Genomic DNA, 57671 nt, shown 5'->3' on the forward strand with positions numbered 1-57671 from the left:
TCGGAGAAGTTAGCACCACGTCGCCGGTGCGTGCGGGAAGCGGACCACCTGACCGCCGGCGTAAGCTACCCGTTCCTCCAGGGCGGTCAGTAACGCGTCCTGCCCGTGGATTCGGTTTTCGACTGAGTCTTCGGGTACTGCGACCGAAAGGTCGCTGACAGCAGCAGAGATCACCGCATCCGAGCCGGAGGGCCCCACCCACAACTCTTGACTATTGCTCCTTGCCTGGGGCCCGCACGTATCACCAACAATCTGCCGTACCCCCTCGCAGGGCTGCAGAACGCATCGCAAAACTCAAGACGTTTGAGCAGTTCGTGCCGTTTGGCTCCGGTAGTCCAGATCCCCGTGCGCTCAACAGTGAGCCACAGTGAGGGAGCTCCTGTGGCTCACCGCCCTCTCACGAGCCTCTCACGGACTGGGTGTCATGAGGTGGTATCTTGCGACATAGGGGTCAGACATGATGGGCCCTGACCTGCACGATTCGGACTGGTAAACATCATTCAGACGCTCGTTCGACCGCTGGGGGTCAAGGGGTCGCAGGTTCAAATCCTGTCGTCCCGACAGTGATGTCGGAGCCCCGCTGACTGGACGGAGGTCCAGGCCGGCGGGGCTTTTGCCGTTTCCGAAGGGGAGTCAGCGCACGAGCCGCAGGTGGCGGCCGGGGGACTCCGGCGGGACCACTTCGGGAGCAGGGGCCTCGCGGGGCCCGCTCAGGTGCGCGCTCAGCGCCTTGCCGGCCAGCTCGATCGAGTGCTGATCTGGGTGTGATGGTGGAGTCGGGTATTGGAACTCCCGGAATGACTCAGCGAGCGTCTTCATGGGCAGCAAGCTGTTCGGAGGTCCCAACGAATGCTGGGCCGGTGCCTGATGGAAGTGCCTGCCGGAGGGGCCGAGCTGTTCGGAGGCGGGGTCGCCGGGGAGGGCGATCGACGCGGTGTGTTTCGGGAGGGTCGGGTGCGGCGGGGGTGGGGGAGTCAGCGGCAGAGGGCTGCGTCCAGGGTGTCGGCCATGTGTTGTGCGCCGACTGCGTCGGGGATGGTGGTGACCGTGATGGCGGCGGCGCGGCCGTCGTCGGTGACGCCGTTGCGGGAGCGGTAGCCGGGGGAGGTTCCGCCGTGGCCCCAGGAGAGGCCGCCGCAGGAGAGCGGCCTGCTCTGCAGGCCCAGCCCGTAGCGGACTCCCGGGCCCAGGAGTTCGGCGGGGACGGTGGTGCGCATCTCGGCGAGCTGTGCCGCGGGCAGGAGTCGGCCGTCGAGGAGTGCGGCGAAGAACGAGAGGAGATCGGTGTTGGTGGAGACGATCGCCCCCGTCGCCCAGGCCATCGAGGAGTCCATCCCGGTGTAGTCGATCGGCGGCGCGTCCGGCGAGCTGCGGTAGTAGCCCTGGGGGTGGGCCTCGTGGATGCCGGTGTCCCCGGGGACGGGGAAGTAGGTGTGGCGCAGGCCGACGCGGTCGATGACGCGCTTGGTGATCTCCTCGCCGACCGGCCGTCCGGTGACCTTCTGGATGAGGAGCCCGGCGACGATGTAGTTGGTGTTGCTGTACTCCCAGCCGGTACCCGCGGGGAACCTGGCCTTCTGGGCGAGGGCGCCGTCGAGGAGGTCGCGGGGCTCGAAGTAGCGGTACTGGATCGCGGTGAAGTCCGAGAGCGCGGGGGCGTCCATGTATTCGGGCAGGCCGCTGGTGTGCTGGAGCAGTTGACGGATCGTGATGGTGCGTCCGTCGATGCCGTCGCCGCGGAGCAGGCCGGGGAGGTAGGTGTCGACGGGCGCGTCGAGGGCCAGCTTTCCTTCGGCGACGAGCTGGAGGACGACGACGGCGGTGAAGGTCTTGGTGTTGCTGCCGGCGCGTATCTGCCCGTCCATGGGGACCTTGGCCCCGGTGGTGAGGTCGCCGACGCCGGCGGTGTAGGTGCGGGTGCGGCCGTCGCGGCCCTTGACGGAGGCCAGTGCGGCGGGCATGCCGTCGTCCTTCACCAGGGCGTTCAGGCCCGACTGGACGGTGTCCGGCCTACCGCCCGCGAACGCCGCGGTCGGTGCCAGAGCCCCGGCTGCCATGACCCCGGCGGCCACGGCGGTCACGACCGCCACCGCCCGGTGTCGGCTGCCCCGGCGGGAGAGCGGGAAGCGGCTGTGCGGTGCGTGCTCGTACACGAAAGGACCCCTCCGATGAATGGCGCCGGTGATTCCCGGCCTTGATCAAGAGGACCATTCGGGGGAGGGGGAGTTCGTCCGCACCCGGGACGAAACGTGCCCGGGAGCAGACTCCGGGGGGCGCACCCGGCCAGGACCGTGCTCCTGGCCGTTCGGCGCCGATCGGCACCGAACGGCACGGGCCGTTGGTGCGTGGCACGGCTGGGGCCGGCCCCGGTGCGGGGCCCTGGCGAGCCGGGGGTGTCGCGGCGGCGCTCACGGCAGCGACCGAGGCACCGGCCCCGTGACCCCGCGACCGGGTGCACGGGGCCGGCGCCCGCCGCCGCCCACGGCCCGGGTGGGTCAGGGGCAGAGGGCTCGGACGGCCTTGGCGATGCGGGCGATGCCCTCGGTGAGGGTGTCCTGGGCGGGGCTGAGGCTGACGCGGAAGCAGCGGGTGCGGTGCGGGTCGGCGGGGCCGTCGGGGAAGAAGTGGCGGCCGGGGACGATGAAGACCTTGTCCTGCTTGAGGCGTTCGTAGAGGGCCATGTCGTCGAAGCGGTCGTCGTCGATCCAGAACCAGCAGAACATCCCGCCGTCGCCGGCGTGCAGGCGCCAGGGCACGGACTCCGGCATGACCTCCTCGAAGAGCTTCTCGGCCAGGCGGCGGCGCTCCTGGTAGAAGGGCGAGACGGTGTGGGAGATCAGGCGGTCCAGGCGGCCCGAGGCCAGCGCGCGGGCCACCACCGACTGCTGCAACTGGGGGGCGTGCAGGGCCGAGTTGGCCAGGAAGGAGACCATCGGGGTGATCCAGCGCTCGGCGCCGATGGCGAAGGCGATGCGCTCGCCGGGCAGGCCCGCCTTGGAGAGGGTGAAGCAGTTGATCACGTGGTCGTCGAAGGGCGGGGGCGTCAGGGTCGGCGCGATCCGCGGGAACGGCTCGCCGTAGGCGTGGTCGAGCAGGAGCGGCACGTCCCGTCGGCGCGCGAGGTCGACGAGGGCGTCGAGTTCGGCGGCGTCGACCGCGCGGCCGGTCGGGTTGCCGGGGCTGGACAGCAGCAGCATCCCGGTGTCGGGCTGCGCCTCCAGCGCCTCGAAGTCGAAGGCGTAGCGGAAGCGGTGGGGGCCTTCGGGGACGGGCGTGGCGGGGACGCCGACCACGCCGCCCGGGTGGAGGCAGAGGCCCTGGTAGCCGGTGTAGTCCGGGGACATCGGCAGGACGACCTTGGTCCCGCCGGTGCCGGCCGGGCCGGGGCCGGCGAACAGGGCGGCGGCGGTGAAGCAGAGCATCTGGCTGCCGGGGCCGACGGCGACGTTGCGCGGGGTGAGGGACCAGCCGTACCGGGTGTTGAAGTAGTCGGTGATCGCGTCCACCAGGGCGGCCGAACCCCGGGACGGTCCGTACTGGCAGCTGGCCGAGGCGAAGTCCTCGGTCAGTGCCTCCTCGGTCAGGCTCCGCCACTCGGCGATCGCGTCCGGGATCGAGGCCGGGTTGCCGATGCCGAGGTTCAGCCAGTCGGCCGGGCCCGAGGCCGTGCTGACGGCGATGTCCTCCATGATGCTGCGGAGGCCCGAGAGCGTGGCCATCTTGCTGCCGATGAGGGACAGCGCCATGGGGAGGTTCCCTTCTGGGGGCGGGAGGGGGAGGGCGTGGGGGAGGGGACGGAACGGGACGGGAGAGGAGGGCGGGCGGGGGGGGGGGGGGGGGGGGGGGGGCGCGGCCCGGGGGGGGGGGGGGGGGGGGGGCGGGGGGGGGGGGGGGGCCCCCCCCCCCCGGCCGGGTCGCGCGGGCGCCTGCGGTCAGGCAGCCTCTGCGGCCTCCACGGCTGCTGCGGCTGCCGCGGGTGCCGGGCGGTGCGCGGCGGTGCGTCCCCGGGGTGCGAGGGTCCGGCCGACCCAGGCCCCGAGCAGCGCCTGGACCATCGCGATCAGGAGGGCGACGGCCACGATGGCGGTGGCGAGCGGGGGGAGGCCGGCCAGCGCGGCGGTGGTCCGTGCGACCTCGCCCACCGGCGCACCGCCCAGGGCCTGCACGCCCAGCGGGATCGCCCAGCCGAGGGCGGCCGCCAGCGGAGCGGTGAGGTAGCCGCGGGAGGGGCGGGGCGTGCGGGCGAACCGGCTGGTGGCGCCGGCGGCGGCGCCGACCAGGAAGGGCACGAACCAGAGCCCGACCAGGGTGCCGAGGGCGGTGGCCGCCGTCCCGCCGACGAGCGTGACGATCGCGGCCGTCGCACGGCGCGGCCCGGGGGCGGTGCCCTCGGACGGGGCCGGTGCGGGGGCTGCCGCGGTCGGACCCGTGGTCGGTTCCGCGGGCGCTTCCGTGGCCGCCGGTTCCCCGGCCGGGTCCGGGGGCGTCGTGGTGGTTCCGGTCGGCTTCGTCATGTCGGTCATCCTTCGCCTCGCAAGGTCCAGCGGATGTCGCCCGCGCCCTGTTCGTCGACGGTGCGCAGGGGACGGAGCGAGCCGCTCCACCAGTCCGGGGCCAGGTTCTTGTACCAGGGGGAGGCCGGGTTGTCGCTCTGGCCGCCGGGGTAGATCGCGCGGGCGTCCGCGGTGCCGGCGGGGCTCCAGCCGACGACCATCCGCAGGCTGGGGCCGTAGTTCGAACTCAGGCCGTTCTCGGCCACGTTGACGGTCCACGGGCTGCCGCCCGCCGGGCGCGGCCCGTCGCCGAGCGCGGGGGCTCCGGTCAGCGAGGGCACCACCCGCTCGTGGATGCGCCCCCACTTCCACTCGCCGGGCTGCCCGCCGAGCCGGCCGTTCAGGTAGTCGACCGCCTCGGTGAAGGACGCGCGCATCGCGTCGGGCGCGGTGCGCCGGGGGCCGCCGGGGGCGGTGAAGGCGGGGTTCTCCGGGTCGGTGAAGGTCCACTTCTCCAGGTCCTGCATCAGCCCGACCGGGGTCCGCAGCAGGTCGAGACCGGCCGGGTCCACGTCCACCGGCACCTTGGCCGAGTCCCACCAGGGCTTGAAGACCTGCTCGACGTACCCGCCGTAGAAGGCGAACCAGATCGCGGCGGCCGGGGAGTCGGCGTCCATGGAGCAGTTCCACTCGGAGAGCAGCTTGCGGGCCGCCTCCTGCTGCGGCGTCAGCTGCGCGCCCTCCAGGGCCTGGAGCAGCTTGGGCACCATGCGCTGGGCGAGCTCGTCGGTGACGTCGTTCTGCAGGGCCGCGAACGAGTCCGCGGTGAGCTGCCGGCCGGGCTTGGACAGTTCGGCGAAGATGCGGTTGGTGCGGTAGCCGGTGTCGAAGTTCGCGGCGGGGCCGATGTAGTACGGGTAGTCCGGGCCGACCGGCCGCTGGTTGGCGGTGACCAGGAGTCCGGACGGCGGGTTGTAGACCTGGGGCACGGCGTCGAAGGGGATGGCGCCGACCACGTCCGACTCGCCGGTGCCCGGCAGCGGTCCGCGGGCGTCGCCCGAGGCGATCTGCGGGTACGAGCCCGGGGCGATCACCCCGATGTTGCCCTTCTTGTCGGCGTAGGCGAAGTTCTGCGCCGGGGCCTGCCAACTGTGCAGCGCGGTGCGGAAGCTGTTCCAGTCGGTGGCGGCGTTGAGGTCGAGCAGCGCGGCGAGGTTCTGCGACGGGCGGTTGCCCATCCACTCGACCGACGTGGTCTCGCCCTTCTCGGTCAGCAGCGGGCCGTGCACGGTCAGCCCGACCTCGACCGGGACGGGGGCGCCGCCGCGGACCGGCACCGTGTACTTCACCTTCTCCACGGGGTACCAGGCGCCCTTCCAGAAGTAGGCGTCCGGGTGCTGCGGGTCGGTCTTCTCGCGGTAGAAGAAGGTGGACTGGTTCTGGACCGCCGTCAGCGACCAGGAGACGTCGGCGTTGCGCCCGATGAGCACGGCCGGCATGCCGGGCAGGCTGGCGCCGGTGACGTCGTACCCGGGGGACTTGAGCGAGATCTCGTACCAGTACGAGGGGAGCGACAGCTTGAGGTGGGGGTCACCGGCGAGGATCGCGCCGCCACCGGTCGCCGGGCCGTTCGCCAGCCAGGCGTTGCTGTTGGGGTAGAGGTGGCGGGTGGTCTCCGGGAGCTTGGCCATGCCGCGCAGGACGGCGGTGGCGGCTTCGGCGGTGGACCCGCTGGTGTCGACGGCCGTCGTGGCCGTGGACGGCGCTGCGGCGGTCGCCGTCGCCGTCGCCGTGGCGGTGGCGGTGGCGGTGGCGGTGGCGGTGGCCGTCGGCTGAGCGGAGCCCGGGGTCGCGGGGGCGGCCGGAGTCGCCGGCGCGGCCGGGTCCGCGGCGGCCGGCGCCGCGGTGCCGTCGCCGGTGACGCCGGTGTGGCCGGCCGCCGAGGCCGCGTTGGCGTTCGCGCTGTGCAGGGGCGCGAGGCCGAGGTTCTGGTACGGGCCCGGGGCGTACGGGTGCTGCTCGTTGGCGGGCACGACCGGGAACCACTCCGACGCCCGCTCCGCGCCGAGCGAGTTGCTCAGCAGCGCGTAGGTCAGCGGCCGGGTGTCGAAGCTCAGCGTCTGGGTGAGCACGCCCTGGACGACCAGGCTGTCCACCGGGGTCCAGCGTTCCGGCCGGACGCCGGTCAGCCCGTAGACGGTGGGCCACTGGCCGTTCTCGTCCAGCTCGTCCAGCCGTGCGTTGACCCCGGCCGCGTAGGCGGTGAGCGCCTTGGCGGCCTTGCTGTCGTGCGGGGTCGCCGCCCAGGTGGCCTCCGCGGTGCGGTGGATGCCGAGGGTCAGCTCGAAGACGTCCGAGTCGATGCCGGAGGGGCCGTTCAGTTCGGCGAGCCGGCCCTCGCCCAGGCGCCGTTGGGCGTCCATCTGGAACAGGCGGTACCGGGCGGCGAGGTAGCCCTGGGCGGTGAACAGGTCCTCGTCCGAGGTGGCGTGGACCGAGGCCACGCCGTCCGCGGTGAACGAGACGTCCACCGGGTGGTCGAGCCCGGGTATGCGGATCTGCTCGTTCTTCGCCGGACGGGCGTCCTCGGCCGACGGCCAGACACCCCCGCCGGGCATCAGGGCCCGGCCGAGCGCCGGTACCGGTCCGAAGCCGACGCCGAACACGAACATCGTCACGCCGGCGGTGCACACGGCGCCCAGTACTCCCGCCGTGCGGCGGATCCTGGCTTTCATCACTCTCCTGTCACCCATGGCCGGCCGGTCAGCGCCGTGCACTGTTGCGGACCTTGATCCGCGTGTATTCGAGCAGTCCCCAGTAGCCGTACTCGACGCCCAGCCCGGAGGAGCGGACGCCGCCGAACGGCACGTTCGGGCGCAGGTCCCCGTGGGTGTTGATCCACACGGTGCCGCTGTCGAGGAGCGGGGCGAGCTCCTCCGCCGCCTCCTGCGGCCCCCAGAGCGAGGAGCCGAGGCCGTAGCGGGTGGCGTTGGCCCGGCGGACGGCGTCGGCCGGGTCGTCGTACGCGATCACCGGGATGACCGGGCCGAACTGCTCCTCCACCTCCAGCTCGCAGCCCTCCGGCAGGTCGGTCACCACGGTCGGGGGGTAGAAGTGGCCCGGGCCGGGCAGCGGGGCACCGCCGGCCACGATCCGGGCGCCTCCTGCGACGGCGTCCTCGACCAGGGCGTGGACCCGGTCCCGCTGGGCCCGGCTGACCAGCGGGCCGAAAGCGGACTCCGGCTCGCTGCCGGGGCCGACGACCGCGGACCCGGCCAGGGCGGCCAGCGCCGAGACGAGGTCGCCGGCCAGCTCGCGCGGTGCGTAGACCCGCTTGACGGCGGCGCAGAACTGGCCGCTGTTGGCGAGGGCGGCGTGGAACAGCGCGGGTGCGACGGTGGTGAGGTCGGCGCCCGGGAGCACGATCGCCGCGTCGTTGCCGCCGAGTTCGAGGACCACCGGCAGCAGCCGGTCCGCCGCCTGGCGTGCGATCGCCTTGCCGGTCTCCACCGAGCCGGTGAAGGAGATCATGTCCACCGCGGGGTGCTCGGTGAGCGACCGGCCCAGCGAGTGGTCGCCGGAGACGACGTTGAGCACGCCCGGCGGCAGGCAGTCGCGGAGCAGTTCGCCCATCCGGAGCGTCGACAGCGGCGTCTCCGGGGAGGGCTTGACGACCACCGTGTTGCCGGCCAGCAGGGCCGGGGCGAACTTGCAGACCGACAGGATGATCGGGAAGTTGGACGGGGCGATGGCCGCGACCACGCCGTGCGGGACCCGCTCCAGCGTGATCCGGGCGCCGTCCTCGGCCGGCAACTCCTCGGCGTCCAGCTTCAGTTCGGCGGTGTGCCCGAACCAGTCGGCGGACAGCCGCACTTCGCCGCGGGCGGCGGCCAGCGGCTTGCCCTGCTCCCGGCTGAGCAGCCCGGCCACCTCCTCCAGGTGTGCCCCGAGGACGTCGCCGCAGGCGCGCAGGGCGGCCCGGCGCTCGGCGACCGGCACTGCCGCCCAGCCGGCCGCGGCCGCGGCGGCGGCGGTGACGGCGGCATCGAGCTGCTCGGGGGAGCACGCGGGCGCGTGCGCGAAGGGCTCCCCGGTGGCCGGGTCCTCCACGGGCAGGACGGAGGCGCCGGGCACCGCCGCGCCGTCGATGGTCAGGGCGGGTGTCACGCCGAGGCCTCCGCTTCCGCGCCGCCGCCGGCGAGCCGGTCGCGCAGGCTCAGCGGGCGCATGTCGGTCCAGACCTCCTCGACGTGGGCGAGGCAGGCCTCCTTGTCGCCCTGCATCCCCGCGTCCCGCCAGCCGTTCGGCACCTCCCGGTCGAGCGGCCACACCGAATACTGCTCCTCGTGGTTCACCACGACCCGGAACAGCTCGGCGTCCGCCGGAATGTCATTCGTTCGACTACCCACTTGGATTCCCTCTTTCTTTTCCTGACGGAATTGCTAGAGTGTCGCCGGAGGCCGCACCGGCGGCTTCTCCGATAACTTCTCGAAAAGGTAATTCAGTGACGACGCAGAAGGATCAGATCGAGATTCCCACCGTCCGCTGGCCCGAGCGGGTGCCGGCCGGGGACTGGCTGCAGGGCTCGTCCGCCGTGGTGGTCCTGGGTGTCGACGTGGACGCCGAGTCGCCCGTGCTGGCCCGCGGGGAGCACTACATCGACCACCTGACGACGATGTCCCACCAGGCGTACGGCCCCCGCGTCGGGGTGCCGCGGATCCTCGACCTGCTGGACCGCTACGACCTTCCGGCCACGTTCTTCGTGCCCGGAGTTTCTGCCGAGCGGTGGCCTTCGGTGATGGATTCGGTGGCCGAAAAGGGGCACGAGATAGCGCTCCACGGATTTACCCACCGGCACCCGGTGCACCTTTCCGAAAGCGAGCAGCGGGAGGAGATCGAGCGCAGCCTGAAGACGTTCTCCCGATTCGGCGTGCAGCCGACCGGGTACCGCGCGCCGAACTGGGAGATGACCCGCCACACGCTCGACCTGCTCGGTGAGTACGGCCTGCGCTACGACTCCTCGCTGATGGACGACGACCGGCCGTACGCGGTGCGCAGCGGGGAGCACACGATCGCCGAGCTGCCGGTGCAGTGGCTGCTCGACGACTGGGAGCAGTACGCCTTCCTGCCCGAGCCGAACATCGGCCAGCTGATCGAGGCGCCGTCGAAGGTGGTGGACCTGTGGACCGCCGAGCTGGAGGCGATGCGCGGCTTCGGCTCGCTGTGCATGCTGACCGTGCACCCGTTCCTCACCGGACGCCCCTCGCGGCTGGCCGCCCTGGAGCAGTTCATCCGGTTCGTGCTCTCCCGGGGTGACGTGCGCTTCGCCCGTGCGGACGAGGTGGCCGAGCTGGTGCTCGCCGGGCAGTCGGAGCCGCAGCCGTAGCCGTACCGGCCGCCGCCGGCCGATCAACTCCGCCACCCCGCAGCGCTCGTGACGGCCTGCGGGGTGCGGAGTTCGGTCACGCAGGCCGTGACGAGGGCGGCCAGGCTGGAGACCGAACGCTCCTCGGGCAGGCCGGCGGCCTCGTACGCGAGCGGGAGTTCGGTGCAGGCGGTGAGCACGGGGAGGTCGTGCTGCTGCCACAGGCCGTGCACCGCGGAGGCGAGCACGGTGCCGCCCTCGGCCAGCCGGTTGGCCTTCACCAGGACCCCGGCGCGGTGGATCTCGGACCGCAGCGGCTCCTCGGGGATCAGCAGCCGGTAGCCGAGTTCGGCCGCGCGCCGCTGGTAGATGCCGCTGTGCACGGTGCCGGTGGTCGCGGCCAGCCAGCCGCCCGCCGGGCTGGTGCGCATGGCGGCCCGGAGCGTGGCGTCGGCGATGTGCACGAGGGGCACCGGCAGCAGGCCCTGCAGCCGGTCGATGAAGGCGTGCGCGGTGTTGCAGGGCACGACGAGCAGATCGGCACCCCAGGCGACGAGTTGCTCCAGGGCGTTGCGGATCGGCAGCAGCGGTTCGTCCGAACCGGCGAGGATCGCCCCGGTGCGCTCCGGAATGCCGGGTTCGGACAGCATGACGATGCGGGGGTGCTCCTGGTCCGACTGCGCGGGCACGGCGAGCGAGAGCAGCCGGAGGAACTCCGCGGTGGCCGCCGGCCCCATGCCGCCGAGTACTCCAAGTGTCCGCGCGGGCGCTCCGGTTGTCGTTCCGGCGGCCGTTCGGTCGTCGACTGGTATCACGGTTCTGCCCCCCTGCGGATCCCTGCGGATCCCGGCATGGGCGCGGGAATCGCGGTGTCCGACGGAATGGATTAGCCGGGGGAGAAAGCCGGTGGCGCTCCCCGGTCCGGAAGTGACGGGGCGGTCCGCGATAGCCGTGCGGTCGCCATTGGGAGCCGCTGCGGGACACGCCCGAGAAGGTGGAGAAAATGCCCGGCAGGAAAGCCGGGTGGACCCGTCGCTGCGGCGTACGGTACCACAGGAGATCAGGAGGGCACCCCCGCCGAACGGGGGGTTCCGGTTCGGGAATCGGTGCACGCCAGGGGCCTGACGGCCACCGGAAGTTGATCTCTTGCGGAGGCAATCATGGACATGCTTGGATGCAAACAACTGCTCGACGGACCATGAGCTCGACTCGGCGCCGGACCGGGGTCTGCGGACCTCGCTAACCCGCCGATCAATGAAGCAAGTTGACGCTGGACCTATATGGCTCCTTGGGGGGAACCGTAGTGATTCAGGACGACAGCAGCACCATTGGCGCCTCCACCGGTGAGGCGCCCGCATTGTCGACGGTGACCCTTGCCGTCATCGACATCTGGTCGGACGTGCTCGAAGTGACGCCCGACACGATCGACGCCGAGACCTCGGATTTCTTCGAGCTCGGTGGTTACTCTCTGCTCGCGCTTCAGGCCATCGGACGCCTGCTGGCGACCCACGGCATCGAGCAGGACGCGGCCCTGGAGCTTGAGGGCCTGCTCCTCAACGAGCTCTTCGAGCAGCCGACCGCAGCCGCGCAGGCGGCCTGTTTCGTCGCCAACTTCCCCCAGTGACAGGCCTCCCGGCGCGTCCGGGAGTCCTCGTCGCTGTGCTTTCTTGCTGATCACCACCTGCCGGCCGGTCGTTCACCGGCCCGGTCAACGCCCGCGGTTCCCCGACGCTGCCGCCGGCGTGTCCCAGTGTGCCCAATCGCCCTGCCCTGCCCGGGCCGAGGGGCCGCGCTCTTCGATCTCCGTGCCTCGTCGGGTCGACGCCGATTCCTGTCCGGCCACCGTGCCGACAGGCTGCTGCGGCGTTCCCTCAGGAGGCTGACGCAAGGAAGGTTTCCGTTCATGACGACGCCCGACGTGACCCCCGCGTCGCCGAAGGACCTGTTCCGGCGAGCCAAGGTCACCGCCGCCGACGAACGCGTCTTCATTGTCAAGATCCTTGTCGCGTACGGCATTTGGGCCGCAGGCGCGGTTCTGGCGCTCGCCCCGGACGCGTGGCTGCCCCGAGTGCTCGGTGTCGTCCTGATGGGCGCCATGTACTCCCACTGGCTGGAGCTCCAGCACCAGTGCCTGCACCACTCGGCGTTCCGCCGCTCCCGCTGGCACCGGATCGTCGGCGTGCCGCTGGGCGTTCCCATGCTGGTGTCGTACAGCCACTACCGGGTGCGCCACCTCCAGCACCACCGCTACCTCGGCACGGACCAGGACTCGGAGTTCTTCGGCTTCGACTCGCGGCAGCCGGTCACCTGGTCGGCCCTGGTCCGCGAGGCGCTGGCCTTCGGCCGGCTGGGCAGCGCGATCGCCGACATCGTCCGCTGCTGGGGCGGTCGTTGGTCCTACGACATGGGCCAGATCTCCGAGCAGCGTGAGCGCGAAGTCGTCGCCGAGTACCGGATGTTCGCCCTGCCGATCGTGGGCGCCGTGGTGCTGACCCTGCTCGGGTACGGCGAGCCGGTGCTGTGGATCTGGCTGCTGCCGCTGCTGGTCGCGGTGCCGCTGCACTTCCTGGTCGAGCTGCCCGAGCACATCATGTGCGACAACTCCTCCACCGACGTGCTGCGCAACACCCGCTCCATCACCGGGAGTTGGTTCAGCACCTGGTACACCAACGGGAACAACCTGCACATCGAGCACCACGCCGCCATGGTGGTGCCGATCAACCAGCTGCGCGAGCGCCACGACGTCGTGCTGGCGCACGGGACGCACACCTCGCCCAGCTACCCGCAGTTCTTCAAGGCCATCGTGGCCGAGGCCCGGCGCAACGCGCGGGCCGGCCGCGCCGGGGGGACGGCGTGATGACCGCCCCCGCCCCGGCCGCCCCGGCGGTCGACCGGTTCCCGCTCACGCCAGGGCAGTTGGGCATGTGGTTCCTGGAGCGCATGTCGGGCTCGGCGGTCTACGTCGACCCGATGACCTTCCGGCTGACCGGCCCGCTCGACACCGCCGCGCTGCGGCGCGCGCTGGAGCTGCTGCGCGGCCGGCACGCGGCGCTGCGCACCACGTTCCCGCTGGTCGACGGCAGTCCGGTGCAGCAGGTCTCCGGCGAGTGCGGCATCGAGCTGCCCGTCCTGGACCTCTCCCGACTGCCCGAGGCCGAGCGCGAGTCCGAGCTGACCGCGGTGCTGGCGGCCGACCAGGCCACCCCCTTCGACCTCGCCCGCGGGCCCGTGCTGCGCGCCCTCGTGGTCGTGCTCGGACCCGACGAGTACGTGCTGCGGCTCGCGCTGCACCACCTGGTCTCGGACGCGTGGTCCTGGTGGAACGTCCTGCTGCCGGAGCTCGCCGCCCTCTACGGCGCCGAACTCGACGGCATGGAAGCCGAGTTGGAAGCCCCGGGGGCCCAGTTCCCGGACTTCGTGCGCTGGCAGCGCGAGTGGAGCGAGGGCGCCGGCCACCAGCGCCAGCTGGCGTACTGGACGGAGCGGCTGACCGGCCTCGCCCCGGTGCCGCCGGTCCGCGCGGCCGACGCGCCGGCCGGGACCGTCACCGCCGTGCCGACCGCCGCTGCCGCGCGGGCCACCGCTGCCGCACCGGACGGGGGCGCCGCCGTCGCGACCCAGTGGACCACTGTGCCCGGCGCCGTCCACGACTCCCTGCGGACCGTGTACCGGGACGAGCGGGTCACCCCGTTCATGCTGCTGCTGGCCGCCTTCGCCGTGGTGCTGCACCGCGGCAGCGGGGCCACCGACATCGCGGTGGGCACCCGCGCCGCCGTCCGCAGCCGCCCGGAGTTCGAGTCCGCGGTCGGGTTCTTCGTCAACCTCCTGGTCATCCGCACCGAGGTGGACCCCGGTGCGACCTTCCGTGACCTGCTCCGGGACGTCCGCCGCGCGGCCCTCGGGGCCTACGCGCACCGGGAGTTGCCGTTCGAGCGGGTCGTCGAGGGGCTGCGGCCGCGCCGCGGCGGAGGCTTCCGCTCCCCGGTGAACGTGCTCTTCTCGCACCAGAGCACCCCCGAGGTGCCGCCGGCCTTCCCCGGGCTGACCGCCCGGCTGGTCAACCACGACCCCGGCACCCTCTACGACCTCGACCTGGTCTTCTACGAGGAGGACGGCGACCTGCGCGCCCTGCTCAGCCACCGCCGGGCCCACTGCTCCGACCAGGACGCGGTGGCGCTGCTCGCGGAGCTCACCCGGGTCCTCGCCGAGGTCGCGCAGGACCCGGCGATCCCGCTGGACACACTCATGGCGACCACAGGGGTGCACCGTGCCGAATAGCTCCACACCCGCGCAGCCGGCCGCGGACACCGCCCCGGGCGCCACCGCCGGCACCGCCGCCGTCGCCCCGGAGGGCCTCGCCCCGGTGTCCGTCACCCAGGAGCAGCTGTGGCTGCTCGACCGCCTCGACCCGGGCAACGCCGCCTACAACTCCACCGTGCTCTGGCAGTTGGACGGGCCGCTGGACACCGAGGCGCTGCGTCAGGCCCTGGCCGCCGTCGTCCGCCGGCAGCAGATGCTGCGGGCGGCCGTCGTCGCCGTCGACGGCGTCCCGTACCAGCGGGTGGCCGAGGACGTCCCGGTGCCGCTCACCGTCACCGACCTGACCGCCCTGCCCGAGGCCGAGCGCCCGGCGGCCGCCGAGCGGACCGTCGCCGACGCGGCCCACCGCCCCTTCGACCTGGGCCGACCCCCGCTGTTCCGGGTGGAGCTGGTCCGCACCGGCGCCGAGCGGCACGTGATGGCGCTGGTCATCCACCACATCGTCTCCGACGGCTGGTCCGTGCAGGTCCTGATCCAGGAGGTCGCGGACCTGTACGCGGGCGAGGTCACCGGTACCGAGGTGCCGCTGCCCGAACTGCCCGTCCAGTTCACCGACTACGCCCGGGAGCAGCGCGAACGGCTCGCCGGACCGCGGGGCGACAAGCTGGTGGACTACTGGACCCGGCAGCTGGCCGGCGCCCCGGTCGCCCTGGACCTGCCCACCGACCGGCCCCGGGCCGGCCACGCCGACTTCAGCGGCGACCGGTACGTCTTCCAGGTGCCCGCCGAGCTGCGCACCGCCCTCGGCGGGCTCGCCCGCGCCTCCCGGGCCAGCACGTTCATGGTCACCCTGGCGGCCTTCACGGCCCTGCTGCACCGGCTCACCGGCCAGGAGGACCTGCTGGTGGGCACGCCGGTCGGCAACCGGGACAAGCCCCAGTGGGGGCCGCTGGTCGGCTACTTCGCCGACACCCTGGTGATGCGCGGCGACCTCGCCGGCGACCCGACCTTCCGCGAGCTGCTGGGCCGCACCCGGACGGCCGCCCTGCAGGGCTTCGTCCACCGCGACCTGCCGTTCCGCTCCCTGGTCGAGGCGGTGCAGCCGGAGCGCGAGGTGGGCCGCAATCCGCTGTTCCAGGTGATGTTCATCCTGCAGAACATCCCGCCGCGCCGCCGCCGGGCCGAGCTGCCGGGCGTGGTGATGACCCGGCTGGACGACGTCCGCACCACCTCGATCTTCGACCTGCGGTTCGACCTGTTCGAGTTCGAGGACGAGATGCGCGGCCAACTGGAGTACAGCACGCGGCTGTTCGACCGCTCCACGATCGAGCGGACGGCCCGGCAGTACCTGGCGCTGCTCGCCGACGCGTGCGCCGACCCGGACCGCCCGGTCTCCGCGCTCGACCTGGGCGCCACCGACGCGGACCGGTCCGGCGCGGACGCCGCCGCGGGCTTCAACGACGACCTCGGGGGGTTCTGACATGTGCGGCGTCACCGGATACGCGGACCTGGCCGGCACCGGCCTCGCCGAAGGCGAGGACGTGCTCGACCGGATGACCGCCACCCTGCTGCACCGCGGCCCCGACTCCGCGGGCCGGCTGGTGCGCGGGGGAGTGGCCCTGGGCTTCCGCCGGCTGAGCATCGTCGGCCTGGAGGACGGCGACCAGCCGATCCTCAACGAGGACGGCTCGGTCGCCATGGTCTGCAACGGCGAGATCTTCAACCACCGGGAGCTGCGCGCCGAACTGGAGGCCAAGGGGCACCGGTTCCGCACCCGCACCGACGTCGAGGTGATCGTCCACCTCTACGAGGAGTACGGCACCGGGCTGCTGGAGCGGCTGAACGGCCAGTTCGCCTTCGCCGTCCACGACACCCGGCGCGGCCGGCTCTTCCTGGCCCGCGACCACATGGGCATCCTGCCGATGTACTACGCGGTGGCGGGCGGCCGGCTCGTCTTCGGCTCGGAGATCAAGGCCGTCCTGGCGCACCCGTCGGTGCCCCGCCGGGCCGACCTGACCGGCCTCGACCAGGTGCTCACCTTCCCCGGGACGGTCGGCTCGCGCACCCTGTTCGAGGGGGTCAGCAGCCTGGAGAACGGCCACTTCCTGCTGGTCGAGGACGGGGCCGTCCGGGTCGAGAAGTACTGGGACCTGGACTACCCGGTGGACGTGCCGGGGGAGCCGGCCGAACACCCCGACCGGTACTACGTGGACACCGTCCGCGAGCTGCTGGAGCAGTCGGTGCGCCGCCGGCTCCAGGCCGACGTCCCGGTCGGCTACTACCTCAGCGGCGGCCTCGACTCCTCCCTGATCGGCGCGCTCGTGCACCGCAACACCAGCGGGACGGTGCCGCGGTCGTTCTCCATCACCTTCCCCGACCGGGGCATCGACGAGTCCCGCCACCAGCGGCTGATGGCCCGCCACCTCGGCTCCGAGCACACCGAGACGGAGTTCCACCCGGGCGACATCGCGGCCGGACTGCGCCGGATGATCGGGCACGCCGAGTGCCCGGTGAAGGAGACGTACAACACCTGCTCCATGGCGCTGTCGGCCGCCGTCCGGGAGACCGGCACCCGGGTGATCCTCACCGGTGAGGGCGCCGACGAGCTGTTCGCCGGCTACCTCGGCTACCGCTTCGACCTGGGCGGGCGGCGGACGGCCGGCGGCGACCCCTTCGAGGAGGAGCTGCGACGCACCATCTGGGGCGACCCGCACGTCTTCTACGAGCGCGACTACCACGCCTGGCGGGAGTCCAAGCTCGACCTGTACGCCCCCGCCCTGCGGGACGCCCACGCCGAGTTCGACTGCCTGGCCGGGCCCGTCGTCGACCCCGGGATGCTGCGCGGGCGCCACCCGGTGCACCAGCGCTCCTACCTCGACTTCAAGCTCCGGCTCTCCGACCACCTGCTCTCCGACCACGGGGACCGGATGGCGCTGGCCAACTCGGTGGAGGCCCGGTACCCGTTCCTCGACCCCGACCTGGTGCGGTTCGCCACGACCGTCCCGCCCCGCCTGAAGGTGACCGCGAGCACCGAGAAGTACGTGCTCAAGGAGGCCGCCCGCGGCCTGGTGCCCGACGAGATCATCCACCGGGAGAAGTTCGGGTTCCGGGCCCAGGGCAGCCCCGCCCTGCTGCGCGAGCGGATCGAGTGGGTCGAGGACCTGCTCTCCTACGACCGGATCAAGCGGCAGGGCTACTTCGACCCCGACGTGGTCGAGCACCTCAAGGAGCAGTACCGGCAGCCGGGTTACGAGGTCCATCCGCACCTCGGCGACGACCTGCTGCTGGTGGTCCTCACCTTCGGCGTGCTGCTCGACACCTTTTCCCTTCCTGACGCCTGATCACTTGGGTGGCCACAGGCCCCCCGTCCCTGGAGGAAGCTCGATGGCCTTCCACGCAGTCCACGGTCTCGTACAGCAGGCCGCCCAGCGCTTCGCCGACCACACCGCGGTCGAGTGCCCGCAAGGCCGGCTCAGCTACGCCGAGCTGGCATCCCGTTCGGACGAACTCGCCGTCGCCATCCGCGAGTCCGGCGCGGGCGCCGGCTGCGTGGTGCCGATCCTGGCCGAGGACCGGCGCGAGCTGGTCGTCGCGATCCTGGCGGTGCTGAAGGCGGGCGGCGTCTTCGTGCCGGTGGACCTGGCGGCCCCGCCGCTGCGGCTGCGCACCATGCTGACCGCCACCGCCCCCGAGTGGGTGATCGTCGGCGCCTCGGCCGCCGACCGCGCGGACGAGATCCTGGAGCCGTCCCTGCCGCTGGCCCGGCGGGTCCCGCTGGACCTCGCCGCCGAGCCCACCGGCGCGGCCCCGGAGCGGCTCCACGTGCCGGACCCGGACGACGCGGCGTACATCTTCTTCACCTCCGGCTCGACCGGGCAGCCCAAGGCGATCGTCGGCCGGATGCAGGGCATCGACCACTTCGTCCGCTGGGAGACCGAACTGCTGGGCGTGCAGCCGGGCACCAGGGTCAGCCAGCTGGCCTCGCCCGCCTTCGACGCGATCCTGCGCGACCTGTTCGTGCCGCTGACCACCGGCGGCACCGTGTGCGTCCCGCCGGCCGGCCTCGCCCTGGACGGGCCGGCCCTGGCCCGCTGGATCGACGAGGAGCGGATCGAGCTGGTCCACACCGTCCCCACCGTCTGGCGCGGCATGCTGCCGTCCCTCGCCAACGGCGGCCCCGAGCTGTCCGCGCTGCGCTGCGTGGCGCTGGCCGGCGAGCCGGTGGCGCCGAGCGACGCCGCCCAGTGGTTCGCCCGGTTCGGCGAGCGGATCAGCCTGCTCAACCTGTACGGGCCGAGCGAGACCACCATGACCAAGACCTTCCACTTCGTCACCCCGGCGGACACCGAGCGGTCGAGCATCCCGATCGGCAAGGCCATGCCCGGCGCCCGGGTGGTGCTGCTCGACGGCCGGAACAAGCCGTGCGCCGAGGGCGCCGTCGGCGAGATCCACATCCGCACGCCGTACATGTCGCTGGGCTACTTCCACCAGCCGGACGCCACCCGCGCCGCCTTCGTGCCCAACCCGCTCGGCACCGACCCGGAGGACTTCGTCTACCGGACCGGCGACTTCGCCCGCGCCCTGCCGGACGGCAGCCTGGAGTACGTCGGCCGGCGCGACCAGCAGATCAAGCTGGGCGGCGTCCGCGTCGAGCTCGGCGAGATCGAGCACCTGCTCCGCGCCCACCACGCGGTGAAGGACGCCGCCGTCACCGTCGTCCCCGACGACGAGGGCAACCCCGCCTACCTGTGCGCCTTCGTGGAGCCGGTCCAGCCCGTCGAGGCGGCCGTCCTGCGCGACCACCTGGCGCCCCGGGTGCCCGACTCCCACCTGCCCCGGGTGTTCGTCCCGCTGGAGCAGCTGCCGCGCACCATCAGCGGCAAGGTGGACCGCCGGGCGCTGCCCGTGCCGCTGCCGCCGCAGCAGCAGGTGGAGCAGGACTACGTGGCGCCGCGCACCGCCACCGAGGAGACCCTCGCCGGGATCTGGGCGAAGCTGCTGCCGGTGGACCGGCCGGGCGTGCAGCACGACTTCTTCCGCATCGGCGGCCACTCGCTGCTCGTCATGCGGCTGATCGCCGCGATCAGCGCCGAGTTCGGCGTGGACGTCCACCTCCAGAAGTTCCTGGCCGCCCCGACCATCGAGGGCCTGGCGGCCGAGATCGAGCAGACCCTGCTGACGTCCGGCTCCGACCTGGACGACCTGCTCGCGGACCTCGACGACCTGGACGAGGACGAGGCCGAGCGCCTGCTGGCCCAGAACGGCGGTAACTGACGTGACCACCACCCCCGACACCACGGCCACCGACACCACGGCCACCGACACCACGGCCGCCCCCGAGCCGGCGGACTCCCTGGACCGCGCGGGCATCCGCGTCCTGGAGCGGCAGATCGAGGACGCCCTGCTCGCCGACGACCGGATCGCCGACTGCGCCGTCGTCTTCCAGGGCGTGTCCGTCGACTCCGTCCCGGCCGAGCACTGCGTGCGCTGCGGCATGGACGCCGCCTACCCCGGCACCCGGCTGGACCGGGACGGCGTCTGCGACCTGTGCCTGATGCAGGCCGAGCACGGGTCCGAGATCCTCTCCTACTTCGGCGAGATCGACGAGTTCACCCGGATCCTGCGCGAGCGCGCGGAGGCGGCCGGCTCCGAGTACGACGCCCTGCTGCTGTTCAGCGGCGGCAAGGACAGCACCTACGTGCTGCACCAGCTCGTCCGGATGGGCCTGCGGGTGATGACCTTCACCTTCGACAACGGCTTCATCTCCCGGACGGCGCTGGAGAACGTCGAGACGATCACCAAGGCGCTGGGCATCGAGCACCTCACGATGACCCGGGCCGACCAGAACCGGATCTTCCTGCGCAGCCTGGAGCAGCACAAGAGCGTCTGCAACGGCTGCTTCCGGTCGCTGCTCGACCTCAGCCACCAGCTGGCCCACGAGCGCGGCATCCCGAGCATCGTCACCGGACTGTCCCGGGGCCAGATCATCGACGAGCGCCTGCTGTGGTTCTACCGCAACGGCGAGTTCGACCCGGCCCGCATCGAGCAGCAGCTGGAGGTCGGCCGCAAGGTCTACCACCAGGTCGGCTCCGACCTCTCCGACGGGGTGCTGGACCGCGTCGAGGTGGTCGACTACTACCGCTACTCCGACGTCACCAAGGACGACATCCGGGCCTTCCTGGCGAGCGCCGAGACGCTCTGGGCGGCGCCGAAGGACACCGGCTTCTGCAGCTCCAACTGCATGATCAACGACGTCGGCGTGTACGTGCACCGGCTGGAGCGCGGCTACCACAACTACGAGTCGCCGACCCGCTGGGAGGTCCGGCTCGGCCACCTCGCCCGGGACGAGGCCGACGCCGAGCTGCGCACCCCGGTCAACACCGGACGCGTCCGCTCCATGCTCGCCACCATCGGCTACACCGACCCGGGCGACCGCAGCCGGCTCGGCCGCCGGATGGCCGCGTACTACGTGCCCCGCACCGGGCTGACCCCGGACGCCGCCCGGGCCGCCGTCGGCGCCCGGCTGCCCGAGATCCTGCTGCCCGAGCACTGGGTGGAGCTGGCCGAGATCCCGCGGCAGGCCGACGGCGCCGTCGACCGGCGGGCCCTGCCCGACCCGGCCCCCGACACCGGCAAGCGGCTCGCCCCGGACACCGAGGACGCGCGGACGGCCGACGACCGGCCCACCCCCGCCCAGCAGCTGCTGCTGGAGCAGGCCGGCGACGGCCTCGCCGGCCGGGCCCGCGCCCTGCTGCTCGACCTGCCGGAGGGCACCACCGCGGACACCGTCCGCAAGGCCGTGCTCGCCCTGGTCCAGCGCCACGACGGCCTGCGCGCCCGGTTCCGGCAGCAGGACGGCGGCTGGCGGCGCCAGGTGGCCGGGCTCGCCGGCGGCGTGCCGGTGGCCGTCCTCGACCTCACCGGGAAGGACCCCGGCCGCGTCCCCGCCGCCCTGCGGGTGGCGGCCCAGCGGCTGCGCGCCCGGCTGAACCCGGAGCAGGGACCGCTGTTCACCGCCGCGCTGGCCGAACAGCGCGACCGCGCACCCCAGTTGCTGCTGATCGCCCACGAGCTGGCCGCGGACGTCGACGGCTGGCGCCGGATGCTCGACGACCTCGGCGCCGCGCTCGGCCGGATCGCGGCCGGCGAGCCGGCCGGACTGCCCGCCGCGCCCGCCCCGCGGGCCGTGCCGGAGCCCGCCGCCCCGGCCCCGGTCACCGGTGACCTCTGGACCCCGCCCGCGACGCCGGCCGACGGCGCACCGGACCCGGTCCGCCGCACCGTGCTCGACGCCGCGGCCACCGCCGCGCTCACCGCCGGCGGCACCCCGCTCGCCGCCCTGGTGGCGGCCGCCGTGACCCACGGGCTCACCGAGGCCTGCGGGGCGAGCGGCCTGCTGCTCGCCGTCGACGACCAGACGGGCGCGCTCCCGCACCCGGCCGGCCTGTTCGCGGTGACCGCTGCGGCCGCCGAGCCCGGCACCGGGCCCGAGCAGGCCCTGGAGCGGGTCCGTACGGCCCTCGCCACGCCCGTCGCCGCCCCCGCCGGAGCCGTCCCGGTCGGCATCGCCCACCTCGGCGACCTCGACGCGCTGCCCGCGGCCGGCGGCCCGCTGCGGCACGCCGGCTCCGCCGACCACGACCTGGTCGCCCCGTTCGGCCCGCGCGCCCGGACGCCGTACGTCGTCGGCCACCTGCGCGACGGCCGGCTCCACCTCACCTGGACCGGCACCGCGGCCCCCGCCGCCGCGGCCGACGCCGCCGCCGCGGCCCTCGTCCAGCTCGCCGAGACGGCCGGGAAGGGCACGGCATGACCGACACCTCGGAGAAGCTGCAGCGGCTCAAGGAGCAGTCGCCCGCCAAGTACGCCCTCCTGATGAGCCGCCTGCGCGAACGCGCCGCCGCGGCCCCCACCGGGATCACCCGCCGTCCCTCGGACGGCGGGGCACCGCTCTCCTACGCCCAGCAGCGGCTGTGGTTCCTCGCCCAGCTCAACCCGGGCGACACCGCGTACAACATGCCGTACGCGCTGCGCCTGCAGGGCCCGGTGGACCTCGATGTGGCCACCGCCGCCTTCCGGGCCCTGGTGCGCCGGCACGAGACGCTGCGCACCGCCTTCGGCTCGGTCGACGGCGAACCGGTGCAGCTCGTCACCCCGGCCGAGGACGTCGACTGGCAGCCCGCGACCGTCGACCTGCGCGGCACCGCCGACGCCGAGGACGAGGTGCGCCGGCTCGCCGCCGCGCACGCGGCCGCCCCGTTCGACCTGAGCCGCGGCCCGCTGTTCCGGGTGACCCTCGTCCGGCTCACCGACGACGAGACCGTCGCCCTGATCAACCTGCACCACATCATCACCGACGACTGGTCGATGGGCGTGCTCACCCGGGAGTTCGCCACCGTCTACGCGGCCCTGCGGGACGGCGGCACGGACCCGCTGCCGCCGCTGGACGTCCAGTACGCCGACTACGCCCACTGGCAGCGCGGCCGCAGCGCGGAGAGCCGGGCCGAGGGCCTGGCCCACTGGCGCGAGCGCTTCCGCGGCGAACTGCCCAGCCTCGCGGTGCCGACCGACCGGGCCCGCCCGCCGGTGCAGACCTACGCCGGCCGCACCCGCTCCTTCCACCTGTCCGCCGAGGCGACCGCCGGCCTGCGCGCCGTCGCCGCCGGGACCGGCGCCACGCTGTTCATGACCCTGCTGGCCGGCTACACGGCCCTGCTCCACCGCTACTCCGGGCAGGACGACATCGTGGTCGGCACCTCGGTGGCGGGCCGCAACCGGCCCGAGACCGAGCCGCTCATCGGGTTCCTGGTGAACACCCTGGCGCTGCGCGGCGACCTGTCCGGCGACCCGGCCTTCGGCGAGCTGCTGGCCCGCACCAAGCAGGCCTGCCTGGCCGACTTCGCCCACCACGACGTGCCGTTCGAGCAGGTCGTCGAGGAGATCCAGCCGGACCGCGACCTCAGCCGCGCCCCGCTGTTCCAGACCATGCTCTCGCTGCACAACGTGCCGCGCGCCGCCCTCGACCTGGCCGACCTGCGCATCTCCCCGTTCACCGGGGAGGGCCGGCGCACCGCCATGTACGACCTCAGCCTCGACGTCGTCGACGAGGGCGAACGGCTGCGCTGCGACTGGGAGTACAACACCGACCTGTACGCCGACGCGACGATCGAGCGGATGGCCGGCCACTTCGAGCGACTGCTCCGGGCAGCGGTGGCCGATCCGGGGCTGCGCCTGTCCGAGCTGCCGCTGCTGTCGCAGGACGAGCGCACCGAGGTGCTGACCCGGGACAACCGGATCTCCGTCGAGGTCGGCCCCGACGAGTGCGTCCACCGGCTGTTCGAGGAGCACGTCCGCGCCACCCCCGACGCCGTCGCCGTGGTGGACGGCGAGGACCGGGTCAGCTACCGCGAACTCGACCGCCGGGCCGGCATCGTGGCCGCCCGGCTGCGCGCCCTCGGCGTCGGCCCGGAGGTCCGGGTCGGCCTGTGCGCGCCGCGCTGCGCCGACTCGGTGGCCGCGGTGCTCGGCGTCCTGAAGGCCGGCGGCGCGTACGTGCCGCTCGACCCGGCCAACCCGGTGGACCGCCTGCGCTTCATCCTGACGGACGCCTCGGTCCGGCTGCTGCTCACCCGGCACGACATCGCCGGCACGGTGCCCGGCCTCACCGACGGGATGACCGTCGGCTGGTTCGACGACTGGCTGGCCGAGGCGGCCGGAACCGACGCCGCCGAGCCCGAGCCCGCGGACGCCCCGCAGCCGGTCTCCGGCAACCTGGCCTTCCTGGTGTACACCTCCGGCTCCACCGGCCGGGCCAAGGGCGCGATGCTCACCCACGGCGCGCTGATGAGCGCCTACCGCTCCTGGGAGCGGGTCTACGAGCTGGGCACCGTGGTGCACCGCCACCTCCAGGCCGCCAACATCGCCTTCGACGTGTTCACCGGCGACATGGTCCGCGCCCTGTGCTCCGGCGGCACCCTGGTGCTCTGCCACCGCGAGACGCTGCTGGACCCGGCCAAGCTGTACGACCTGCTCCAGCGCGAGCGCGTCGACTTCGCCGACCTCGTCCCCGTGGTGATCCGGCTGCTCAGCGCCCACGTCACCGAACAGGGCAGGCTGCTGGACAACTTCAAGGTGCTGGCGGTCGGCGCGGACATCTGGTTCATGAGCGACTACTGGAACCTCAAGAAGCTCTGCCCGCCCGGCACCCGGCTGGTCAACTCGTACGGCATCACCGAGTCCACCGTGGACAGCGGCCTGTTCGAGACCCCGATGCCGGAGCGCTCCGAGGAGGAGCCGGTCCCGATCGGCCGGCCGCTGCCCAACACCCAGTTCTACGTCCTCGACGACCGGCTCCGGCCGGTGCCGGTCGGGGTCAACGGGACGCTGTACATCGGCGGCCTGGCGCTGGCCCGCGGCTACGTCGGCCGCCCCGCGCTGACCGCCGAGCGGTTCCTGCCGCACCCGTACAGCGAGCGGCCCGGCGACCGCCTCTACAACACCGGCGACCTCGCCCGGCTGCTGCCCACCGGTGACGTGGAGGTCCTGGGCCGGGTGGACCGCCAGGTGAAGATCCGCGGCTTCCGGATCGAGCTGGAGGAGGTCGAGTCGGTCCTCGGCAAGCACCCCGACGTGCAGGCCGCGGCGGTCGTCGTCCACGTGGACGCCAAGGGCGACCGCCGGCTCGCCGGGTACGTGGAGCCCCGCGCGGGCCGCACGCCCGAGCCGGTGGACCTCCAGGACCACCTGCGCACCCAACTGCCGTACTACATGGTCCCGTCCACCATCACGCTGCTCGACCGGATGCCGCTGAACGCCAACGGCAAGCACGACCGCAAGGCCCTGCCGGCGCCCGCCGAGGAGCCGGTCGAGCGGCCCGCGGCGGTGTTCGCCACGGCCACCGAGGAACTGGTCGCCGGGATCTGGGAGAAGGTCCTCGGGCAGCGGGACGTCACCGCCGAGGACGACTTCTTCCAACTCGGCGGGCACAGCCTGCTGGTGCCCCGGGTGCAGTTCGAACTGCGCCGCGCCTGCGCGGTGGACCTGCCGCTGATCGCCCTGTTCGAGGCGACCACGGTGCCCGAGCTGGCCCAGCGGGTGGACGCCGCCCGCACGGCGCCGGACACCTGCGCCGGGGCGGACGACCCGGCGGCGGGGCCGAGCGCACCGCCGGTGCTGGACCCGGAGATCAGGGTGGCGCCCGGTGCGCACCGCCCCCGCACCGGGGAGCCCGCGGCCGTCCTGCTGACCGGCGCCACCGGCTTCCTGGGCGCCCACCTGCTGGACGGGCTGCTGCGCGGCACCCGGGCCACCGTCCACTGCCTGCTGCGGGCCGACGACCCCGAGGACGGCATGCGGCGGCTGGTGAAGGCCCTCGCCGACCTGGGACTGCCCGAGCCCGCGCCGGGCCGGGTCGTGGTGGAGCCCGGTGACCTGGCGCAGCCGCTGCTGGGCCTCACCGCCGAACGCTTCGACGAACTCGCCCGGACCGTCGACGCCGTGCACCACAGCGGGGCCTGGGTGAGCTTCACCCTGCCGTACGCCACGCTGCGGGCCGCCAACGTCGACGGCACCCAGGAGGTGCTGCGACTGGCCGCGCGCGGCGGCGGCATCCCCGTGCACCATGTCTCCACGGCCTCGGTGCCCGAGCCGGGCACCGCCGCGGCGCCCGTCACCGGCGGCTACAACCAGAGCAAGTGGGCCGCCGAGCACCTGGCGGTGGCCGCCCGCGAGCGGGGCGTCCCGGTCGACGTGCACCGTCCCGACTACATCGGCGGGCACAGCGCCACCGGAATCGGCAACCCCAAGGACTTGATCTGGGCGATCATCAAGGGCAGTGTTCAGCTGGGGTGTTACCCCGACCTCGACCTCCCGGTGCAGCTCGTGCCGGTGGACCGGGTCGCCGGGGCCCTGCTGGCGCTCGCCTCCCGCACCGGAGCCGAGCCCGGCTCGTACGACCTGGCCCACCCCGAGCCCGTCGGGCTCGGCACGGTCTTCGCGTGGGTCACCGGCTACGGCTACCCGCTGCGCAAGGTCTCCTACGGCGACTGGCTGACCGCCCTCCGGGAGTCCGCCGAGACCTCCTGGGACAACGCCCTCTTCCCGTTCCTGCCGCTGTTCGCCGCCCCCGGCGACGGCGCGGCCCCCGCTTCCGCCCCCGGCGGCCTGGGGGCGGCCGTACCCGGCTCCGCCCGGTCGGCGTACCGGGAGTCCGGCACCGACTGCCCGCCGATCGACGAGCAGTTGCTGCACACGTACCTCACCGAGCTGGTCCGCAGCGGCTACCTGCAGGACCCCCGCCCGGCCCCGGACGACACCCCCCTGGAGAACGCATGACCACCGCGACCACCGCGAAGCAGCGGCGCGCGGCCCCGCCCCCGGCAGCCGGCGAGCGGGTCGGCCCGTTCCTGCGGTCCCACCTCGCCCGGTCCAAGGGCTGGATCACGGCCCACCTGGCCGGCTCGGTGGTGTGGCACCTGCTGGCCGCGGCGGTCCCGGTCGTGATCGGCACCGCCTTCGACGCCCTGCTCGGCACCACCCCGGACCAGGGGCGGTTCGACACCATGGTGCTGGTGCTGCTGGCCCTGGTCGCGGTGCGCGGCGTCGCCGGCTTCGTCGCCACCTACTCGCTGGAGGCGTACGCCTGCGGCCTGGAGCGCGACGTGCGGTCCACGCTGTTCTCCGCGCTGCTCCAGAAGGGCCAGCAGTTCTTCAACCGGCGCCGGGTGGGCGACCTCTCGGCCCGGGTCACCGGTGACGCGCAGACCGTCAACCTGATGCTGTCGCCCGGCCTGGACCTCACCCTGGACATGCTGCTCGGCCTGATCGTGCCGATCGTGTTCATCGGCGTGATCGACGCCCGGCTGCTGCTGGTGCCGCTGGTGTTCCTGGTGCTGTTCGCCGTGGCGCTGGCCGAGTACGGCCGCCGGCTCGACCCCGCGGCCGGGGCCACCCGGGCCCGCTTCGGCGAGCTCAGCGCCCAGGTCTCGCAGACCATCGCCGGGATCGAGACCGTCGACGCCACCGGCCGCCGGGCCGCCGAGCAGCACCGGTTCATGGAGAAGGCGACGGCCTACCGGGACGCCTCGGTGCGCCAGGCCAAGGAGCAGGCCCTGTACCTGCCCACCCTGCTGCTGGTGGCCGCGCTGGCGGCCGGCCTGCTGCACGGCGCCCACCTGGTCTCCGACGGTTCGCTGACGGTCGGTCAGTTCGTCGGCTTCCTCGGGCTGATGGGCTCCCTGCGGGCGCCCACCCAGCTGGCCTCGTTCAGCATCGGCCTGATCTTCCTCGGGATCGCCGGCGCCCGGCGGATCCTGGAGGTCATCACCGACCGCGCCGGCTCCGAGGACACCGACGCCGGCCACCGCGGGCAGATCGAGGGCACGGTGGTCTTCGACAAGGTCTCCTTCGGGCACGGCGACAAGCCGGTCCTGGAGGACGTCTCCTTCACGGTGGAGCCGGGCATGACGGTGGCCCTGGTCGGGCCGACCGGCAGCGGCAAGTCCACGCTGCTGCAGCTGCTGAACCGGACGTACGCGCCGGACTCCGGCGAGGTGCTGGTCGACGGCGTGGCCACCACCGGCTGGCACGCCCAGACGCTGCGCTCGCAGATCTCGGTGATCGAGCAGGACGTGGTGCTGTTCTCCCGCTCCATCGCGGACAACCTGGCCTTCGGCGCGGACCGGGAGCTCACCCGGGCCGAACTGGAGGAGGCCGCGCGGGCCGCGCACGCCCACGAGTTCATCGCGGGCACCGAGCACGGCTACGACACGATGGTCGGCGAGCGCGGGGCCACCCTGTCCGGCGGCCAGCGCCAGCGCATCGCCATCGCCCGCGCCCTGCTGGCCGACCCGCGGATCCTGGTCCTGGACGACTCCACCAGCGCGGTGGACAGCGCCACCGAGGAGCGGATCCAGCAGGCCGTCCGGCGGGCCGCGGCGGGCCGCACCACGTTCATGGTCACCCCCCGGCTGTCCCGGATCCGCAGCGCCGACCTGGTCCTGGTGCTGGACAAGGGCCGCATCGTCGGCCGCGGACGCCACGAGGAACTGCTGGAGAGCTGCGAGCTGTACCACCGGATCTTCGCGCCGCACCTGCAGGAGACGGCCGGCCGGTCCGGAGAGGGAGTCCACTGATGGCAGACATTCTCGACGGGATCACCGCCGACAGCTACGACCGGTCCTACGGCGACCGCGAACTGCTGCGCCGGATCCGGCCGCTGTTCGCCGCCAAGGGCGCCACGGTGGTGCTGATCGCGCTGGCCGTGGTCGGCGCGGCGGTGGCCGGGGCCGCGTTCCCCCTGCTGGTGGCCGACATCGTGGACAACGCCGCCCGCGAGAGCGTCGGCGACTCGGTGCTGCCGCTGACCGGGGCCGCGCTCGGCACCGGTCTGGTCGCCTGGCTGCTGACCTTCTTCCAGCAGCGGGCCGTCGGCGTGCTGGTCGGCGACGTCGTCCTGGAGATGCGCCGCCGCGCGTTCGAGGCGGTGCTCCGCCAGGACATGGCCTTCCACGACGACCAGGCGTCCGGGTCGGTGGCCAGCCGGATCACCGCCGACACGCAGGCGTTCGCCACCCTCGCCACGCTCACCCTCGGGCTGGTCGGCCAGGTCCTGATGATCGGGCTGCTGCTGGTCGCCATGTTCGTCATCAACGTCCCGCTGGCCCTGGTCACCGCGGTGACCGCCGCCCTGATCGTGCTGGTCAGCCTGGGCTTCCGGTGGGTGTCGCGGCGCGCGTCCCAGCAGCAGCAGCGCTCCCTGGCGCAGATCAACGCCTACGTGCAGGAGACCCTGCGCGGCATCGCGGTGGCCCGCAACTTCCAGCGGGAGGAGTCCACCCACGCCGGGCTGGTCGAGGTCAACCAGCGCTGGTTCCGGGCCACCGTCAAGCTGAACCGGCTGTTCAGCGGGATCTTCCCGCTGCTGCTGACGCTCACCGGCCTCGGCACCGTCGGCGTGGTGGTGCTCGGCGGGAACCTGCTGACCGACGGCTCCGTCACGGCGGGCGAGTGGTCGCTGTTCCTGGAAGCCCTGATGCTGTTCTGGTTCCCGCTGACCAGCATCGCCTCCTTCTGGAACCAGTTCCAGCAGGGCCTGGCCGCCTCCGAGCGGATCTTCGCCCTGGTGGACCTGGAGCCCGCCGTGCGGCAGAGCGACGCGCGCCCGGTGCCCCGGCTGGACGGCACCGTCGAGTTCCGCGGGGTCGACTTCGGCTACCGCGCCGACAAGCCGGTCCTGACCGGGCTCGACCTGAAGATCGACAGCGGTGAGACGGTCGCCCTGGTCGGGCACACCGGCGCCGGCAAGTCCAGCATCATCCGGCTGATCACCCGGGCCTACGAGTTCGGCGGCGGTGAACTCCTCGTCGACGGCCAGGACATCCGCACCCTGGACCTGGACGCCTACAAGGGCCACCTCGGCATCGTCCCGCAGGCGCCGTTCCTCTTCACCGGCACCGTCGGGGAGAACATCGGCTTCGGCCGGGCCGGCGCGACCCCGGAGGAGATCCTGGCCGCCGCCCGCTCGGTGGCCGGCGGCGACTGGCTCGACGTCCTCCCCGAGGGCATCGACACCCCGGTCAACGAAGGCGGCGGCACCCTGTCCGCGGGCCAGCGGCAACTGATCGTGCTGGCCCGGGTGATGCTCGGCAACCCGTCGATGCTGATCCTCGACGAGGCCACGGCGAGCGTGGACCCGCTGACCGAGGCCCAGGTGCAGGAGGGGCTGGACGCGGTCTCCGCGGGCCGGACCACCGTCGTGGTCGCGCACCGCCTGCCCACCGTCCGCAAGGCCGACCGCATCCTCGTCGTCGACGGCGGCCGGATCGTCGAACAGGGAACCCACGACGCCCTGCTGGCGGCCGGCGGCCGGTACGCGGAGCTGTACGACCACTACTTCCGCCACCAGGCACTCGACTTCCAGGCCGCCGAGGAGGACGCCGATGCCGTCCGCCGCTGACACCCCGCGCACCCTGGGCGGCCTGCTGGCCGCCGCCGCGGACCGGTGGCCCGGCCGCACCGCCGTCGAACTGCAGGGCACCGCGCTCGACTTCGCCACCCTGCACCGGCAGACGGAGCGGGCCGCCGCCCGGCTCGCCGCGGCCGGGGCGGGCCCCGGCCGCACCGCCGTCCTGCTGTTCGACAACACCCCGGACTGCGTCATCGCCTTCCTGGCCGCCGCGCGCACCGGCGTCCGGCTGGTGCCCGCCGAGCCCGGCGCCGCGCCGGCCCAGCTCGCCGCCCTGGCGGCCGGCGCCGCCGACGCCGTGCTGATCGGCCGGGCCGAGCGGCTCGCCGCGGTGGCCGCCGCCGACGGCTGGGCGGGCCCGGTCGTGGAGACCGACGGGCTGCCGCACGCCGACGCGACGGACCGGCCGGCCCCGGCCGAGCCGGACGGGGACGCCCCGTTCCTGCACCAGTTCAGCTCCGGCTCCACCGGCGAGCCCAAGGCGGCCGTGCACACCCAGCACAACCTGGTGCAGGGCGGCCTGATCTACCGGGCCTCCTTCGGCTGCGGCCCCGAGGACACCGTGCTGACGGCCGTCCCGCTGCTGCACTCCTTCGGGATGGTCGCCGGCCTGGTCACCTCGCTGCTGACCGGCGCCCGGCTGGTGCTGCTCGGCCGGTTCACCCCCGGCCGGCTCCTCGGCGAACTGCAGCGCACCGGCGCCACCGTGCTCGTCGCCACGCCGCTGGCCTGCGACCTGCTGGCCCGCTCGGCCGGCGCGAGCGCCCCCGGCGGCCCGCTGCCGCTGCGGCTGTGCCTGTCCTCCGGGGCGGCCCTGCACCCGGACACCGCGGACCGCTTCGCCGAGCGGTTCGGCGTCCGGGTCAGCGAGGTCTACGGCTGCACGGAGGCCGGGATCATCGCCTGCCGGCGGCCCGAGCCCGACGCGGGCCCGGACGCGGCGCCGGCCGGCGCCGACGGGGTCGGCCGGCCGGTCACCGGCGTGGAACTGCGGCTGGTCGACGACGCCGACCGGGACGTCGCCCCCGGCGCGGAAGGACTGCTGCTGGTCCGCACCCCCGCCATGTTCCTGGGCTACCTGGACCGGCCGGAGACCACCGCCGAGGTCCTGCGGGACGGCTGGTACCGCACCGGCGACCTGGCCCGGCTCGACGCCGCCGGCCGACTGCACCTGATCGGCCGCAAGGACACCTTCGTCAACGTGGGCGGCAAGAAGGTCAACCCGGTCGAGGTCGAACGGGTCCTGCTCGGCCACCCGCTGCTCGCCGAGGCCGCCGTGTGGGGCGAGACCCTGGCGGACGGCGGCCAGCGGGTCCGCGCCACCGTCGTGGCGACCGGACCGCTCACCGCGGCCGAGCTCAGCGCCTGGTGCCGGGAACGGCTCCAGCCGCACCAGGTGCCCGGCGGCGTCGAGTTCGCCGCCGCGCTCCCGAAGACCTCGTCCGGCAAGATCCGGCGCGCCGAGGTGGCCGCGGCCGCCGGCGCCCCGGGCCGGACCACCGACCAGGGGGGAACCCGCTCATGACCTCGACCCTCGTCGGGCTGCTGCGCGGCCGGGCCGAAGCGGCCCCGGAGCGCACCGCCTACCGCTTCCTCGGCGACGGCGACGCCGCCGAGACCATCAGCTACGCCGAACTGGACCGGGACGCCCGCACGGTGGCCGGCCTCCTGCGCGAGCAGGGCGCCGCCGCCACCGACCGCGCCCTGCTGCTCTACCCGCCCGGCCTGGACTACATCAGGGCCTTCTTCGGCGCCCTCTACGCCGGGGTCGTGCCCGTCCCCGTCTACCCGCCGCGCTCCCTGCGCAACGCCTCCCGGCTCGGCTCCATCGCCGCCGACGCCCGGGCCGGCTTCGCCCTCACCGTCTCCCCGGTGCTCGACCTGCTCGGCCGGGACGGCGCCGGGCTCGGCCTGGACGGACTGCGCACGGCGGCCACCGACGGGCTCGACACCGCCCTCGCCGGGCAGTGGAGCGGGCACCTCCCCGACGCCGACAGCCCCGCCTTCCTGCAGTACACCTCGGGATCGACGGCGGCGCCCAAGGGCGTGATGCTCAGCCACGGCAACCTGCTGCACAACCTCGGCATGATCAGCGAGGCGTTCGACTGCCACCAGGACACCAGCGCCGTCGTCTGGCTCCCGCCGTACCACGACATGGGCCTGATCGGCGGCATCCTCACCCCGCTGTACGCCGGCTTCCCGGTCACCCTGATGTCCCCCATGAGCTTCCTGCGCCGCCCCATGCAGTGGCTGCGGGCCATCTCCGCCGAAGGCGCCGAACTCAGCGGCGGCCCCAACTTCGCGTACGAGATGTGCGCCCGGCTGGCCACCGACGCGGACCGCGCCGAGCTCGACCTCAGCAACTGGCGGGTCGCCTTCAACGGCGCCGAGCCGATCCGCGCCTCCACCCTGGACGCCTTCGAGGCGGCCTTCGGGGACTGCGGCTTCCGCCGCAGCGCCTTCCTGCCCTGCTACGGCATGGCCGAGGCGACCCTGTTCGTCACCGGAACCGCGGCGGCCGCCGAGCCGACCGTGCTGGAGGTGGACGCCGCCGGCCTGGAGGCCGGCCGGGCCGACGCGCCCGGCCCGGACGGCCCGGCCCGCGCCCTGGTCGGCACCGGCCGGCCCGCCGCCGACCAGCAGCTGCTCGTCGTCGACCCCGCCTCCCGGGAACCGCTGCCCGAGCGCCGGGTCGGCGAGATCTGGGTGCACGGGCCGAGCGTCGCCCGCGGCTACTGGGACAACCCGGACACCACCGCCGAGGTCTTCGCCGCCCGCCCCGCCGGCCAGGACGACGCCGACCCGCGCACCTGGCTGCGCACCGGCGACCTCGGCTTCCTCGCCGACGGCGAGCTGTACGTGACGGGCCGCCACAAGGACCTGATCATCGTCCGCGGCCGCAACTTCTACCCCACCGACGTCGAACTCGCCGCCGAGGGCGCCCACCCCGCCTTCCGCTCCGGCTGCGGCGCCGCCGTCGCCGCCGAGCACGACGGCGAGCAGGTGCTCGTCGTCCTCCAGGAGGTCGAGGGCCGCGCGCTGGCCACGATCGACGTCGCCGAGGCCACCGCGGCCGTGCGCGCGGCGGTGATGGACCGGTGCGACGTCGCCGTCCACGAGGTGCTGCTGCTCAGGCCCGGCACCGTGCCCAAGACCACCAGCGGCAAGATCCAGCGCTCGCTGAGCCGCCTGCGGTACGCCGCCGGGGAGTTCGAGGCGCTCGGCGACGGCCCGGCCAAGGCGGCCGCGGAGACCGTGCCCGGCCCGGCCGAGGTGGCCGCACTGGCCCCGGCCGAGCGCACGGCGCTGGTCCACCGGGTGCTGCGGCAGCGGATCGCCGACGCGCTGGGCGGCGCCGCCGACCAGGTCGCCACCACCGGCGTGCCGCTGACCAGCCTGGGCATCGACTCGCTGGCCGCCGTCCTGCTCGCCAACCGGATCCGCGAGGACCTCGGCGTCGAGCTGCCGCTCAGCCTGATGCTCGGCGGCGCCGACCTCGACGCCCTCGCCGCGGCCGCCACCCTCGTCGCCGACCCGCAGCACGGCCCCGCCGACGACGCACCGGCCGGCGGCGGCACCCCGGCCGACGAGCCCGGCATGACCCTCGGTCAGCGCTCGATCTGGCACGTGCAGCAGCAGGACCCGGGCTCCACCGCCTACAACATCCCGGTCGCCCTCGACCTGGTCGGCCCGCTGGACACCGACGCGCTGCGCACCGCCCTGCGGCAGGTCGCCGACCGGCACGAGATGCTGCGCACCCGCTACCGGGTGACCGGCGGCGAGACCGTCCCCGTCCCGACCGGGAACGAGATCGAGCTGCGGGTGACGGACGCCGCCGGGGACGACCCGGACCGGCTCGCCGAGCGGCTCTCCGCCCTCGCCCACCGCCCGTTCGACCTGGCACACGACCCGGTGCTCCGGGCCGACCTGCTGGTCCGCGCCGAGGACTCCCACGTCCTGCTGCTGACCGTCCACCACATCGCCGCCGACCTGTGGTCGATGGTGAACCTGACCGCCGAACTCGGCCGCCGCTACACGGCCCTGGCCGCCGGCACCGCGCCGGAGCAGACCGCCCCGGCCGGCCGCTACGCCGACCAGGTCCGCCGCGAGCGCCGGCTGCTGGCCGGGCCCGCGGGCGAGGCCCTCAAGGCGTACTGGCGCCAGGAGCTCGCCGGACCGCTGCCGCTGCTCGACCTCCCGCTGGACGCACCGCACCCGGCGGCGCCCAGCTACCGCGGCGCCCGGATCCCGTTCCGGCTCGACGCGGACCGCACCGCCCGCGTCCGCGCGCTCGCCCAGCAGACCGGCACCACGCTCTACACGGTGCTGCTGTCCGCCTTCCAGATCGCCCTGCACCACGCGAGCGGCCGGCCGGAGCTGGTGATCGGCACCGCCGCCGCGAACCGGGGCGCCCGGGACGCCGAGGACGTCGTCGGCTACTTCACCAACATGGTCGCCGTCCGCGGCAGGTTCGAGGACGGCGTGACGCCCCGGGCCTTCACCGAGCGGCTGCACCGCACGGTGCTGTCCGCCCTGGACCACCAGGCGTACCCGATGTCCCTCGTCCTGGAGACGGTGCAGCCGCGCCGCGAGCCCGGGCGCAACCCGCTCTTCCAGGCGGTCTTCGTCCTGCAGCGGCCGCACGCCCACGCCGAGACCGCCGGGTTCGTCCTCGGCACCGCCGACGGGGCCGCCGCCACCTGGGGGCAGCTGCGCCTCACCCCGTACCCGCTGCCGCACCGCACGGCCCAGTACGAGCTGATGCTCACCGTCGTGGACGCCGGGCCGGAGCTGCACGCGGCCCTGGAGTACAGCACCGACATCTTCACCGCAGCCACCGCGGAGCAGCTGGCGGCGCACTACCGGACCGTCCTGGACGACCTCCTGGACCGCCCCGACACCCCCGTCGCCGAGCTCTGCCCGGCCGACCTGCTGACCCGGCGCGCGGCCCGCGACGCCGCAACCGAGGAGGAAGCCCTGACCGGCTACGTGGCACCCCGCACCGACACCGAGCGCGCCCTGGCGAAGATCTGGTCCGACGTGCTCGGGGTCGAACCCATCGGCGTGGAGGACGACTTCTACGACCTGGGCGGGCACTCGCTGCTCGCGGTCCAGCTCATCTCCGGCGTCCGGGACGCCCTCGGCGTCGACGTCCCGGTGCGCAGCGTCATGCAGACCCGCACCGTCGCCCAGGGCGCGGCGATCATCGACGCGCTGCTGTGGGCCAAGGAGGGCGCCTCCGCCGACGGTTCCCGAGAGGACGGCGAGCTGTGACCGACCCCGGCGGCCACCTGCTGCCCCTGCCGTCCGGCGACTGGCGGGTGTGGCGGACCATGGGCCTGCGCGGCACCGGCTTCCCGGCCGGCCAGGTGCTCGACCTGGCCGCGCCCGGTGCGGCGGACGCCGCCGACCGGCTGCTGCAGGTCCGCGACCGGGCCGCGGACGCCCGGGCCGGGGCGCTCGACGCGCTCCGCGCCGCGCTCGACGACCTGCGCGCCGCCGGCCAGTGGGACGACACCGCCCTGCGCCGCCCGCTGCTGAAGGCGATCAGCCGCCTCAACAAGGGCGGCCTGCCGGGGCCCGAGTTCGCCGAACTGCCCGAGGTGTCCGCGCTCGTCGAGGCCGAGGAACTGGTCGCCGGCGCGGAGCGCGACCTGGACAAGGTCTTCGCCGAGGACCTCGCCCAGCTCTCCGCCGTCCTCGACCGGACCGCCGCCGACCCGCGCTTCCGCGAGGCCGTGATCTGGCAGAACCGCAAGGCCTACGCCGACGGCGTGCGCAAGGTCGGCGGCGACGGCCGGCGCAACTCCCGCCGCCGCGAGCACGAGGCACTGGTCGCGGGCTACCTCCAGCGCTACACCGTCAAGAACGACTCCATCGGGTTCTTCGGCCCGGTCGGCTGGGCCGAGGCCGTCCCCGCCGGGCCGGCGCTGGCCGTCACCCCCGGCGAGGGCCTGGTCGCCCGCCGCGAGGTGTACTTCGAGCAGTGGTGCCTGGACGCCCTGGTGCGCTCCCTGGGCACCGGCCCCGAGCTGCGCCGCTGGTTCCCGCCCCGCCGGCTGCCCTCCGCCGCCCTGGAGGGCGCCACCCTGCGGCTGCCCGGCCGCACCGTCGACCTGCCGCAGGGCAAGGCCGCCGTGCTGCGCTCCGTCCTCGCACTGTGCGACGGCGCCCGCACCGGCGTCGAGGTGGCCGCCGCCCTGGGTCTCGGCGAGGCGGAGGGCCTCGCCCTGCTGGAGTCGCTGCGCGCCACCGGGCTCATCGCCTGGGACCTCGAACTCCCGGTGCAGCCGCGCCCGGAGCTGGTGCTGCGCGAGCAGCTGGAGCGGATCGGCGACCCCGTGCTGCGCGCGGACGCCCTGGACCGGCTCGGCCGGCTCACCGCGGCCCGCGACCGGGTGGCGGCCGCGGCCGGCAAGCCCGACGAGCTCGACCGGGCCCTGGCCGACCTGGAGACCGTCTTCACCGAGCTGACCGGTACCGCCGCCACCCGGGCGCACGGGGAGACGTACGGCGCCCGCACCCTCGTCTACGAGGACTGCCGGCGCGACGGCCGGGTCGAGGTCGGCCCCGAACTGCTCGCCGAACTGGGCGGCCCGCTCTCCCTGATGCTGGACTCCGCCCGCTGGCTGACCACCCGGGTGGCACAGTCCTACCGGGAGGAGTTCCGGCGGTCCTACGACCGGCTGGTCGCCGAGCGCCCGGACGCCGAACCCCGGCTGACCGACATCTGGACCCGCGTCCAGACCGCCCTCCTGGGGCCGGACCAGCGGATCATCGACCAGGCCGTCACCGAGCTGCAGGAACGCTGGAACGACGTGCTCGGCCCGCTGGAGGGGCGCCGCGTCGAGTTCACCACGGAGCAGCTGCGCCCGCGCGTGGACCGGGCCTTCGCGGCCGAGGCCCCCGGCTGGCCCGGCGCCCGCTACCAGGCGCCCGACGTGATGATCGCGGCCACCGGCCCGGAGGCGGTCGCCGCCGGCGACTACGAGCTGGTCATGGGCGAGCTGCACGTCGGCGTGAACACCCTGCGCAACCTGCTCTTCGTCGACCAGCACCCCGACCCGGAGGCGCTGGAACGGGCCACCCTCGCCGACATGACGGTGCCCAGGGTCCAGCCGGTCCTGCCCAAGGAGTGGTTCTACTCCACCCGCACCACCACCCGCCTGTTCACCGACCGGGACTACCGCCTGCTGCTGGGCGACGAGGGTTCCTGGCTGACCGGCCACCCGCGCGCGCTGAACGCCTCCGAGGTCCGGATCGGACTGCGCGACGGCCGGGTGGTGGCCCGGACCGGCGCGGACGGCACGGAGCTCGACCTGGTCGAACTCCTCGCCGAGGCCATCGGGTTCAAGGTGACCAGCCGGTTCCAGCCGATGCCCGCCCGCCGGCACACCCCCCGGGTGACCGTCGACCGGCTGGTGGTCAGCCGCGAGTCCTGGCGCTTCAACCCCGCCGAACTCGCCTTCGCCCGGGAGAAGGACGAGGCGGCCCGGTTCACCGCCGCCCGCGCCTGGGCCCGCGAGCACGGCATCCCCCGGTTCTTCTTCGTCAAGGCCGCCCACGAGAGCAAGCCGTTCTACGTCGACCTGGACAGCCCGCTGTTCGTCAACGCCTTCGCGCACGTCGTCCGCGGCGCCCCCGAGCAGCCGGACGGCCGGCTGACCATCTCGGTCGGCGAGATGCTCCCGACCAGCGAGCAGACGTGGCTGAAGGATCGTCAGGGAAGCAGCTACACCAGCGAGTTCCGCGTCATCGCGGTGGACAAGTAAGGAGTGCGACGCACCATGTCGCTGATCGATCTGCTGGCCCGCCTGCGCGAGCAGGACATCCACCTGCGGGTGGAGGACGGAAAACTGCGGTACAGCGCCCCCGCCGAGGGACTCCCCGACGGGCTGCGCGCCGAGATCACCGCGCACAAGGGTGAGCTGATCGCCTTCCTGGCCGCGGGAACCGCCACCGACGGGCCGCGGCCGGTGCCGCGCCGCGCCGACGGCACCCACCCGGCCTCGCCGGTCCAGGAGCGGCTGTGGCTGCTCGACCGGATGGAGCCCGGCAACCCCTCGTACCACATGCCGGCGGCGGTCCGGCTGACCGGCACGCTCGACGCCGGGCTGCTGGAGCAGGCCGTCAACCGGATCGTGGCCCGGCACGAGGTGCTGCGCACCTCCTTCGAGGACCACGGCGGCCGTCCCCGCCAGCGCGTCGACGCCGAGCGGCACGTCCCGCTGGTCCGGCACGACCTGCGCGACCTGCCCGAGCCGGAGCGCACCGCCGAGGTCGCCCGCCGCTCGGAGGCCGAGGCGGCCGCCCCGTTCGACCTCGCCGCGGACCCGCTGATGCGCACCACCCTGCTGCGGACCGGCGACGACGAGCACGTCCTGCTGCTCACCCTGCACCACATCGTCGCCGACGGCTGGTCGGTGTCCGTCCTCGCCGACGAACTCGCCGCCCACTACCGGGCGCTGACCGAGGGCCACCCCGCGGACCTGCCGGCCCTGCCGGTCCAGTACGGCGACTACGCCGCCTGGCACGCCGAGTGGCTGGAGAGCGACGCCTGCGCCGCCCAGCTGGACCGCTGGCGCACCCGCCTCGGCGGCGAACTGCCCGACCTCAACCTGCCGTTGGACGTGCCCCGGCCCGCCGTGCGGACCTTCCGGGCCGGCCGCGCCGAGCGCACCGTCCCGGCCGCGACGGCCGACGCGCTGAACCGCGTCGCCCAGCAGTCCGGGGCCACCCGCTTCACCGTCATGCTGGCCGCCTTCAAGGTGCTGCTGCACCGCCTCAGCGGCCAGGACGACCTGATCGTGGGCATCCCCGAGGCCGGCCGCACCCGCTCCGAGATCGAGCCCCTGGTCGGCTTCTTCGTCAACACCCTGGCGCTGCGCACCGACCTCTCCGGCGCCCCCACCTTCCGCGACCTGCTCGCCCAGGTGCGGGACACCGCCTACGACGCCTACGCCGACCGCGACCTGCCGTTCGAGCGGATCCTGATCGACCTGCAGCCCAAGCGGCGGCTCGACCGCACCCCGGTCTTCCAGGTCTTCTTCAACATGGTCCCGTTCGCCGAGCAGCGCCTGGAGCTGCCCGGCCTGAGCGCGAGCTTCCTGCACGTCCCGGACGCCGGTGCCAAGTTCGACCTGACGCTGTACGCGGGCCTCGACGGCCGCGACCTCACGCTCGTCCACAACGCCGACCTCTTCACCGAGGAGCGGGCCGGGCAGCTGCTGGACCAGTACGTCACCCTCGTCGAGCAGATCGCGGCCGACCCGGACCGTCCCGTCCCGTCGTACAGCCTGGTCACCGACCGGTCCCGCGAGGTGCTGCCGGACCCGGCCCGGCCGCTGGCGGCCGACTGGTCGGGCGGCATCGCCGAGGCGTTCGCCGAGCAGGCGCGCACCGCGCCGGACCGGGTCGCCGTCGAGGAGCCGGCCGGAACCTGGACGTACGGACAGCTGGCCGAGCGCGCCCACCGGCTGGCCCACCGGCTGCGCGCCGACGGGGTCGCCCCCGGCGACGTCGTCGCCCTGTACGGGCCGCGCGGAGCCGCACTGGCCTGCGCCATGCTCGGCACCCTCGCCGCCGGGGCCGCCTTCCTGGTCCTGGACACCGCCGAGCCCGCCGCCCGGCTCGCCGAGCAGACGGCCCTCGCCGCCCCGCGCGCCTTCGTGCGCACGGACGGCGCCGAGGCCCCGGCCGAACTCCTCGACCGGGCCCGGGAGACCGCCGTCTCCACGCCGGTGCTGCCCTGCTGGGACGAGCTCGCGGAGCTGCCCGCCGACCCGCCGGCGCTCGACCTCGGCCCCGGCTCGCCCGCCTACCTGGCCTTCACCTCCGGCTCCACCGGCCGCCCCAAGGCGGTGCTCGGCACCCACGGGCCGCTGGCGCACTTCACCGCCTGGTACCGGGACGAGTACGCGCTCACCGCCGAGGACCGCTTCGCCCTGCTGTCGGCCCCCGGCCACGACCCGATGCTGCGGGACGTCCTCGTCCCGCTCGCGCTCGGCGCCACCGTCTGCGTGCCCGACCACGCCGCGCTGCCCGGCCGGTTCGCCGACTGGGCCGACGCGCAGCGGATCACCGTGGCCAACCTGACCCCGGCGACCCTGGAGTACCTGCTCGGCGGCCGGGCCGCCGAGCGCACCGCCCCGGCCCTGCGCCACCTGTTCTTCGGCGGCGACCGGCTGCGCGGACACCACGTCACCCTGGCCCGGTCCCTCAACCCGGACGTGGTGTGCGTCAACTTCTACGGCGCGACCGAGACGCCGCAGGCGATGAGCGCCCACCGGGTGCCGGCCGGCGAGCCCGCGGCCGAGATCCCGCTCGGCCCCGGCACCCCCGGCTCCCAGCTGGTCCTGCTCAACGCGGCCGGCGTCCCGGCCGGCGTGGGCGAGCTCGCCGAGATCCACGTGCGCTCGCCCCACCTGTCCGCGGGCTACCCGGCGGACCCGGAGCTGACCGCGGCCCGGTTCCTCACCAGCCCGGTCACCGGCGACCCGGCGGACCGCTGGTTCCGCACCGGCGACCTCGGCCGCTACCTGCCCGACGGCACCGTCCGGTTCTGCGGCCGCGCCGACCGCCAGATCCAGATCCGCGGCTTCCGGGTGGAGCCCGCCGAGGTGGAGGCCCGGCTGCGCGAGCACCCCGGCGTCGCGGACTGCGTGGTCGGCGTGCCGCGGGCGGAGGACGCCGACGGCGCGGACCCGCGCCTGGTCGCCCACTGGACGCCGGCCGGCGCCTCGGCGCCGACCGTCCGGGAACTGCGCGAGCACATGGGCGCCGTCCTGCCCGACCACCTGGTGCCCGCCGCCTTCGTGCGGCTCGACGCCCTCCCGCTGCTGCCCACCGGCAAGGTCGACGTGTCGGCGCTGCCCGCGGCGCCCGCCGCCGAGCGGGACGCGGACGAGCCGTACGCCGCCCCCGTCACCGAGGTGGAGAAGGCCCTCGCCGCCATCTGGGAGGACGTCCTCGGGGTGGAGCGGGTCGGCCTGAACGACGACTTCTTCGCGCTCGGCGGCCACTCGCTGCTGGCCACCGTGGTCACCCACCGGGTGCGCGAGGCGCTCGGCGCGGAGATCGCCGTCCGGGCCCTGTTCGAGGACCGCACCGTCGCCGGGCTGGCCAAGCTCGTCGAGCAGCAGGGCGACGCGGAGAGCGCCGGCGCGCCCGGCCCCATCCGGTCGGTGGCCCGCACCGACGCCGGCCTGGACGACCTGCTGGCCCGGCTGGGCGCCCTGACGGACGGGGAGGGCTGACCGGATGCGCTGGACCGAGAAGCTCGCCGCCCTCGCCCCGGCGGACCGCAACCGGCTGGGCCGGCTGGTGGAGCAGGAGGGGAGCGTCATGAACCTCTTCCCGCTCTCCTACACCCAGGAATGGGTATGGTGGAACAGCCGGCTGCAGCCCGCCTCGCCGATGTACAACGTCGCCGCCACGCTCCGGCTCGACGGCCCGCTCGACAGCGCCCTGCTGGACCGGGTGCTGCGCGAGATCGTCACCCGGCACGAGATCCTGCGCACCGGCTTCCACGTCCTCGGCCGCACCGCCGTCCAGGCCGCCGAGGAGCCCCCGGCCGGCCCGCTGATCACCGAGCACGACCTGCGCGGGGTGCCGCAGGAGCGGCGGGAGGCCGAGACCCTTGCGCTGGTCGGGCAGGAGCGGGCCCGGCCGTTCGTCCTCGCCGAGGGCCGGCTGCTGCGGGCGCTGCTGCTGCGCACCTCCGACGACACCGCGCTGCTCGCCCTGACGACCCATCAGATCGCCTTCGACGACTGGTCGATCGGCGTCCTGGTGCGCGAGGTGGGGGAGCTGTACGCGGCCTTCCGGGACGAGAAGCCCTCCCCGCTCGCGCCGCTGCCGGTGCAGTACTCCGACTTCTCGCTGTGGCAGCGGCAGTGGATGGACGAGGCCCGGATGGAGGCCGAGTTCGGCTACTGGGAGTCCCGGCTGGGCGGCCTGCCCGCCCTGCTGGACCTCCCGGCCGACCTGCCCCGGCCCGCCGTCCGGTCCTTCCGCGGGCGGGTCCTCGACCTCCCCCTGGACGAGGCCGTCACCGAACGGCTGCGCGCGCTGTGCCGCGCGGCCGGCGCGACCACGTACATGGCCCTCACCGCCGTCTTCCACCTGCTGCTGCGCCGGGCCACCGGGCAGGCCGCGTTCGCCACCAGCACGCTCACCGCCTACCGGACCCGTCCGGAGGTGGAGCACGTGATCGGCGACTTCGGCAACATGATCGCCGTCGTCGCCGCACCGGACGGGCCGGGCACCACCTTCGCCGACCTGCTGGCGGCCACCCGCGGCGCGGTCCTGGAGGCCCAGGAGCACGCGGACATGCCCGCGCACCGGATCACCGGCCGGCTGCGGCCCCGGCGCGAGGACAGCCACAACCCCCTCACGCAGGCGATGTTCCTGAGCGTGCACGCGATGAACTCCGTCGCCGGCGCGGACCTCGGGGACCTCCGGGTGGGCTTCGCCCGCATCGGCGAACCCACCGCGTCCAGCGCCTTCGACGTCGAGGTCCGGCTGGTGGAGAAGCCGGACACCCTCACCGTGCAGTTCGTGCTCGCCGAGGACCTGTTCACCGCGGCCGGCGCCGCCCGGCTGGTGGCCCAGTACGAGGACCTGCTCGCCGCCGTCCTGGACGACCCGCAGGCCGCGACCGACGCGCCGGCCGCGCCCGCCCCCGTCCTCCCCGCGGCCCCGGCCGCCGACGGCGGCGCGGCCGAGGCGGTCCGCCGCACCGCCGAACTGCGGCCGCAGGACCGGGCGCTGGAGACCCCCGGCGGCCCGGTCGGCTACCGGGAGCTGTGGCAGCTCGTCGCCGAGGTGCCCCAGGGCTCCCCGGCGGACGGCCCGCTGCCGCTCGCCGACGTCGCGCCCACCCCGGACTCCGCCGCCCGGCTGCTCGCCGCGCTCCGCGACGGCCGGGGCGTCGACACCGGCGCCGGTGTGCTGCTGGAGCCCGCCGTGCTGGCCGCGCTGGCCCGGCTGTGGGCCGACCGGTGCCAGGCCGGGCCGGGCGCCCGCTGGCTGGCCGCCGCCCCCGCGGGCACCGCGACCGCCCTGCTGGAGCTGCTGGTGCCGCTCTGCGCCGGGGCGACGGTGGTCCCCTCGGACACCCCGGACGGCCTCCCGGCGCAGGGCGGCGTGGACATCGCCGTCCTGCCGGCCGAAGCCCTGCACCGGGTGGCCCCCGGGGCCGCGGCCGGGCTGCGCACCCTGGTCCTCACCGGCCGGCACGGCCGGCTCCCGCAGGCCCCGGCCGGCGCCGCGGGGCCGGCGGTGCTGCGCGCGGTCGGCCCGGCGGGCCTGGAACTGTGGCCGGTCCCGGCCGGAGCCGACCGCGGCCGCGGACCCGCCCTGGCCGCCCCGGCGGCCGGCGCGGCGGACCCGCTGCACCGGTGGCCCGCGGACACCGCCGGGCGCCGGGTGCTGCCCGGTGCCGTCGGCGAACTGCGGCTCGGCGGACCGGCGGTGCCCGGCGGTGAGCTCGCCACCGGACTGCTGGCCCGCGAGGCCGCGGACGGCGGCCTGGAACTCCTCGGCGCCGCCGCCGACCGGCGGGTCGACCCGACCGGCTACACCGTCCGGCCCGCCGAGAGCGCCTGGGCGCTCACCTCGCTGCCCGAAGTCGCCGACGCCCTCGTCGAGTTCGACGCCGACGGGGTGCTGACCGCCCGGATCGCCCTGCGGGCGGCGGACGGCCCCGGCCCGGCCCCCGACGCGGCGGCGCTCACCAAGCGCCTGCGCACCCTCCTGCCCGGATACCTGCGCCCCGCCCGGCTGGTCGTCGACCCGCCGGCCGACGGGCCGCACCCGCACCACTGAACGAGTCAAGGAAGAACCGGAGAACGCATTGAGCAAGGCCGACCACAGCGGCGGGACGACCCCCGCCGCACCCGATCCGCGCGACTGGATCGTGCTCCGGGGAGTCCGGGAGCACAATCTGCGGATCGAGGAGCTGGCGGTGCCGCGGCACGGGGTGACGGTTTTCACCGGCGTCTCGGGCAGCGGCAAGTCCTCGCTGGCCTTCGACACGATCTACGCCGAGGGCTACCGGCAGTACCTGGACAGCCTGTCCGCCTACGTCCGCCGCAAGCTGCCCAAGGTCCCCAAGCCGGCGGTGGAGTGGATCAGCGGCCTCAGCCCCACCGTCGCCATCGAGCAGCGGACCATCAGCCGCAACCCCCGCTCCAACGTCGGCACCATCACCGAGATCTCGGACCGTCTGCGGCTGCTGTTCGCACGGGCCGGCCGGCACGAGTGCCGCGGCTGCGGGCAGCACATCCACCCGCGCGACGTCGGCGAGCACCTCGGGGCGCTCGCGCAGGCCGCCGCCACCGGGCCGCTGGAGCTCTACCGGCCCGCCGTCGGGGACGAGCCCGGCGGGCGCGTCCTGCTGCTGCCGGCCGCCCCCGGCGAGGACGACCTGGCGCGGGCCCGGCAGGCCGTCGAGGCGGCGCACCGCGACGGCAGCCCGCTGGTCGCCCGCCGCGACGGCAGCACCGTCCGGCACCTGACGGCCGGCTGGATCTGCCCCGACTGCGGCACCGAGGCCCGCGCCACCTCCTCGCACTGGTTCACGCCCAACTCCCCGGCCGGGATGTGCGAGGAGTGCCAGGGCCTCGGCTTCACCTACCAGGTGGACCCGGCGCTGCTCGTCGGCGACCCGGAGGCCTCTGTCCGCTCCGGCGCGCTGACCTTCTTCGGGGACCGCACCCGCAGCAAGAAGACCTGGTGGCCGCTGCGCGAACTGCCCGCGGTGCTCGAACTCGCCGGTGCCGGACTGGACACGCCCTGGCGCCTGCTCCCCGAGGGGGTGCGGGAGCTGGTCCTCACCGGTGCCACCGCGCGGCCGCTGCCGGAGGCGCTCGCCCGGGAGCTGGAGCGCAAGCCCTTCGACGGGCTGGCCCAGCACCTGGAGCGGCTGTTCCGCGAGGCGGACTCGCCCGAGCGCAAGTCCTTCTACCAGGTGTTCATGGCGGCCCGCGGCTGCACCGACTGCGGCGGCACCCGCCACCACGCCGAGGCGCTCGCGGTGCGCCTGGCCGACCTCAACATCGCCGAGGTGAACGCGCTGCCGGTGGCCCGGCTGGCCGAGTGGCTGGAGGCCGTCCGCGCCGAGCTCGCCACGACCTTCCTCGCCGAGCTCGCCGAGGAGCTGCTGGTCCAGATCGGCACCCGGCTGACGTTCATGCTCGACGTCGGCCTGGGCTACCTCTCGCTGGACCGCTCCGCGCCCACCCTGTCGGCGGGGGAGGGCCAGCGGCTCCGGCTGGCCCGGCAGCTCGGCTGCGGGCTGGTCGGCGTCACCTACGTGCTCGACGAGCCGTCCATCGGCCTGCACGCCAAGGACAACTCCCGGCTGATCGCGCTGCTGCGGCAGCTGGCCGACGCGGGCAACACCGTGCTGGTCGTCGAGCACGACCAGGAGACCATGGAGACCGCCGACCACCTGGTCGACCTGGGCCCGGGCGCGGGCACCAGGGGCGGCCTGGTGATCGCGGCCGGCCCCACGGCGGAGGTCGTCGCCCACCCGGACTCGCGGACCGCCGCCTACCTGCGCGGCGAGCTGGTCGTCGGTTCGCCCCGGGCCGGCCGCCGCCGCCCCGGGGACGACTGGCTGACCGTCCGCGGCGCCCGGCTGCACAACCTGCGCGGGGTGGACGCCGCCATCCCGGTGGGCCTGCTGACCTGCGTGACCGGGGTGAGCGGCAGCGGCAAGAGCTCGCTGATCACCCGGACCCTGCAGCCCGCCCTGGAACAGGCCCTGACCCACCGGCGGGCCCCCACCGGGCCGTTCACCGAGCTGGCCGGCTGGGAGCGGTTCAGCCGGGTGGTCACCGTCACCCAGGAGTCCATCGGTGCCTCCTCCCGGTCCACGCCGGCCACCTACGTGGGCATCTTCGACGAGATCCGCAAGCTCTTCGCGAAGACCGAGGAGGCGGTCCGCCGCCGCTGGTCCACGGCGATGTTCAGCTTCAACACCGAGAAGGGCGGGCGCTGCGACCGCTGCGCGGGCAAGGGCACCATCCGGATCGAGATGCTCTTCCTGGCGGACTTCTCGGTGCGCTGCCCCTCCTGCGACGGGCGCCGCTACCACCCGCGGGTGCTCGAAGTCGCCTACCGGGGGCGGGACATCGCGCAGACCCTGGACCTGGAGGTCGCCGAGGCGCTGGAGGCGTTCGGGGACATCCCGGCCGTCGCCCACCCGCTGCGGATGCTCTGCCAGGTGGGGCTCGGCTACCTCAGGCTCGGCCAGGACACCACCACCCTCAGCGGCGGCGAGGCCCAACGCCTGAAGCTGTCGCGCGAGTTGATGCGCCGCGACGACGGCCGGACGCTCTACCTGATCGACGAGCCGACCACCGGACTCCACTTCTCCGACGTGGAGGTGCTGCTCGGGGTCGTCCACGACCTGGTGGACCTGGGCAACACCGCGGTGGTCATCGAGCACAGCGTCGAGTTCGCGGCGGCCTGCGACTGGATCGTCGACCTGGGCCCGGGCGGCGGCGAGAACGGCGGCGAACTGGTCGCCGCCGGGCCGCCGGAGCAGGTGGCCGCCCACCCGAAGAGCGCGCTGGCGCCCTATCTGGCCCGCCAGCTTCACGTCATGTCGAGCAGAGGAGGACACAGTGCCGGCACCGAGCGCTGAACCGGTCATCGACGTCGTCGCCGCGTTCGAGCGGTGGGTGGTCCGCGAGCCGGGGCGGCCCGCCGTCACCGGCGAGGGGCGGACCTGGACGTACGGCGAACTGGGGGCCGCGGCCGACCGGGTCGCCGGGCAGCTGCGGGCCCTCGGCATCGGGGCGGAGAGCCGGGTCGCCGTGCTCGCCGGCCGCACGCCCGAGATGCTCGCCGGCCTGGTGGGCGTGCTCAAGGCGGGCGCCGCCTACGTCCCGCTGGACCCGGCCTACCCGCAGGACCGGATCGGCTACATGCTCGACGACTCGGGCGCCGCGGCGGTGCTGGCCGAGCGGCGGCACGCCGGCACGCTGGCGTACGGCGGCCCCGAACTCGTCCTGGAGGAGCTGGTGCGGGGCGGCCCGGACGGGCCGGAGACCCCGCCGGCCGACGCCCCGCCGCTGATCGGCGACCAACTCGCCTACGTGATCTACACCTCGGGCTCCACCGGCCGCCCCAAGGGCGTGCTGGTGCCCCGGGCGGCGATGAGCGAGTTCGTCGCCGCCGCGGTGGCCCTGCTGGGGCCGGTCGCCGAGGTCACCATGGTGGCGACCTGCCCCACGTCCTTCGACTTCTCGGTGTGCGACATCTTCGCCCCGCTCCACGCGGGCGGCCACGTGATGCTGGCCCAGGACGTGTTCTCGCTGGTCGAGCCGGACGGCTGGGTGACCGGGGACGCGGTCTGCGCGGTGCCGTCCGCGCTGGCCCAGATGGTCGCCCTGGGCGGCCCGCCACCGCGCGTCAAGGCCGTCCTCACCGGCGGCGAGGCGATGCCCAGGGCCCTGCTCGCCGAGCTCCGGGCGCGGGGGGTGACCCAGGTGTTCAACATCTACGGGCCCACCGAGGCCACCGTGTCGGCCGCCGCCACCCTGCTGGACTGGGACGACGAACTGGTCTCCATCGGCACGCCGTTGCCCGCCGTGCACGCCTACGTGCTGGACGAGGACCTGCGGCCGGTGCCCGACGGGACCTCCGGCGAGCTGTTCGTCGGCGGCGCCCAGGTCACCCGCGGCTACCAGGGCCGTCCCGGGCTGACGGCCGAACGGTTCCTTCCGGACCCGTTCTCCGGCGAGCCCGGCGCCCGGATGTACCGGACCGGGGACAGCGTGCGCCGGCGTCCGGAGAGCGGCCTGCTGGACTACTTCGGGCGGCTCGACGCGCAGGTCAAGGTGCGTGGCTTCCGGGTCGAACTCGGTGAGATCGAAGAGGCGTTGACATCGTGCCCCGGTGTCGTACAGGCTGCGGTAGTACTCCGTGACGATCTTCCCGGCGGCCCCCGCCTGGTGGCGTACACGGCCCCGGCGGACGCCTCCGCGCCGACCGGGGAGCAGCTGCGGGACCACCTCAGGCACAGCCTGCCGGAGCACATGGTGCCCGGTCAGTTCGTCACCCTGGACGCACTGCCGCTCACCCCCATCGGCAAGCTCGACCGCAAGGCGCTTCCCGCGCCGGCCCTGCGCCGCTCCCGGGCCGAGGTGCTGCCCGGCCGGTGACCGCGCGGAGCAGAAATTCCGCGGAACATCCGGAATTCCAATTCCCATCTTTCTTGCACGAGCCGGACACGATAAGCTCGCCGCATACTGACCAGGGCTTCTGGGAATTAATTCCAGAGCCTGTTGGAGGTTGAATACCTGTGCGCCTTCTCGCGATCGAACGGGACCAATTCGAGGACCGTCTGAGGGAGATTTTCGGGCCGCGGATCACCCCGGTCGAGGAATCCTTCGACATCATCCAGAAGTACAAGGACGGATCGTTCGCCATGGGCCACATCGGCCTCATGCTCTACGCGAACGGATACAATCTCCGCGGCGCCAGCAGCAAGTACCCGAACGGGCTCGTCTACCACGACGGGACCAACATCTTCGGGGTCGGGTACTTCAGCAAGGAGGGGCACGTCGCCAAGCACCTCCACATCGTCGCCCCGAAGGGCCCGACCCGGATCGAGGCGGTCCGGGAGTTCATCGCCACCGTCCGCGCGGCCGGCCTGGCCCGGGAGTCGGTGTACGTCCGGCACCTGTCGGCCGAGGACCGCGACGCCTTCCTGGGCGCCGGGTTCACCGGGATCGACACCGACCCCTGGCACCTCGGTGCCCCGGAGGAGGACGAGACCTACCCGAACCGGGTCTACTACCTGGACGAGGTCTTCGACCAGGCCGAGGACGGGACGCTCCAGGTCGCCAAGCTGGCCGGCGAGGAGCGGCGGAAGTACAAGAACAAGAACAAGATGGCCTACCGGCGCTTCGAGAACTTCCTGGAGCGCAACCCGCACCTCTCCTTCCAGATCGAGCCCTACCACTACTCCGGGCCCGAGAAGGAGAGCGCCCGCGGCGTCGTCGAGAGCTATTTCCAGGCGCGCCGCGAACAGGGCACCGTCGTCGGTTCCACCCCCGAGGACTACCTCGCCATCGTCCGCGTGAAGCCGGGCGGCGACAACGAGCGGGACTACTTCTCGTACCTCGGCAACATCGTCACCGAGGACGGCGAGAAATTCCCCGCCATGTTCTTCGCGGGGGAGCGGATCGGCGAGCAGCGGGCCGCCCTCTACTGCACCATGACCATGCGTTTCCGGGAGCGGCTGACCGGGCTCTTCAAGGACAGCACCGGATTCACCGCCATTCCCCAGTACGTCTGGCTGACCGTGTTCCGGCTCATGTGGGCGCAGGGCATCCGCGAGGTGGACGCCGGCGGTTCCGAGGTCAAGGGCCTCGACGACCAGAAGCGCCAGCTGGGCGGAAAGCCGGAGAAGACCTTCTGGGTCGTCGGGGCCGCCGCCGGCGACCCGTCGGCCGCGTGATGTGACCCGTTCCAACTCGAAGGGGAAGTGATGGAGTCAACCATGTCCAACGCCGACTACGACGTCTGCGTCGTCGGTCTGGGATACGTCGGTGTCACGCTCACCGCGGCCCTCCTGAAGACCGGCAAGAGCGTCCTGGGCTACGAGTACAACAAGAAGGTCGCCGAGGACCTCGACGCGGGCGTGCTCCAGCTCGCGGAGCCCGGCGTCGAGGAGGTCTTCCGGGACGCCGTCGGCACCCGGCTGAAGGTCACCTCCGAGCTGGGGGCCGGCGCCCTCCCGCCGGTGGTCATCATCTGCGTGGGCACCCCGATCGAGGTCGACGGCACCGAGCCCAACCTGCGCCACCTGCAGGCGGCGGTGGAGACCATCGCCGACGGGATCGACGAGAACACCCTGGTGATCGTCCGCAGCACCGTGCCGGTCGGCACCACCCGCAACCTGGTGCTGCCCGTGCTGCAGCGCAAGGTGGCGCAGCCGCTGGTCGCCTTCTGCCCCGAACGGACCATCCAGGGCAAGGCGTTGGACGAGCTGCTGTCGCTGCCGCAGATCGTCGGCGGCATCGACGACGAGGCCGTGCGCCGCGCCACCGAGCTGTTCGCCTCGCAGACGCCCACCGTGGTGCCGGTCTCCTCGGTCGAGGCCGCCGAGATGATCAAGCTGATCTGCAACTGCCACACCGACCTGATCTACGGGTACGGCAACGAGGTGGCGCTGATGGCCGAGAAGCTCGGCCTCGACGCGGTGGAGCTGATCAAGAGCGCCAACTTCGGCTACCCGCGGCCCGACCTGAGCCTGCCCGGCTTCGTCGGCGGCAGCTGCCTCACCAAGGACCCGTACCTGCTGATGCACGCGCTCAAGCCGCACGGCCACACCCCCGGCATGATCGCCGCGGCCCGGCAGCTCAACGAGTCCCTGCCGCGCCGGATCGGCGAGCGCGTGCTGGCCGCCCTGTGGGAGCAGGGCTGCGACCCGGCCACCGCCCGGGTGCTGGTCTCCGGCTTCGCCTACAAGGGCCAGCCCGAGACCGACGACCTGCGGGGCTCCGCCTACGAGGGCCTGCTCGACGTGCTGCGCGGCCGCGTCGGCGAGATCGTCGGCCACGACTTCGCCGTCCCGGCCGAGCGCATCGCCGCACTCGGCGTGCGTCCGGTGGACCTGGCCGAGGGCTTCGAGGGCACCCACGCCGTCGTCATCCTGAACAACCACCTCTCCTACCGCGACCAGGACATCGACGCGCTGGTGGCCACCATGGCGCCGCCCGCGGTGGTCTACGACACCTGGCGCATCCTCCCCGCCACGTCCAACGTTATGAGGCTCGGCCATGCGTAAGAAGATCCTGATCACGGGCGGTGCCGGATTCATCGGCATGCACCTGGCCCGCCGGCTGGCCGACGAGCACGACGTCACCGTCGTCGACGACTTCAGCCGCGGCCGCCAGGACGACGAGCTCGACGAACTCCGCTCCAAGGTCACGGTGTTCACCCACGACCTGACCCTCCCGCTGCCCGCGGACCTGCCCCGCGACTTCGACGAGGTGTACCACCTCGCCGCCGTCGTCGGCGTCGTCTACTCCAACCAGGAGCCGCAGCGCGTGCTGCGCACCAACCTGCTCTCCACCATCCACGTGCTGGACTGGTTCAAGGAGCTGGACGGTGCCACCCTCTGCTTCGCCTCCTCCAGCGAGGCGTACGCGGGCAGCGTCACCGCCGGCGTGGCACCGGTGCCGACCCCCGAGGACGTGCAGCTCGTCGTCTCGGACCCGACGGTGGCCCGCTCCTCGTACGGCTTCAGCAAGATCGCCGGCGAGCTGCTGTGCCGCAACTACGCCCAGGCGTACGGCTTCCCGCTGCGCATGGTGCGCTTCCACAACGTGTACGGGCCGCGCATGGGGTACGAGCACGTCATCCCGCAGTTCATCGAGCGGCTGCTCGGCGGCGCCGACCCGTTCGAGATCTACGGCGCCGACCAGTTCCGGGCGTTCTGCTACGTCGAGGACGCCGTCGAGGCCATCGCCGCGCTGACCGCCCTGCCCACCGGGGACACCCTCCTGGTCAACGTCGGCAACGACCGCGAGGAGATCCGCATCGACGACCTCGCCAAGGTGGTCTTCGACGTCGTCGACCGGCACCCGGCCCTCGACGTCCACCCCGCCCCGCCGCTCTCGCCGGAGCGCCGCGTCCCGGACATCTCGCTGCTGCGCTCGCTCACCGGCTACGAGCCGAAGACCGACCTGCGCGAGGGCGTCCGCCGCACCTACGAGTGGTACGCCCGCGACCGGGCCGCTCGGAAGCAGCAGTCATGACCCACGTGCGCATCGTCCACCGCGGCTACTTCCCGGCCCGCGCCGGCGCCGAGGCGATGGCCCAGAACCTCGCCGAGTCGCTGGCCCGGCGCGGCCACCGGGTCGGGCTGTACTGCAGCAGCATGGACGAGGAGTCGGCCCGGTGGATGACCGGCGCCGGAGTCGAGGTCGGTGTGCTGCCGGCCTCGGCCCCGCCCGCCGAGCGGCCCGACGTGGTGCACGCCTTCGACAGCGTCTGGCCGGACTACCCGCAGGCCGCGCTGCGCCTCGCCCGCGACTGGGACGTCCCGTTCGTGTTCACCCCGGCCTCGGCCGCCGGCGTGTGGCAGGACCGGGAGGCCGTCCTGGACGTCGCCCGGCAGGCGGACGCCGTCTTCGTGCTCACCGAGGCGGAGCGCCGGCTGTTCGTCGAGGCCGGCGTCGACCCGACGGCCCTGCACCTCAACGGCCAGGGCCCGCAGTTGAGCGCCGCCGAGCCCGACGGCGCGGCCTTCCGGGCCCGCCACGGCATCGACGGGCCGATGGTCCTCTTCCTCGGCCGCAAGATGCGCAGCAAGGGCTACCACCTGCTGCTCCAGGCCGCCCGCAAGGTGTGGGCGGACCACCCCGGGGCCCGGTTCGTCTTCGCCGGCCCCGACTGGGACGAGGACTGCGCGGAGGTCTTCGCCGCCCACCGCGACCCGCGGATCCTCGACCTCGGCATGGTCGAGGAGGACGAGAAGGCCGACGCCCTCGCCGCCTGCGACGTGTTCTGCCTGCCGTCCACCGTGGACGTCTTCCCGCTGGTCTTCGTCGAGGCCTGGGTCAACGGGAAGCCGGTCGTCTCCGTCACCTTCGACGGCGGCGAGGAGGTCGTCCGGCACGGCGTGGACGGACTGCTGTGCGAGCCCGACCCGGACGCCGTCGCGGCGGCCGTGGTCCGACTGCTCGCCGACCCCGCCGAGGCGGCGGCCCTCGGGGCGGCCGGCCGGACCCGCACCGAGCGCGAACTCAGCTGGGACGCGGTGACCGACCGGTACCAGGCCGTCTACGACCGGCTCACCGCACGCACCGCCGGCCCGGCCGGCACCCCTTAGGCCGTCCCCTCCGGATCCCGCCCGAACGGCGGGGGCCCCGGGGGACGACCCGCGCGTGCTGCCGAGCGGCCCACCGCCGGCACCACCGCACCGTGCCCGATGCACACGCACGCGGCACCCGAACGAACACCGCGCACCACCGGCGCGCGGGGGGATGGTGGATAGAGATGTCCGACTGGAAGGTAAACCTGTACCGGCCCCGGCTCGGCGACGCCGAGTTCGACGCCGTGGCCGCGGTGATGCGCTCCGGCTGGCTGTCCAACGGGCCCGTGACCCGTGAGTTCGAGGAGGCCTTCGCCCGGACGGCGGGCATCGAGGACGCGGTCGCGGTCAGCAACGGCACGGCCGCCCTGCACCTGGCCTTCCTCGCCCTGGACCTGGGCCCCGGCGACGAGGTCGTCCTCCCGTCGCTGAGCTTCGTCTCCGCGGCCGCCGTGGTCACCCTGTGCGGTGCCACCCCGGTCTTCGCCGACATCACCGGCCCGGACGACCTGTGCGTCGACCCCGCCGACGTCGCCGCCCGCATCACCCCCCGGACCAAGGCGATCGTCGCCATGCACTACGGCGGACACGCGGCCGACCTGCCCGCGCTCGCCGCCCTGGCCCGCAAGCACGGCGTGGCCCTCGTCGAGGACTCCGCGCACGCCCCCGCGACCCGCTCCGCGCACGGCGTGCTGGGCACCGTCGGCGACATCGGCTGCTACAGCTTCTTCGCCACCAAGAACCTCGCCACCGGTGAGGGCGGCATGGTGGTCGCCCGCGACCCCGAGGTGCGCGAACGGATCCGCCGGCTGCGCTCGCACGCGCTCACCGTCAGCGCCCAGGACCGCCACCGCGGCGGCCCCTCGCTGTACGACGTCGACTCCTTCGGCCTCAACTACCGCCCCACCGAGCTCGGCAGCGCGATCGGACTCGTCCAGCTGGCGGACCTGCCGCAGCGCCAGGTCCGCCGTCAGGAGATCGTCACCCGCTACCTCAAGGGCCTCGCCGGCACCGAGGGCCTCGGCCTGCCCTTCCACGACCGGCCCGTCGAGCTGGCCGCGCACCACCTCTTCGCGGTGCTGCTGCCGGACGGCGACGCCCGCGGCGCGATCCAGGACGCGCTGCGCGGAGCCGGCGTCCAGAGCGGGGTGCACTACCCGCCCACCCACCTCTTCACCGCCTACCGGGAGCGCTTCGGCCACCGCGAGGGCGACCTCCCGGTCACCGAGGAGGTGATGGACCGTCAACTGTCGCTGCCGCTGCACGTCGACATGACCGACGACGACACCGACCTGGTGGTCCAGGCCCTCCGGGACGCCCTCGCCGACGCCCCCGGGGCCGGCGCGTGACCCCGAACCCCGCCCACCGCTACACCCTCGTCGACGGGGGGTTCCGGCGGGACGGCGCGCCGTACTTCAGCGTCGGCTTCAACTACCACCCCTCGGCCGCCGGTTGCGACTACTGGCGGGACTGGGACCCGGAGCGCCTCGACGCCGACTTCGCCCGGATGGCCGAACTCGGCTTCAACACCGTCCGCTTCTTCGTGTTCTGGGCCGACTTCGAACCGGAGCCCGGCGTCTACGACCCGGTGGCCACCGAGCGGCTGCGCACCTTCGGCTCCCTCGCCGCCCGGCACGGCCTGCAGTGCCTGCCCTCGCTGCTCACCATCTGGATGAACGGGCAGCGCTTCGACCCGCCCTGGCGGGCCGGCCGGGATCTCTGGCACGACCCCGAGATGACCGAGCGTCAGCTCGGCTTCGTCCGGCACGTCGTCACCGCCCTGGGCGGGTCCGCCGACGTCCTCGCGTACGACCTCGGCGACGAGGTCATCCACGTCGACCAGGCCGCCTCCGGCGCGCTCGGCCCCGAGGGGGTCCGCCGCTGGTGGGGCCTGCTCGCCGACGCCGTCCGCGAGGCCCACCCCGGCGCGCTGGTGCTGCAGGCCAACGAGGCGTCCGCGGTCACCGGCACGCACGCCTTCCGGCCCGAACACGCCGAGCCGCTCGACCTGGTGGGCCTGCACGGCTTCCCGGTGTGGAGCCCGTTCCACGTGGAGTCCGTCGCCGCCCCCAAGGCCGGCGCCCTGGTGCCCTACCTGGTCCGCCGCGGCCGGGAGCACCGGCCGGTGCTGGTCGACGAACTCGGCAGCTACGGCTGCGACGAGGAGACCGCCCGGGACTACCTGCGGGTCGCCGCGCACGCCGCGCTGGCCGCCGGGGCCTGCGGGGTCATCGTCTGGTGCTGGCAGGACTTCACCACCGAGGCCAAGCCGTACGCGCTGCGCCCCAACGAGCGGTTCGTCGGCCTGCTGCGCGCCGACGGCACGCCCAAGCCGGCCATGGCGGCCTTCCGGGAGTTCGCCGGCCGGGCGACCGGCGAACTGGCCGGGTTCCGGCCGCTGCCGGCGCCCGTCGGCGTCCACCTGCCCGAGCACCGGGAGGAGGGCGACGCCGGCTACCTCGCCTCCGGCGGCTCCGACGCGGCGGCCGGCTTCTACGCCGCCCAGCTGCTGCAACGCGCCCACCTGCCCTACGAGTTCACCGCAGGCCCGCCGGTCGCGCCCGGCACCCCCGGTGGCCACCGGCTGGTGGTCTGCCCCTCCGTCCGGCACATCACCCTCGACGGCCAGCGGGCGCTGGCCGACTACGTCGAGGCGGGCGGCGTCCTGCTGTACACCGGCGGCGACCTGCTGCACGGCTTCGGCGGGGAGGAGCTGTTCGGCATCCGCATCACCGACTTCACCCTGCGGGCCGAGGACGCCGACTCCTTCACCTGGCAGGGCACCCGCTACCCGCTGGTGCGGGAGGCCGGCCAGCTCCCGGTGCTCGCCGCGACGACCGCCACCGTGCTCGCCGCCTTCCCCGACGGCTCGCCCGCGCTCACCCGCCACCGCTACGGCCGGGGCGTCGCGTACCACCTCAACGCCCCGTTCGAGCAGCAGCTCAACGCCCCGCACCGGCTGGACGAGGCGCCCTGGCACCGGCTCTACGCCGACGTCGCCGCGGCCGAGGGCCTCACCGACGAGCTCGTCACCGGGCCCACCGTCGACAGCCCCGAGGTCGAGGTCGGCGTCCTGGGCCGCGGGGACGAGCGGTGCGCGCTGGTGATCAACCACGCCCCCCGCCCGGTCCGCACCACCCTGCACCACGACGGCCGGGCCGAACTGCTGGACCTCGGCCCCAAGGCCGTGCACCTGGCCACCTGGACGGAAGGACGGAGGGCCGGCGCGTGATCATCGACGCCCATGTCCACGCCGGCGAGTACTACCGGCACTACACCGCCTCCTTCGCCGAGGAGATGATGGCCACCACCGGCATGCCGCCGGAGGCCCTGACCGCGCCCGAGACCGCGCTGCTCGCCCACATGGACGAGGCCGGTGTGGACCGGGCCTTCCTCCTCGCCTTCGACGTCCGTCGGATCGAGGGGTTCAAGGTCCCCAACGAGTTCGTCGCCGACATCTGCGCCCGCCACCCCGACCGGTTCACCGGCTTCGCCTCGGTCGACGCCGGCACGCCCGGCGCCGCGGCCGAACTCCGGCACGCCGTCACCGAGCTGGGGCTGTCCGGGCTCAAGACGGCCCCCTGCTACCTGCGGATGTCTCCCGCGGACCCGCTCTGGAACGACGTCTACGAGGTCGCCCAGGAACTGGACGTCCCGGTCCTCGTGCACACCGGCTACACCCCGGCGAAGAAGGCCGACCCGCGGTACTTCTCCCCGCGGCTGCTCGACCGGGTCGCCACCGACTTCCCGGGCCTGCGGCTGATCCTCGCCCACCTCGGCACCCCCTGGACCGACACCGCGCTGGACCTGATGTCCCGCCACCCCCGGGTGTACGCGGACCTGTCCATCTTCAGCTGGTACCGGCCCGCCGCCACGGTCGCCGCCGCCCTGGCCAAGGCCCGCGCCCTCGGCGTCCTGGACCGCCTGCTGTGGGGGACCGACCACCCCTTCTGCACCATGACCGACTCGGTGTCCCGGATGCGCGAACTCGCCACCGACGACTCGCTGTGGCCCGACGGCACCGCACTCACCCCGGCCGAACACGCCTCCCTGATGGGCGGCGCGGCGGCCGGGCTCCTCGCCGAGACCAAGAGGGGGCTCCTGTGAAGACCCTGCAATGGCACGCCCCCTACGACGTACGGGTCGTCGACGCCCCCGTCCCCACCCTGACCGCCCCGGGCGACGCCCTCGTCCGGGTGGTCCGGTCCGCCGTCTGCGGCACCGACCTGCACCCCTACCGCGGTGAGATCCCCGGCTTCACCCCCGGAACCGTCACCGGCCACGAGTTCACCGGCGTGGTCGAGGAGACCGGCCCCGCGGTGCGCGGCTTCCGCCCGGGCGACCGCGTGGTGGCCTCCGACGTGATCGCCTGCGGCGGCTGCTGGTACTGCCTGCGCGGCTGGCACTACCAGTGCGCCGAGGTCGGCCTGTTCGGCTACGACACCGTGGTCGGCAGCACCGCGGTGGCCGGCGGCCACGCCGAGTACGTCCGGGTCCCGTTCGCCGACACCGTGCTGTCCGCGATCCCCGACGAGGTCTCCGACGAACAGGCCCTGTTCGTCGGGGACATCCTCGCCACCGGCTACGCCGCCGCCGACCGCGCCGGGATCCGGCCCGGCGACGTGGTCGCCGTGGTCGGCTGCGGCCCGGTCGGCCTGATGGCCCTCAAGGCCGCCCAACTGATGGGCGCGGCACAGGTTCTGGCGATCGACCCGGCCGAGAGCCGGCGGGCGGCCGCCGCGGCCCAGG

General features: G+C 74.0%; 33 protein-coding genes (1 of these 33 only partly in view). 26 read left to right on the forward strand and 7 right to left on the reverse strand.

What is annotated here, in order from left to right; translation table 11 throughout:
• Positions 1-974 precede the first annotated feature (974 nt).
• From ACIRST_RS27185 to ACIRST_RS27210, 6 genes are all read right to left on the reverse strand, one after another.
• Positions 975-2153 (reverse strand): serine hydrolase domain-containing protein, encoded by a 1179-nt coding sequence (locus tag ACIRST_RS27185; protein ID WP_402804987.1) that lies wholly within the window; start codon positions 2151-2153, stop codon positions 975-977.
• A 342-nt stretch (positions 2154-2495) separates the two neighbouring features.
• Positions 2496-3746: a valine--pyruvate transaminase gene (locus ACIRST_RS27190; RefSeq protein ID WP_402804989.1), complete on the reverse strand. Its 1251-nt coding sequence runs from the start codon at positions 3744-3746 to the stop codon at positions 2496-2498.
• Positions 3747-3932: 186 nt separating this feature from the next.
• Complete coding sequence (locus tag ACIRST_RS27195) at positions 3933-4514, reverse strand: hypothetical protein (protein ID WP_402804991.1); 582 nt, start codon at positions 4512-4514, stop codon at positions 3933-3935.
• A gap of 5 nt (positions 4515-4519) precedes the next feature.
• A complete protein-coding gene (locus ACIRST_RS27200) occupies positions 4520-7228 on the reverse strand; it encodes a penicillin acylase family protein (protein ID WP_402804993.1) in 2709 nt (902 codons plus the stop codon).
• Positions 7229-7256: 28 nt separating this feature from the next.
• Complete coding sequence (locus ACIRST_RS27205) at positions 7257-8660, reverse strand: aldehyde dehydrogenase family protein (protein ID WP_402804995.1); 1404 nt, start codon at positions 8658-8660, stop codon at positions 7257-7259.
• Positions 8657-8902 (reverse strand): MbtH family NRPS accessory protein, encoded by a 246-nt coding sequence (locus ACIRST_RS27210; RefSeq protein ID WP_350523449.1) that lies wholly within the window; start codon positions 8900-8902, stop codon positions 8657-8659. The genes ACIRST_RS27205 and ACIRST_RS27210 overlap by 4 nt, the downstream gene beginning before the upstream one ends.
• Before the next feature lie 95 nt (positions 8903-8997).
• Here ACIRST_RS27210 and ACIRST_RS27215 point away from each other — a divergent pair, with 95 nt between their 5' ends.
• Positions 8998-9879 carry a polysaccharide deacetylase gene (locus tag ACIRST_RS27215; RefSeq protein WP_402804998.1) on the forward strand — a complete coding sequence of 294 codons (882 nt, stop codon included), beginning with the start codon at positions 8998-9000 and terminating at the stop codon, positions 9877-9879.
• A 23-nt stretch (positions 9880-9902) separates the two neighbouring features.
• On the opposite strand, the gene ACIRST_RS27220 is transcribed toward ACIRST_RS27215, so the two are convergent.
• Positions 9903-10673, reverse strand: coding sequence for an amino acid racemase (locus ACIRST_RS27220; protein WP_350523447.1), 771 nt, complete (start codon positions 10671-10673; stop codon positions 9903-9905).
• A 488-nt stretch (positions 10674-11161) separates the two neighbouring features.
• Between ACIRST_RS27220 and ACIRST_RS27225 the strand changes: the two genes are divergently transcribed.
• The 25 genes from ACIRST_RS27225 to ACIRST_RS27345 all read left to right on the forward strand — a co-directional run.
• On the forward strand, positions 11162-11482 hold the full coding sequence (locus ACIRST_RS27225) for a phosphopantetheine-binding protein (protein WP_350523446.1): 321 nt from the start codon (positions 11162-11164) through the stop codon (positions 11480-11482).
• Between the two features lie 279 nt (positions 11483-11761).
• A complete protein-coding gene (locus tag ACIRST_RS27230) occupies positions 11762-12715 on the forward strand; it encodes a fatty acid desaturase family protein (RefSeq protein WP_402805000.1) in 954 nt (317 codons plus the stop codon).
• Positions 12715-14136, forward strand: a complete 1422-nt coding sequence (locus tag ACIRST_RS27235) for a condensation domain-containing protein (protein ID WP_402805002.1) — start codon at positions 12715-12717, stop codon at positions 14134-14136. Before ACIRST_RS27230 ends, ACIRST_RS27235 begins: the two co-directional genes overlap by 1 nt.
• Entirely contained in the window at positions 14126-15598 is a 1473-nt protein-coding gene (locus ACIRST_RS27240) for a condensation domain-containing protein (protein WP_402805004.1), read from the forward strand. The genes ACIRST_RS27235 and ACIRST_RS27240 overlap by 11 nt, the downstream gene beginning before the upstream one ends.
• Before the next feature lies 1 nt (position 15599).
• The gene (gene asnB / locus ACIRST_RS27245) at positions 15600-17459 is read left to right on the forward strand and encodes an asparagine synthase (glutamine-hydrolyzing) (RefSeq protein ID WP_402805006.1); all 1860 of its coding nucleotides are present in this window, start codon (positions 15600-15602) and stop codon (positions 17457-17459) included.
• Positions 17460-17502: 43 nt separating this feature from the next.
• Positions 17503-19392: an amino acid adenylation domain-containing protein gene (locus tag ACIRST_RS27250; RefSeq protein ID WP_350523441.1), complete on the forward strand. Its 1890-nt coding sequence runs from the start codon at positions 17503-17505 to the stop codon at positions 19390-19392.
• A gap of 1 nt (position 19393) precedes the next feature.
• Entirely contained in the window at positions 19394-21931 is a 2538-nt protein-coding gene (locus tag ACIRST_RS27255) for a condensation domain-containing protein (RefSeq protein WP_402805008.1), read from the forward strand.
• Complete coding sequence (locus tag ACIRST_RS27260) at positions 21928-26451, forward strand: amino acid adenylation domain-containing protein (RefSeq protein WP_402805010.1); 4524 nt, start codon at positions 21928-21930, stop codon at positions 26449-26451. The genes ACIRST_RS27255 and ACIRST_RS27260 overlap by 4 nt, the downstream gene beginning before the upstream one ends.
• The gene (locus ACIRST_RS27265; RefSeq protein WP_402805012.1) at positions 26448-28250 is read left to right on the forward strand and encodes an ABC transporter ATP-binding protein; all 1803 of its coding nucleotides are present in this window, start codon (positions 26448-26450) and stop codon (positions 28248-28250) included. The genes ACIRST_RS27260 and ACIRST_RS27265 overlap by 4 nt, the downstream gene beginning before the upstream one ends.
• Positions 28250-30073, forward strand: coding sequence for an ABC transporter ATP-binding protein (locus ACIRST_RS27270; RefSeq protein WP_402805014.1), 1824 nt, complete (start codon positions 28250-28252; stop codon positions 30071-30073). Before ACIRST_RS27265 ends, ACIRST_RS27270 begins: the two co-directional genes overlap by 1 nt.
• Positions 30057-31607 carry a class I adenylate-forming enzyme family protein gene (locus tag ACIRST_RS27275; RefSeq protein ID WP_402805016.1) on the forward strand — a complete coding sequence of 517 codons (1551 nt, stop codon included), beginning with the start codon at positions 30057-30059 and terminating at the stop codon, positions 31605-31607. The genes ACIRST_RS27270 and ACIRST_RS27275 overlap by 17 nt, the downstream gene beginning before the upstream one ends.
• Entirely contained in the window at positions 31604-35356 is a 3753-nt protein-coding gene (locus ACIRST_RS27280) for a condensation domain-containing protein (protein ID WP_402805018.1), read from the forward strand. Before ACIRST_RS27275 ends, ACIRST_RS27280 begins: the two co-directional genes overlap by 4 nt.
• On the forward strand, positions 35353-37854 hold the full coding sequence (locus ACIRST_RS27285) for a lantibiotic dehydratase (protein ID WP_402805020.1): 2502 nt from the start codon (positions 35353-35355) through the stop codon (positions 37852-37854). Before ACIRST_RS27280 ends, ACIRST_RS27285 begins: the two co-directional genes overlap by 4 nt.
• Before the next feature lie 15 nt (positions 37855-37869).
• Positions 37870-41337, forward strand: a complete 3468-nt coding sequence (locus ACIRST_RS27290; RefSeq protein ID WP_402805022.1) for an amino acid adenylation domain-containing protein — start codon at positions 37870-37872, stop codon at positions 41335-41337.
• Between the two features lie 4 nt (positions 41338-41341).
• Entirely contained in the window at positions 41342-43909 is a 2568-nt protein-coding gene (locus ACIRST_RS27295) for a condensation domain-containing protein (RefSeq protein WP_402805024.1), read from the forward strand.
• A gap of 28 nt (positions 43910-43937) precedes the next feature.
• Complete coding sequence (uvrA, locus tag ACIRST_RS27300; RefSeq protein ID WP_402805026.1) at positions 43938-46736, forward strand: excinuclease ABC subunit UvrA; 2799 nt, start codon at positions 43938-43940, stop codon at positions 46734-46736.
• Positions 46717-48258, forward strand: coding sequence for an amino acid adenylation domain-containing protein (locus tag ACIRST_RS27305; RefSeq protein WP_350523430.1), 1542 nt, complete (start codon positions 46717-46719; stop codon positions 48256-48258). The genes uvrA and ACIRST_RS27305 overlap by 20 nt, the downstream gene beginning before the upstream one ends.
• A 140-nt stretch (positions 48259-48398) precedes the next feature.
• Positions 48399-49559: a hypothetical protein gene (locus tag ACIRST_RS27310; protein WP_350523429.1), complete on the forward strand. Its 1161-nt coding sequence runs from the start codon at positions 48399-48401 to the stop codon at positions 49557-49559.
• A 42-nt stretch (positions 49560-49601) separates the two neighbouring features.
• Positions 49602-50891, forward strand: a complete 1290-nt coding sequence (locus ACIRST_RS27315; protein WP_350523428.1) for a nucleotide sugar dehydrogenase — start codon at positions 49602-49604, stop codon at positions 50889-50891.
• The gene (locus ACIRST_RS27320) at positions 50884-51864 is read left to right on the forward strand and encodes an NAD-dependent epimerase/dehydratase family protein (RefSeq protein WP_350523427.1); all 981 of its coding nucleotides are present in this window, start codon (positions 50884-50886) and stop codon (positions 51862-51864) included. Before ACIRST_RS27315 ends, ACIRST_RS27320 begins: the two co-directional genes overlap by 8 nt.
• Positions 51861-52940 (forward strand): glycosyltransferase family 4 protein, encoded by a 1080-nt coding sequence (locus ACIRST_RS27325; RefSeq protein WP_396552275.1) that lies wholly within the window; start codon positions 51861-51863, stop codon positions 52938-52940. The genes ACIRST_RS27320 and ACIRST_RS27325 overlap by 4 nt, the downstream gene beginning before the upstream one ends.
• 167 nt (positions 52941-53107) lie before the next feature.
• A complete protein-coding gene (locus ACIRST_RS27330; protein WP_402805031.1) occupies positions 53108-54271 on the forward strand; it encodes a DegT/DnrJ/EryC1/StrS family aminotransferase in 1164 nt (387 codons plus the stop codon).
• Positions 54268-56154 (forward strand): beta-galactosidase trimerization domain-containing protein, encoded by a 1887-nt coding sequence (locus tag ACIRST_RS27335; RefSeq protein ID WP_350523424.1) that lies wholly within the window; start codon positions 54268-54270, stop codon positions 56152-56154. Before ACIRST_RS27330 ends, ACIRST_RS27335 begins: the two co-directional genes overlap by 4 nt.
• Positions 56151-57029 carry an amidohydrolase family protein gene (locus ACIRST_RS27340; RefSeq protein ID WP_350523423.1) on the forward strand — a complete coding sequence of 293 codons (879 nt, stop codon included), beginning with the start codon at positions 56151-56153 and terminating at the stop codon, positions 57027-57029. The genes ACIRST_RS27335 and ACIRST_RS27340 overlap by 4 nt, the downstream gene beginning before the upstream one ends.
• Positions 57026-57671, forward strand: the 5' portion of a protein-coding gene (locus ACIRST_RS27345) for an alcohol dehydrogenase family protein (RefSeq protein ID WP_350523422.1). Its footprint extends 398 nt past the window's final position; the window shows 646 of its 1044 coding nt (coding positions 1-646); the start codon lies at positions 57026-57028; the stop codon falls past the right edge of the window. Before ACIRST_RS27340 ends, ACIRST_RS27345 begins: the two co-directional genes overlap by 4 nt.

The sequence above is a fragment of the Kitasatospora sp. NPDC101447 genome, assembly GCF_044767225.1.
In the GTDB taxonomy this organism is placed as follows: domain Bacteria; phylum Actinomycetota; class Actinomycetes; order Streptomycetales; family Streptomycetaceae; genus Kitasatospora.

Coding starts and splice junctions, on each gene's coding strand:
- ACIRST_RS27190 (WP_402804989.1), bottom strand. CDS start 3,746: ATGGCGCTGTCCCTCATCGGCAGCAAGATGGCCACGCTCTCGGGCCTC.
- ACIRST_RS27195 (WP_402804991.1), bottom strand. CDS start 4,514: ATGACGAAGCCGACCGGAACCACCACGACGCCCCCGGACCCGGCCGGG.
- ACIRST_RS27200 (WP_402804993.1), bottom strand. CDS start 7,228: ATGAAAGCCAGGATCCGCCGCACGGCGGGAGTACTGGGCGCCGTGTGC.
- ACIRST_RS27230 (WP_402805000.1), top strand. CDS start 11,762: ATGACGACGCCCGACGTGACCCCCGCGTCGCCGAAGGACCTGTTCCGG.
- ACIRST_RS27235 (WP_402805002.1), top strand. CDS start 12,715: ATGACCGCCCCCGCCCCGGCCGCCCCGGCGGTCGACCGGTTCCCGCTC.
- asnB (WP_402805006.1), top strand. CDS start 15,600: ATGTGCGGCGTCACCGGATACGCGGACCTGGCCGGCACCGGCCTCGCC.
- ACIRST_RS27250 (WP_350523441.1), top strand. CDS start 17,503: ATGGCCTTCCACGCAGTCCACGGTCTCGTACAGCAGGCCGCCCAGCGC.
- ACIRST_RS27260 (WP_402805010.1), top strand. CDS start 21,928: ATGACCGACACCTCGGAGAAGCTGCAGCGGCTCAAGGAGCAGTCGCCC.
- ACIRST_RS27265 (WP_402805012.1), top strand. CDS start 26,448: ATGACCACCGCGACCACCGCGAAGCAGCGGCGCGCGGCCCCGCCCCCG.
- ACIRST_RS27270 (WP_402805014.1), top strand. CDS start 28,250: ATGGCAGACATTCTCGACGGGATCACCGCCGACAGCTACGACCGGTCC.
- ACIRST_RS27275 (WP_402805016.1), top strand. CDS start 30,057: ATGCCGTCCGCCGCTGACACCCCGCGCACCCTGGGCGGCCTGCTGGCC.
- ACIRST_RS27280 (WP_402805018.1), top strand. CDS start 31,604: ATGACCTCGACCCTCGTCGGGCTGCTGCGCGGCCGGGCCGAAGCGGCC.
- ACIRST_RS27290 (WP_402805022.1), top strand. CDS start 37,870: ATGTCGCTGATCGATCTGCTGGCCCGCCTGCGCGAGCAGGACATCCAC.
- ACIRST_RS27295 (WP_402805024.1), top strand. CDS start 41,342: ATGCGCTGGACCGAGAAGCTCGCCGCCCTCGCCCCGGCGGACCGCAAC.
- ACIRST_RS27315 (WP_350523428.1), top strand. CDS start 49,602: ATGTCCAACGCCGACTACGACGTCTGCGTCGTCGGTCTGGGATACGTC.
- ACIRST_RS27320 (WP_350523427.1), top strand. CDS start 50,884: ATGCGTAAGAAGATCCTGATCACGGGCGGTGCCGGATTCATCGGCATG.
- ACIRST_RS27325 (WP_396552275.1), top strand. CDS start 51,861: ATGACCCACGTGCGCATCGTCCACCGCGGCTACTTCCCGGCCCGCGCC.
- ACIRST_RS27330 (WP_402805031.1), top strand. CDS start 53,108: ATGTCCGACTGGAAGGTAAACCTGTACCGGCCCCGGCTCGGCGACGCC.